Below are 57,671 nucleotides of genomic sequence, written 5' to 3'. Positions count from 1 at the left end.
ATTTCAGGTTTATAATCTGTAAAAACCTTATTTAATTTATTAAAATCTCTAATGTCTCCACGAATATCAATTATATTATTTTGAAGGTTAGTAATGTTAAAGTTATCATTTTTATTTTTAGGATCTAATGAATATCCGATTACAGCAGCACCTAATTCATTCAACCATAGGGATAACCAAGAACCTTTAAAACCAGTATGTCCAGTAATTAAAATTCTTTTTCCATAAAAAGCATTATTAAAGTTTTGGTTTAACAATTAGTCCACCTCCTTTAGTACCCTATTTTTAGGGAGTTAGGTATAAATGTTTATTATTTTTATACCAATTAACAGTTTTTATAATTCCTTCTTCAATATTAATTCTAGGTTCCCAGGAAAGAGAGTTTTTTATTTTTTGCACATCCGCTTCAGGAACCCATCTTTCATTTGTTCTAGAGGAAATTGCACCGTAATTTGGTCTGGAATTGGTTTTCAAATGTTTGAATAATAATTCTACATAATGTTTCAAGGGGTGAATAGTGCCGCTCCCAATATTAAAGATTTCATTTTGTACAGTAGTATTTTCTACTGCTAGGATACAGGCATCTATTACATTTTCTATATAACAATAATCTCTTAATTGATTACATAAAGTTAAATTTACATCTTTGTTTTGTAATACTCGCAAGATTATATAGCTAAAAATTTTATGCGGCTCTTCGCCTTCTCCGAATATGCCAAAAGGTCTTAATGTTATAAGATTAATATTGTTTTCGCTAGCAATTTGATGGGCCAGTATAGTAGCAGCAGCTTTGGTACTTCCATAGATGTCCACAGGAGTTAGTAACATATTTTCATGAATAGGTTCCATCTTGTTACCGTATTCAGAACTACTCCCAAAATTGATGATTTTTTTACAATTCACCAATTTTGCTGCTTGAATAATGTTACAAGTCCCTATAACATTTGTTTCTATAGCATGGATGTAATCTGTATGGGCAGAATTTACACCATAGGCTGCCAGGTGAAAGATATAATCGGGATTAATTTTCTTTATTGCATCTTGTACTTGTTTTTTATCTCGTATATCTATTTCATAGGTTTCAATATATTTTAGAATATCCTTTAGTCTCCAAGAGTTTGATGGTGTTCTTATGAAAAGAACAATTTTTGCTTGTAAATTTAAAAGTCTTCGTGCCAAGTGAGAACCAATAAAACCGTATCCACCAGTAATAAGGAAAGTTTTATTTTTAAATGAAGCAATCATAGTGATAATCTATCCTTTATTAAGATGTATTTTTAGTTGCTGAAATAAATAGATTTATTTTTAAATAAGGAAAGTATCAGTCTTAATTGTGATGAGGGGAGGGGTATTTAAAATAATTTTTTATTGTTGTTGTATCAATTTGGTCAGCAAATAAAGAGGAGGGAGATTTTTGAAAAGTATTATGAAGGGTATGACATGTCTTGTTCAATTGTTCAATATAAGGAATGTATATATAATCTAAAACTGCTGGAGGTAATTCTAAAGTTTCTTGTTTCCATAAATCGAACTCATTTGGATTAATAATTTGCATACTTCCAAAATGAAAAGCTATTAATTCATCTTGATCAATAAAAACTTTATTATCTGTTTTGGATATAGAACTGCTATTTAAAATGACATTCCAAGGTGCTGCATCAATACCTTTATGAGTCATGATTTTTATATTAGAAAAGATGTTAGGAATGTGATTTAAATATTTTTGGTCACCCCATCTATTCATTTCAACATCATATTGATTATTGCAATATTCTAGGCATTTATCTTTCCACCATGTTAAAATTTCTTTACTATTTTGATCATTTTTGAAGCCTACTAAACCAGCTTGGTATATACCGTGTATGCTTTCAATTTCAGTAGAGCTTCTTTGAGGGCAAAGGAATACAGAGTACTTCCACCATTCATCAAGAATGATATTAGGTGCTGTAAAGAAATACATATCAGCATCACAATATATAATGTGATCAACTTCCGGATAAAGACTAAGGACATGTAGACATAGGGGCGCTTTTAATGTCCAACAATATTCTTGTAAACTTCTATCATTTTTTATACTGAGGAGTTCATGATTTTCAATATCCTTTACCGGAATTAGTATGGCATGCTTTAATTTTAATTTCTCTAATATTTGATACGTTAGATCATCCATACAACAAATCCATACAGTAAATTTAGCGTTGAAATTTTCTAAGGAATAATAAGAAGTCAATCCTTGGATTAATCGTTCTTTACTTATAATCATGGAAAAGTTCATAAAATGATTGGATTGATTCATTTTTCTTCTTAATTGTGAATCTTTATATAAAGTTTGAGCTTTATTTATATCTTTTTTACTTAAAAATTGTTTAGTATCTTTATTGAATTTATCCTTTAATTGCTTTAAAACAAATTGAATTCTCTCTAAATACGGAGTGTAAATATGGTTTAATATATTATTGGGTATTGAAATTTCTCCCAAAGACCAAAGATCAAAATCATTTTCAGTAAAGATAGTAATACATGCAAAATGGTAAACAACTAGTTTGTCGTTTTCAATAAATATATCGTTTTTAGTCTTGTCAATTTTATAATCGTTATTATATATACAGTTCCAAGGCGCAGCATTTATACCTAAGTTATTTGAAATTTTTACTTTTGGAAAATATATAGGGATATAATCTAAATACTTTTGGTCTCCAAATTTCCCCTCCTCAGCCTCGGCACTGCACCAATCTATACATTTATTTTTCCACCATCTTACACTTTTTAGTCCATAGAGATCATTCTTAAATCCAATTAGACCAGCCTGATATTTTCCATACATTTTTTCTACCCAATCACGATCTCTTTGGGGGGTTAGGAAAATAGAATGGTCACCCCATTCCTCAAAAATAATATTAGGGTCAGAAAAAAAGCATAAATCACCATCACAATATAGAATAGATGGTAAATCATAATTGATCAATAAATATTCTATCAAGACAGATTTTAAAGTCCAACAATATTCATTTACTTTTCTTTTTCTCTTAATTGCTTTTAGTTCACGATCTTCCAATTCTTCAACTTGTAAAAGGTTTACATTAATTAAACTCATTTCTTTTAATAGTGAATATGCAAAAGGATCTATACAACAAATCCACAATGTGAATTTTTCTGAGTACTGCATTAATGATTGCTGTAAAGCAATAATTTTCAAGACATACTCACTACCTACAATGACGCAGAAATGATTATTTAGATCATGTTGTTGATTATAGAATTGGGGATCAATTCTTTTTTGAGTATTTTTTTTGGAGAGATTTGAAGCTTTAATTCCTGTTGAAAGTGGGTTAACTATTTTCTCATTAGAGGGGATATACAATCGAGGTAAACTTATTTTTTTATCATTAGAGTTCAATGCTTATTCAGTCCTCTCCACTAAAATTTATTTGGATTCCAACTTTCATTTACAGTTTTTAAATCTTTAGGTGTATCGACACTAGCCCAAAAGTCATTGTGTTCATAGACTGCGAGCTCATTGTCTTTTATTAAATTTCGAAGAGGATCTTCTTCTAGAACACAATCATCATTACTACTTAAATAATCGAATATTTCTTTGTTAAATACAAAAAAACCGCCATTAATTACTTCATCAAGTAATGGTTTTTCTTTAAAATCAATAGCAATTCCATCTTCGACCGCCAATAGGCCGTATTGACTATTTTTTTTAATTCCAGTTAATGTAGCAATTTTTCCTTTTTCTTTATGGAATGCTATTAGTTGATCAATATCTATATTGGCTAATCCGTCACCATAAGTTAATAAAAAGGTTTCACCTTGTACAAAGGATTCAAGTTTTTTTAGTCTTGCCCCGGTCATTGTATCAATTCCTGTATCTATAAAGTGTATATTCCAATTTTCTAATTTCTGAAGTAGCGTATATTGACTGGTTTTAAAATTCAAACTAAAGTCATTCTCTTTCCAGCTAAAGTCCATAAAATATTCCTTAATTTTCTCACCTTTATATCCTAAGGGCAAAATGAAATCAGAATGTCCATATTTTCTATACCAATTCATTATATGCAAGAGGAGAGGCTTTCCTTGAACTCGAACTAATGGTTTGGGAATGTCCTCTAAAATTCCTTGCATCCGAAGCCCTTTTCCGCCACACAAAATTATGACTTTCATAGATTTATTTCCTTCCTCTCAATATATTTTACTAATTTAAACTATGTAGTTTGTTTGGTAAATGTATACACGGTTGTACCATAATGACAATCAACTAAAAAAAATATGTTAGATTTATAATTCAGATGTTGATTAAACGTGGAGAATACACATTGTAGTTTATCATTAATTATATGTAAATTAGGTTCTTTTAAAATCTATGCTTTAGTTTATTTAATATTAATGAAAGAAATTGCTTGTTCTTAAGATAAAAGAAGGGGAAGGAAATCAAGGGAATTGAAGAAGCTTATAATGAAATATCCAAGAAGACAAAATATAAGATAAAGTATGGAAGTAAGTAGTCGTGAATGCACTACATAAGCAGAATATGCTGATCGCATAAATGATTATACAGAAATCAACAGAAGAATAACAAAGGGAATTAGCCATTTGAAGGAAAATGGAACAACTATTTTTACATTTTATAAATTCAAAAAAGAGCACCGCATAAAGGTGCTCTAGTGATAGAACTAATTTTGTAAAGAACTATTTATTCAATAAAGAAGGACTTACGAATTATTATATGAACGTTTTGTTAATTAAGTGTGTATCAATTAGACAGGAATTTTATTTCTCTACACCTATTTGATTTTACGGGCCAAATCATGTTAAAAGTAAGAAGAAAATTATTAAGTTAATGTTATTTTGTTTAAAATAACATCCCAATCGGAATCATCACCTTCCCATCTATCCTGATAACGTGGGAGTTCAATTGAACAAACCCGCGATATTCCCCAATTTTGTTCAACAATATTAGATATACCCTCCTTGAAATTAACAATAAGGATATTAAAATTCTTATTTGTAATTTTAGATAATACGTTTTGTAATTCAACCGCTTCATCTCGATTTCCCCAAATTCTAATGAATAAAATGGATTCACTACTATTTATTTTTTCAAGGAATTGATTAATTCTAGTGTCTAATTTAGCTTTAAAAGAAGGATAGGTTGATTTCAAATCCTTTTCTGAATTAATAGGAAAATCATGCATTGAAAAACAATTATAATAAGTGTCCTTTATACAGTAGGTAATTCGTTCTGCCCATTTAATTTGATTATCAAATTCTGATTCAATAAGACCGTAACTTTCTGAACCTTCTATAATCATATTTTCCAACTTCATAAATTTTTTAAATCGATTTTGAAGTAATCTGTTTACATCTGAAAGTGATGGATAATAAAACCAATCTAAAGGTCCAGAAAATGTTCTTAAATTGTGTCTTTTGATTTGGTTGGTGACTTGACACAATCCTCCTAAACTTACAATTACGCCATAGGATTTTTGTATATCTTCTAGGTTCATCCTCATCATCCTTTATAAAAGTAATTTAAATTATCTGTTCAGTATATGATGCAATAACATATTGATGTGGACCTATATATCACAGTACATAGAGCTAAGACATTTGTATAAATTTAAAAAGTCAAATACCTAAGTTGAGGGATTTCATCTTTGATGTTATATCATGGAGTTACTATTGGAATGAAAGCTGGTAGGGATATTGCGCCAGAGTTATATTTTCTGCAGTAACTTAATTTAGAAAACTGTTCTTGATTACTGTAGTAAAATTGTTGTTTTTAAAACATTACTTATCCGGATTCATGAAAAGTATTTTAATATATTATCTTATATAACAATATATAGTTTTGATATTAAAACTAAAATATGGAAGTAACATAGTGGATTTACGCATATAGTAATGTTGATGGTAAAATTAACGAAATTTTCATTTAAATCAGATAAAATTATGGTGTTTTTAACTTATAATAATGTTACTACGATGAAAAAATGGCTACTAATTAGTTAATTTAAAAATCAATTTTAGATAGGAAGAGGATAATGAAGACCAGAGATAGTTATAAAATTATTGTAATTGGTGCTGGGACAGCAGGACTATCTTCTACTGCACATTTATTACGAAATGTACCCCTATTTAAAGAAAGTATAGCAATTATTGATCCATCAAAAAAACATTACTTTCAGCCACTATGGAGTTTAGTGGGGGGAGGAATTGTTTCAAAGGAAAGTACGATGCGTAATCAGGAATCACTTATTCCAAAAGGGGCAACGTGGATCCCTAAAAGTGTTGTTAAGTTATTTCCATCTGAAAATAAGATACTTTTAGATGACGGACTGCTACTTGAGTATGAAATTCTTATTGTAGCAGCTGGTATACAAATAAATTGGGACAGTATTAAAGGCTTAAAAGAGTCTATTGGCACTAATGGGGTATGTAGCAATTATTCTTATACATCTGTTGATTCTACTTGGAGAGAAATCGAAAAATTTAAAGGAGGAAATGCGCTTTTTACCCACCCTAATACTCCTATTAAATGCGGTGGTGCTCCACAAAAAATTATGTACTTAGCAGAGGAGTATTTTTGTAATAGTGGTGTAAGAAACAGAAGTGAAGTAATGTTTTATTCTGCAAACAATAACATATTTCAGGTTCCACGATATGCAAATACTTTAGAACAAGTACTAGAAAGAAAGCAAATTATAACGAATTATAATAAAAATTTAGTGGAAATTATCGCCGAAAAGAGAGAGGCAATTTTTGAAGATACGCAAACACTAAAAAGAGAAACCGTACCATATAGTATGATACATGTTGTTCCACCAATGGGGCCACCTAATTTTATTAAAGAGAGTGAGATAAGTGATCATCAGGGGTGGGTAGATATAAGCCCTTATACTTTGCAGCATGTGCAATATAAAAATATTTTTGGACTTGGAGATTGTACCAATTTACCTACCTCTAAAACTGGAGCAGCAATTCGAAAACAAATACCCGTCTTAAAACAAAATATTATGGACGTACTTAGCGGAAGAGATTTACAGGCTAAATATGATGGATATACATCATGTCCGATTGTTACAGGATATAAAAGTCTTATACTTGCTGAATTTAACTATGAACATGAGCCTCAAGAAACGTTTCCATTTAATCAAGCGAAAGAACGGTATAGTATGTTTTTACTTAAAAGATATATGTTGCCATATATGTATTGGAATTTAATGTTGAAAGGGATTCTATAGGAGAAGATAAAAAGTGGTTACAAAAATTGAAAATTAATTTGAAATAACTAATTGGAGGGAATAGCTATGCTTTTAAAATATTTTTATGATGAAAAATTAGCACATGCTTCCTATTTAGTCGGTTGTCAGAAAGAAGGCGTAGCAATCGTTATTGATCCTAGTCGCTATATAGAACAATATATAGAATTTGCCAAGAAAGAGGGGATGGAAGTAATTGCTGCGGCTGAGACTCATATTCATGCTGATTTTCTTTCTGGGTCTAGAGAACTTTCTAATCTTTACCATGCAAATTTATATGTATCTGATGAAGGAGATTGTGATTGGAAATATCAATATCTTAACGAAGGTCGATACAAATTGGTTAGAGAGGGCACAGAGTTTAAAGTAGGTCATATAAAATTTAATGTAATTCACACCCCAGGGCATACGCCTGAAAGTATTTCTTTTTTAGTAACTGATACAAGTCAAAATAATTATACGAATGATAAACCGATAGGAATATTCACAGGTGATTTTATATTTGTAGGAGATATAGGAAGACCGGATTTATTAGAAACTGCAGTCGGTATTAAAGATACTGCAAAAATAGGAGCGAAACAATTATTTGATTCTATACAAAAAATAAAAATACTTCCTGATTATTTGCAAATATGGCCATCACATGGTGCGGGAAGCGCATGTGGAAAAGCATTAGGAGCAATTCCAACTTCTACATTAGGTTATGAAAAGATGTTCAATTGGGCATTTCGGTGTAATGAAGAAAGTGATTTTATATCGACTTTATTGACGGGACAGCCAGAGCCTCCAAAGTATTTTTCATTAATGAAGAATTTAAATAAGTATGGTCCGCCAATTCGTAAGAAGAGAAAAAGTACTGCTATTAATACAGTAGAAGAACTTCAAGAAATTTTGAAGAGCGTTTATCAAATAGTTGATATAAGGGATGTAGAGAGTTTTGCTGCAGGTCATATCGAGAAGTCAATTAACATACCTTATAACAATTCTTTCACAACTTGGTGTGGATGGTTATTAGATTATAAAAAAGAAACTTTAATAATTCTAGATGAGGAAAAAGTTAAAGTAGAGGCAGTTATTAGAGAATTTGAATCTATTGGGTTAGATAATATTATTGCTTTTGCACCCTTAAAAGTAATACAAAGACTTGATAGATTTGAAAGTTACAAAGAAAAAACATCGATTGAATTATATCCGCATATAAAAGGTGGAAGCGTTAAGGTTATCGATGTGCGTAGTAAAAAAGAGTGGGAGGAAGGACACCTTCATGATGCAATACATATCACTTTAGGTAATCTATTTGAACAACTAGATTATATACCGAAAGATTTTCCAATAGTTTTGCAATGTCGAACCGGATTACGTTCCGCTATAGCAGCTAGTATTTTACAAAGAGCTGGTATAAAGGAAGTAGTGAATTTAAAGGGAGGATTTCTTGCATGGAAAGAAGAAGGGCTTCCTTATACAACATGCAATCTCAATGTGTAGGAAAATATTATATGCTAGGTAAGAATAATTAAAAGAAGTTATAGATGACGTGTTAGAAAAGGGAATCATAATTGTCGCAGATTCAGGAAATACATTAGGATTATTAATTGATTATCCAGTTAAATATGAAAATGTAATATTTGTTTTAGCATTAAATAATTTAACATTGGATCCATCTTTTATGGAATGGCAGTGTTGGAAGTACTTAGGTATTATCAATAAGAACCCAATTTAAAATTCTCTTGGATGCAAGAGAATTTTTTTATTGGGAATAGTAAGGGGGAGGGGAGGTGCATTACATATGGGAAAAGGTAGAAGTAATAATGCTGGTAAAAAGCAACCGAATTTTGATGATTCATCTAATTTTGCTAAACAAAGCCAACCGACAGAAAAGAAGAAGAAATAAGAACAGGAGCTCTCTTGATAAAGGGAGCTCCTGTTAAAAGTGGACTGACGTTTCAGAATAACATATCGATGGATTAACCCAATAGCCATAAATACAAGGTTTTAATTTTTCGAAGAGCACCTAATTTAATATTATTGTCCCGCTTTTTTATACTTATTGACGCGTTAAATCCATTTAAAATGCTCCTTAATGGTGTTTGGCGTGACCTTCATTAAAATTTTTTAAACCTAATGGGACTTACCATTAAGAGGGCGAGGATTAAAGTAATCCATGCATTACTATATGAAAACAATGCCATACCAGCCAATGATAATCCTGCAGCTGGAATAGGTAATCCCTTAAAATATCCAATAGTTGGTTTAATACTAAATTTAGCTAATCTTAAAGCACCCATTGTTGGGAATAGGATAAATGCCAAAGAAGTTAAAATAGAAGGTGTTGCTATCGTATGAAATAAAAGCGCAGGAGCGACGCCGAAACTAACAATATCAGCTAAGGAATCCAATTCTACGCCAAACTCACTGTTCACTTTTAATTTTCTTGCAATTCTTCCATCAAGAAAATCTAAAACAGCTGAAAAGAAAATGAGAATGGAGGCTGCTCCTAAATATTCACTCATATTCAAGGTGATTGAGAAAACACCGCACAATAAATTTCCAATCGTAAATAAGTTCGGTATAACTTTTACAAGCTGATTAAACAAGTTTGTTCCTCCTAAATTAATTAAACTTCACATTTCTGTAGCAATTTCTATATATTCTTCCGTTATTCTTAAAAATATATGACCACTGTATTACTGTAAGCTAATTAAATTTCGATAAGAGAAAAATCGATTTCTTAAATGTTCCACGGGTTTATAAAAATGTTTAATCATTTTCAGTACGCGTTATTGAATATTAGCACCTGATAGTTGATATTTCGAGTAGTCAGGGATTTTCCGGTTCTGGTGCAAAAAATTAAAGGTAATTAAAAATAATCTCTAAAAAGGAGACATAATGATACTATTATTTTAAAAAGGTTCGTGGTTGGTATCGAATATAAAAAAATAGAATTTTTATACAAAAATCACCCGAAAGGGTGCCTTTTGTACCTCTTAAAATGACTGAAGATGTGTTTACTTGAGTTCATTAGGTAGTTAGAGGTTGATAGACTATCTTTAACGAAAATGTTGAGTAGTTCATCTTCATTATATATCAATTTAATAATGATTGGGGATTTAGAAAGTTCCATGGAAAGTACATATCAACCTGATTGGAAGATTGGAAATTTAATAACTGGTGATACATTTTACTTAACGCAACATTTTGGTGCGCAAATGAAAATTTTTAAAGTCCACACAAATGTTACCCTAGAACGATTCCAAACAATAGAACCAGAATTAAAATAAAATTTTTGTAGCATCAATTAAATTCATTTCTTTTTATGCAAACACACTTTCAGCGGAACTAACTTCTTCACTATTTTGCGCTGGAAAGACTGTATAAAAAATGGTTACGTTTTCTGATCTTGAAATAACCCTCTCAAATTGCAATCCTGCTTTTTCTAAAAGCTTTACTGCATCAACAATAGAAGTAATTGCTACAAAAGTTTTTCAAATAAAATTTATAAAAGCTTGATAGGTAATACCAAGGGAAAAGACCGTAGCTACTATATGTGCAGTCCATTTAGGCATATTTAAATTTAATACGGTATTGTACAACATTCCATATACGATACAAATGATTAATATGAATGCAATGAATTGAAGAACTAATAAAAATAGCGGTTGTTCCATTTATTCTCACTTCCTTTATTTGATATATTAATATAATTTATTTAAATGTGAAAGTTTTATTTCTATGAATTTCCAAAAAATGTGATATGAAAGGCATAGTGATAATCACAAGAATTACTGCAAAACTATAAATGGAACTAAAAGTATTATGACGAGATCAGTAAAATAGTAAAGAAGGTCACCATTCACGGCGACCTTCTTTACTATGCGTTATACCCAAATAATTTTAAATCTTCTCCTGAATCTGAAATGATTTTCTCAAATCGTAATCCTACTTTTTCTAAAAGCTTTCCTGAGGCGATGTTATCTACAGAAGTAATTGCTACAATTCGTTTCATGCCGAGCTTTTGTACACCGTATTCGATTATCGCAGAAGCTGACTCGTAGCCATATCCTTTTGAACGGAATGTCTCTAAAAAGGCAAACCCGATATCAACGTCTTCTAATGAATCTCTTTTAATAAGGCCACACATACCAAGTGGAGTGAGATCTTTTTTTCGTTCTACTAAGTAAAGGCCGAATCCAAGTTTGTTATACATATCGATGGGACCGTTTACAATATAATTTTTTGCATCTTCTAAGTTACTAACTCCTTTGTCACCGATAAACTGAATCCATGCAGGATCGTTTACTAACTCAAGAATAAAAGGAGCGTCTTTTATATCAAACCAGCGAAGATTAAGACGTTCAGTTTCAAGAACTATCAATAATTACACCACCTTTAAAAAGTTATAACAATTAGTATGGATTGTGTAAAACAAAAGTGCAACATATTTTAATGGGGGTGTTTGTTCACATAAAGTTCGTTTGTTTTGTATAGAGAGATATCTTATAATTAGGATTAATTGTAAAGAGTGAGATGCTTATACAATGACTCCTAGGTGACTAGGAGTTTTTACTATATAACTATCATTATTACTAAATATGACACACTATACATTCTACTCAAGGAGGTACATAATGAAGAAATTATATAATGCATCGTTTACGTATTTGATTATCGGTTTATTATCAGGGATTTTCGCTAGGGAGTATGGTAAGTATAAAGGGATTTTAGGGTCTACTTTGTTAAATCTTTTGCATACGCATACACTTGTACTTGGCTTTTTCTTCTTTTTAATTGCTTTAGGATTAGCAAAAGTATTCGCGTTTCATGAAGTGCAAGGGTTTAATAAGTGGTTTGTTTTACATAATATTGCATTAACATTAATGTTAGGTTCGCTAGCAGCGAGAGGGCTTCTTCAGTTAAATGGAGCTGACTTTAAAGGGTTAACTTATATTGTAGGATTTTCTCATTCGTTGATGGCAGTTACTTTAATTTGGTTTATGTTGTTAATAAAGAAATCGTTTAAAATGTAGTGAAAAAGAACTTGTAGCGTGTGCTGCAGGTTCTTTTTTGTATGTTCAGGTTTAATAATCTTATTTTTCTAATTATTTTGTATAAAGATGGTATACTTGTTTTAAAATTAAAAAGGAGAGTTGATTATGGAAATAACAATTGAACATGTAGTAAATGAATTAAAAGGCATACTTCCTGAAGATCGAGTAGTAATAAATATGACAGTACGAGAGTTACATAGTAAAGATGAATCTTACCATAGTAGTAGTTTACCTGATGTAGTTGTTTTTCCAAAAACGACCAAAGAAGTTAGCGCGATAATGAAAATAGCGATTCAGCACGGAACAGCTGTCGTTCCATTTGGAGTAGGGTCCAGTCTAGAGGGACATGTAATTCCTTACGAAAAAGGAATTACAATGGACTTTTCTCTTATGAACAAAATACTTGAAATAAGAGAAAAGGATTTTCTTGTGAGAGTACAGCCAGGGGTGACGCGCTCTCAGCTTAATAAAGAATTGAAAAAGTATGGATTATTTTTTAGTGTAGACCCAGGAGCTGATGCAACGTTAGGAGGAATGGCTGCTACAAATGCGAGCGGAACGACAGCGGTAAAGTATGGGGTAATGCGTGATCAAGTTCGAGATTTAGAAGTCGTTCTTGCTGATGGAGGAGTAATACATACCGGGAATTTAGCAGCGAAGTCATCATCAGGTTATCATTTAAATGGTATTTTCGTAGGCTCAGAAGGAACACTTGGATGTTTCACGGAGTTAACTTTAAAAGTATACGGTATACCAGAACATGTTATGGCTGCGAGGGCATCGTTTCCAACTATAAATGATGCAGTAGAAGCTGTAATTAACATATTACAAGCAGGTATTCCAATCGCGAGAATTGAACTCGTTGATGAATTATCTATGAAACAAGTAAATTATTACAATGAAACAAGTTACAGAGAAGAACCGACACTGTTTTTAGAGTTTCACGGCAATGAAGCAGGGTTAAAGCAAGATATTGAATTTACGAAAGAAATCGTTCTTGATCATAAATGTATAGAAATTGCGTTTGAGACGGAAACAGCAGCGAGAAATAAGCTGTGGGATGCAAGACATAACTTAGCGTACTCTTACGTGCATAGTTATCCTGGTAAAAAGCTAATGAGTACAGACGTATGTGTACCAATTTCGGAATTAGCTGGAGCGATTCAACATGCGAAAGAGGTATTACATAAAGTAGGGCTTATTGGCGGTATTCTCGGTCATGTTGGGGATGGGAATTTCCATGTACTCTTAATGATTGACACAAATGATAAGGAGGAAGTGAAGAAGGCAGACGAAATAAATGAAAGTATCGTTCAGTATGCTCTTAAACGAGGAGGAACGTGTACAGGAGAACATGGCGTTGGAATCGGGAAACGAAAGTATCAAGAAGAAGAACATGGGGCGGCATTATTTGTAATGGAGAAAATAAAGAAAGTTCTTGATCCGCAAAATATTTTGAATCCGAAAAAGGTGTTTCAATTAAAAGATAGGGGCTGAGTGGATGAAAGTACTAGAAGCGATAAGTAATATAGCTGGAAAGTATTTTGCATTTTGGGTTATTTGTATTGCAGCTATTGCATATTTCATTCCCGCGCCATTTCTCGGGTTAACTAGTTACATAACGATTTTACTTGGGGTTGTCATGTTTGGGATGGGATTAACATTGAAGGCTGTTGATTTCAAAATCATAGCTACAAAACCATTACCAGTTATTATCGGTGTATGTGCTCAGTTTATTATTATGCCACTTGTCGCATACGTACTAGCCTACGTTATGAATCTGCCAGCGGAATTAGCAGCTGGGTTAGTGTTGCTCGGTTCAGTACCGGGTGGCACTGCATCAAATGTTATGGTTTATTTAGCAAAAGGGAACTTAGCGTTGTCTATTGCAATGACTTCAGTATCAACGTTACTAGCACCAATTGCTACACCGCTCATTCTACTATTACTTGCAGGGCAATGGATGCCAGTAAATGCTATGTCCATGTTTCTTTCTATCGTACAAGTCATTATTGTGCCTATTATTTTAGGACTAGTAGTGAAAAAGTTTTTCCCTCATATCGTTAATAAAGGAATGACTGTTATTCCTTTAATATCAGTTGTAGCAATTATCATAATTGTTTCTGCAGTTGTTTCAGCAAATGTAAGTAGCATTACTTCTTCAGGACTTCTTATCTTTATTGCGGTGATGCTCCATAATGCTTTCGGTTTTTTGCTCGGATATATAACTGCGTTCGTACTTGGACTAGACGAAGGGACAAGAAGGGCTATTTCAATAGAAGTAGGAATGCAAAATTCAGGTTTAGGTGTTGCGCTGGCGACAGCACATTTTGGACCGGTTGCTGCACTCCCAAGTGTATTAGCGGCAGTATGGCATAACATTGCAGGGCCAATATTAGCAACCATCTGGTCAAAAAATACAAAGAATACTTTCAGCGATGAAAATGTATCAATAAATATAGAAAAATAGGAATGATAAATAATGCAAAAACGTATTGTACATTTTGAAGGAATGGTTGTATTTTTAGCCACGATTTATATGTATTCGATATATGAGTTTAGTTGGATTATATTTTTTGTATTCCTTTTAGCGCCGGATCTATCAATGTTAGCATATGGGATTAATAATCACGTTGGTGCGAAAATATATAATGTATGTCACACATATATCATATCCATATTAATTGTTCTAATAGGTGTCTATTTTAAGATGGATATCGTTATAATGATTGGCTTAATATGGACAGCACATATTGGAATGGATCGAATGTTTGGATATGGATTGAAATATGAGACGGATTTTAAGGATACTCATATTCAGAGGTTATAAGAAAAAGTATTCATATTTACAGCGGGTCTATTAAAATATTGAACAAAATTCAGTGAATGAATTTCGTTCAATTGTTGAGAAATATATATATAGATAGATATAAATAATCGAATTATGTTATTTTTATGATAATTAAAAGAAGGAGAGTGGATTTGATGAATATACAAATCACTGGCAATGAATTAATTAATAAGATGCTGAATGATTGGTATCGAGATATTAGAGCTCAACGTATAAGTGAAGCAAAAAAATTAAAAGAAGAGATCGATAAAAAGCTTTATATTATCGAATCAGATATAAAGGTTTCATTTCACTATTATCTGTTAGAATTTCGATATAAAGTGCTAATAGATGGTTTAGGTAATTTGAAAAAAGCTTTTGATAAAATAGATGCATTGCCTAAACCAAATGATGAATATTCTAATTATTATTATTATTATTATTATTTATTCAAAGCCATTCATTATACAATTCTTACTAATTATAGTGAAGCTAGCAACTATTTTGAAAAAGCTGAAGGGTTATTAGAGCATATTTCAGATGAAATTGAATATGCAGAGTTTAATTATAGAGTTGCTATATTAAAATACCACTTGCATTACGCATATTCAGCTATTGAATACGCTTCAAAGGCAAGAGATATCTTTGTTAAACAAGCAGGGTATGAAGTGAACATAGCGCTGTGCGAAAATATATTAGGATTATCTTTTTCGGAATTAAAGCAGCATGATAAAGGTGAGGAATATATTGCGTCAGCAATAAACATTTTACAAAAAAATGATGCAGAAATGTTAGTATTAAGAATCAGACATAATTTAGGTTTATTGTATGCGAGTCAAAATCTTTCAGTTTTAGCAATTAGACACTTATCTGAGGTTTCTAAAAAAATGCCTACTCATTATAAGGCAATCTTTTTAGAGGCAAGAGAATATTATAAATTAGGTGAAATAGAAAAAGCGAAGGAATTAATTGAAAGTGGATTGAAGGTTTGTGAGGAATTAAAAAATGATGAATATAGATATCACTTTTTAATTCTAAAGGGATTTTGTCAGCATTTAGAGGTAGAAAAAATAGAAAAAATTATTCTTGAAGGTTTTTCTTACTTTGAAAGAAAAAATTTATCGGAGTATATTCACGAATATACTGAAAGTCTGGCATTAGAGTTTCATAAAGTAGGTAATATAGAAAAAGCAGAAAAGTATTTTTTTATGAGTTATGAAATAAAAAAGAGAATATTTGAAAAAGAAGCATTAAAATAAAGAAAAAACTTGGATTATCTATAATGGGAATAGCAGCTGGAGTTATGGGGTTTTATGGTAAAAGGTCTTTGCAATAAATTAGCTCACAGTGGATATGGTGGAACGTTTATAATTATAAAACCTAATGAAAATCCATATGCTGTCTCTGAAGATACAACGATGCCTGCAAAACAAACCTTCTATTGAACGTGGGTAATTAAACAAGTCACAAATTATAATTTGTGACTTGTTTAAGGTTGGATACTAAATGTGTTGCTTTCAATATTGAAAGCAACTTTTAAGTTTGTGATTAATAGTTAACTTAATAAATTTTGGGTTAAAATAAAAACAAATTTTTAATCAAGTCCCACAAAAAGTACGATAAGGGCGATTCGTCGGTGCAGGCGGAATGCAGTATTCTTCTTGATCTGTAGAATACGCATAAGGATTTGATAAAGCTTCAAGAAGTTTCTCCATTACGCTATAGTCGTCATTTGTAACAGCTGCTTCTAGTGCTTCTTCTACACGGTGGTTCCTCGGGATGATTGATGGGTTATTATTTTTCATCATCTCGTAGGCGTTTTCTTTCGATTCTTCTTGTTTTTCTAATCGAGATTGCCACAGTTTGTACCATTCTTTAAATTCAGGACTATCGAATAGAGGGATATTTTCTAACGTATCAAGAGTTAATGAACGGAATGTATTAGTGTAATCTGCTTTATATTTCTCCATCATTTTTAAAAGTTGCTCAATAAGTGATTGATCTTGTTCTTCGTTGCTAAATAGTCCTAATTTCTTTTTCATTCCAAGGAACCAATTGTTTTCATACTGTACGCTAAATTTCGAAATTTCGTCTTGAGCGATTTTTAGTGCTTCTTCATCATCTTCGTGCAGAATCGGTATTAAAGATTCTGCTAGTCGTGCGAGATCCCATGCGGCCATATATGGTTGATTTCCATATGCATAACGACCTTGTGTGTCAATAGAGCTAAATACGGTTCCTTGGTCGTAATTGTCCATAAATGCACAAGGACCGTAATCAATTGTTTCGCCACTGATCGTTATATTGTCAGTGTTCATTACACCGTGAATAAATCCAACAAGTTGCCATTTTGCGATAAGACTAGCTTGTCTTTTAATGACTGCTTGTAGTAATGCAGTATATCGGTTTTCATGGGATTCAATTTCTGGGTAATGCCTTTTTATCGTATAGTCAGCTAGTGATTTCAGGTCCTCTATTGAACCACGAGCTGCAGCATATTGAAATGTACCGACGCGTATATGGCTACTAGCTACTCTAGTTAAAATTGCTCCAGGTAACTTTGTTTCACGATATGTTGGTTCACCGGTTGTGACAACTGCTAAACTGCGGGTAGTTGGAATATCGAGTGCATACATTGCTTCGCTAATAATATATTCACGTAGCATCGGACCGAGTGCAGCACGACCATCTCCTCGGCGTGAATAGGGAGTAGGGCCAGAACCTTTCAGTTGAATATCGAAACGCTTACCTGAAGGAGTAATTTGTTCGCCAATTAAAAGAGCACGACCGTCGCCTAACATATTAAAATGTCCGAATTGATGGCCAGCATATGCTTGAGCTAATGGATGAGCTCCTTCTGGGAGTGCATTACCAGCGAAAATAGCAATTTCAGCTTCCTTTTTCAGTTCTTCAGGGGTCAAGCCAAGAGATATCGCTAATGAATGGTTTAGTTTAACTAACTCCGGTGAACTTACGGGAGTAGGGGGGATTTCTGTATAAAATGATTGTGGTAAAGTCGTATAACTATTATCTAAATTCCAACCTGTTTCATTATTTTTAGTCATTGTATCTCCTCCTTTTTGTATTTTAAGTTATGTATTTGTACGTATGTATTCTTTGTAAAGTTAACTAAAAGTATAATATAATATTTCCCCTTGCAATCTATTGTAAGGACTTCATTGCACTATGTCTATTTAACAGCAAATTTAAAACCTCCATTTTAAGAAAATGGAGGTTTTATTATTATTTAATTTTTACAATTATTTTTCCTTTTGCTCTTCCAGACTCTGAATATTCCATTGCTTTTTGCGCATCTTCAAAAGGGAAGACTCGATCAATTACCGGTTTGATTTTTCCGGCTTCAATATAGTTTGCAATAGTACGTAATTGATCCCCGCTTGGCTTCATAAATAAAAATGAATATTGAGCATTATGCTTTTTTTCAAGTGCAGTAAGTTTTTTGCTGGCTAATGAAAATAAGAGAGTTTTAAAGAATCCTGAACCAAATTCTTTACCGAAGCGAGCATTCGGCATACCTGAAACGGAAACAATGTTTCCTCCGCTTTTTATAATATTGAATGATTTTTCAAGTGTTGCACCGCCGATTGTATCAAATACCGCATCATAATTTTGTAGTATATCTTCAAATTTTTCTGTTTTGTAATTAATAATTTCATCTGCGCCAAGAGACGTTACTAAATTTGCACCAGCTTCACTAGCAGTCGTTGTAACAATGGCACCCATTATTTTTGCTAACTGAATTGCGAAAGTACCAACACCACCGGATCCAGCGTGAATTAAAATCTTTTGACCTTTTTGTAATTGCATGATGTCATGTAATGCTTGATATGATGTTAAGCCAACGAGTGGAATCGAAGCCGCTTCCTCAAAACTTAGATTTTTTGGTTTTAAAGCAATATCATCTTCATGAATGGCTATATACTCCGCGAAAGTACCAATCTTATTTTTTCTTGGACGAGCATATATTTCATCACCGACTTTAAAACGAGTCACTTTTGATCCAACCTTCGTGATGACACCGGAAAAGTCATTCCCAAGGATTAGAGGCATTTCATATTTCAGTAACATTTTAACTTTTCCATCACGTATTTTAAAATCAATTGGGTTAATACTAGCTGCATGAATTTCTGCGAGCACTTCATACTCATTAATTTCAGGAGTAGGTACCTCTGCCATACGCATTGGGACTTTTCCATATCTATCAATTATCATTGCTTTCATTTCTTATACCTCCAAGTTTTAATAAAAGTTTTGCAATAGCTTCTCAATATCTAATACAAGATTTTTTAATAAACCTAATTTTGTACGTATATCAATATAATAAAAATTCTTTGTACCTTCTTTTCTCATTAAAATAATGCCAGCTTCTCGTAAAATCTTAAGGTGATGTGATACTGCTGGACGGGAAAGGTGTGTTTGCTTCGTAATTTCTCCTACACGTAATCCTGTTTGACATTCCGTTTCCATTAGCACTAATAAAATAGCTTGACGTGTTTCATCACCAATTGCCAATAATACTTTTTGAGAATCAATAAAATCTTTTTTTATAATATTTAATTGTTCTTGTTTATTCATTTCAATCACTTTGCCTCCAGGTAATTAGTCGAAAGGTTTAAGATGATGAACCATTACTTCGATACGGTAATGCTACATGATTGTTGCATGAGGTGCAATATTGAGAAAGAAAATCGAGACGAATGAATTTTTTATTGTTGAAAATTATAGGGAGATAGAAAAGGGATTGGAAGGATTACATAACACAATAGATGAAGTTTTAAAAACAAAAAATGATGTAACAATAAAATAAGCGGTCGTAACCTTGTATAATCCATAAGGTTACGACCGCTTATATTGTTTGTATTATTTTTGATTTTTACGATAGAACATGGTTCAACGTAAAGTACATTCTTTTGTTTTACACTTTCATACAGACACAATTCAGGTGGATTATAGATGTATGAAAAGGTAAAAGGAATTTTGGGGCGTAATCTATTTATATGATAATTCAAAATGAAATATAAGTCTATATTTTAATGTTTTTTTTGATTATATTTATGTCACTGAGCTCAGAACAATGATGTGGAGGGTAAATATATGAAATCGAATTATGTACCAGTTTTAATTGTTGGAGGGGGATTATCTGGGTTAGCGTCTGCGTTATTTCTTGCAAAACATAATATTGAGTACTTACTTATTGAAAGGCATCCGTCTACTGCCATTCATCCGAAAGCAGGCGGTCTTACTTTACGTACAATGGAGTTATTTCGAGAATTAGGCTTGGAAAAAAGAATTAAATTAGCAGGTAAAGCATTAGAGAACTGCAGAGGAAGAATAGCGGTTCATACAATAGCTGAGGCGAATAAAGAAGAATTGGAACAAATGAGAGCGACGCAATACGGAAACGATGAAGAGTTACTTCAAAAAATAGAAAAGATTAGTCCATCAAAACAAACTGCGTGTTATCAAATTATTTTAGAAGAGATGATGTTACAAGAAGCGAAAACATTAGGCGAGCAACTATCTTTTTATCATGAATTAGTTTCATTTGAACAAAATGAAAACGGGGTAAAAGCAACGATTCGAAATCGTGAAACAGAAAAAGAAAGTGTCATACATTGTGACTATGTAATTGCAGCGGATGGAGCGAAAAGTAAAATACGTGAGCAGTTAGGGATTAAAACTGAGGGTCGTGGAACCATTGGTGGCTATTATATGAATATTTATTTTGAAGCTGATTTAAGTGAGTTTATACAAGGAGATGCATTCGGTTTTTCGATGGTACTTCATCCGGAGGTTCTTGGTGCACTTATCCCGGTTGATAACGTAAAAAAATGGATTTATCATGTAGCCTACGATCCATTAAAAGGAGAGGGGCTAGAGGACTTCACTATAGAACGTTGTAAACAAATTATTCAAATAGCAATTGGAAGTACAAATGTTGAATCAAAAATATTAAGTGTTTTACCGTGGGAAGCCGCTGAAAGTACAGCGGTGAAATTTCAAGGAAATCGAACCTTTTTAGTTGGCGATTCTGCACATATTATGCCGCCAACAGGAGGATTTGGTTCAAATACAGGAATACAAGATGCGCACAATCTAGCTTGGAAATTAGCGGCTGTTATAAAAGGGAAGGCAAAACCAAAATTGTTAGAAACATATCATGAGGAGAGACACTCTGTTGCAAAATTAACGACAGCTTATGCAAGTAGTTTACTGTTTCGTGCTGCGAATAGAGAGGAAGGCAGTTTGAATAATATGGATGGTTTAGCTGTTACAGTTGGATATCAGTATTGTTCAGAGGCGATTATAGATGATTCAGTCACTCCGCATAGAATGGATAGCATAGAGTTGAACGGAAGACCTGGAACGCGAGCGCCACATTTATGGGGAACGTATGAGGGGAAGAAAGTTTCTACATTAGACTTATTCGGTAACAGTTTTGTATTACTTACAGGAGTAGAAAATAGTTCTTGGGCTGAGGCAGCACATGCTGTTTCAGCTAAATTAGGAATACATCTAAAAGGGTATCGTGTTGGCTTAAGTGGAGACTTTATTGTTCCAGAAGATATTTTTAGCAAATTATATGGTATAGAGAATGGAGGTGCTGTATTAATTAGACCAGATGGCTTTATCGGATGGCGTTCAGAAAAAACGGTAGTAAATCCAGATATAGTATTGGAAGAGGTAATGAGAAATTTATTATGTGATTTTTAAGTAACTACAGAAATATTGTTTTATGTACTTCACTGTACTGAAAAAAATATTCACAAATTTCAATAGGTTTGATATGATTAAATTCGACAAGTTAATAGAGGCCGGAGATATTTGAGAAAAGCCATAAATTTATTTAGGGATACAGGAGTGTATTCTAAATAATTTATGGCTTTTTTTATTGAATGAACCGTACAAAATAGGGAGTTACATGTGAAAAGGAGGGCTATAGAAATTAAATAGGATAATACTAGTTTTCTATATTAATAATATAGAAAACATTTGTAAGATTGGAATTTTAATATAGGTTTATAAAAATAATGAAAGTGTGTCTTCTATTTCGTGTAAATCTCATTAGCTTGTTGAAATTTGCAACGTAGGAAGGGTTTGAAGGATGAGAAAGATTATTAGCGTTTTAGTTATTTTCTTTATGACAGGAAGCATCTTTGCTGGGGGAGCTGTTCATGCGAAAGCAGAAGGAAAGCATGAATGGAATACGAATAAGTTTTTAAATATTGCACATCGCGGAGCAAGTGGACATGCACCTGAGCATACTTTTGCCTCTTATGATCTAGTGAAAAAAATGAAAGCGGATTATTTAGAGTTAGATATTCAATTAACAAAGGATGGCCAATTAATTGCAATGCATGATACAGCAGTTGATCGCACTACAAATGGAACAGGCGAAGTACGAGATAAAACGTTAAGCGAAATAAAGAGTTTAGATGCTGGATCATGGTTTAATAAAGCGTATCCAGAAAAGGCTAAGCAAGAGTATGTTGGGCAAAAGGTTCCAACTCTTGAAGAAATCTTCCAAAAGTATGGAAGAAGTATGAAGTATTATATTGAAACAAAATCACCAGATGTGTATCCAGGAATGGAAGAGAAATTGTTGGCGTTGTTACAAAAATATAATTTAGTAGGCCAAAACATGTCTTCTAGCCGTGTTATGATTCAATCATTTAGTAAAGATAGTTTGAAAAAGATTCATAGTATGAATGAAAATATTCCGTTAGTTCAATTGCTTTGGTATTATCCAAATGAAAACAATGAAATTGTTGAATGGTCTGGTATTACACATGAACCGAAAAGTGTAACAAATGATGATTTTCAAGAAATTAAAAAGTATGCAGCTGGTATTGGACCAAACTTACGTAATGATAACGGAGAACTAATTATTGATGAGTCATATATGAAAATGGCTAGGAAAAATGGACTGTTAATTCACCCTTATACAATTAATGAGAAACCCGATATGAGACTGTTAATCAAATGGGGTGCTACAGGAATGTTTACAAATTATCCGGATCGATTACATAGTGTATTAAAGGAAAAATAAGTGGAAAAGGGTATACCAGTGTTTTAGGTATACCCTTTTTAATTTAACTCCCCGATAAACGTAATCTCTTTTTCATAGCATTCATCTGCATCATAAATAATTTCTTGAAAGTGAAGCGTTTTGAAGGAATGACAAACTGAAATTTCCCATGTCTCCCAAAAATCAATTTCATTTGAAAGAAGAATCCATTTTTGAAATTCACTATCTCTATTAAAGAAATTATGAAAGTAGTCCTCATTTTTAAATATAATGATTTGCGAATCCCACAAATTATTTATAGAAATCAAAACAACAACTCGATATGTATGTGTATCGCTCGGTTTCATATTTATTAAATGATTTGCTTGATTTAATAAGGTTTGAATACATAAACGTTTTACTTTTCTAGGTGTTTTACGAGAGTCAATAAAAGCTTGCGAAACTGGCAATAGCATATTCCAATATTCATCGTTATAGAAAGTAGAAGGGAACGTTTTTATATGTTCCTCAATTCGCTTTATCATAGTGTTTGTTTTTCGTTTCATACCACGTATTTTCTTTTCACGCATTGCGAGTCATCTCCATAAATTTTTGTAATGCAGCAGAGTGATATATATCTTTTCTAGTAATAAAAGTAGTAGGAACTTTTTTGAAGCTATTTGGTAAAGGATTGAATGATATGTCATGTTTATGACCATTTAAAATAGACTTCATCATAATTGCTATGCCCATACCTGATTTTACACATGCGAGTATCGCTTCAATTGTTCCAAACTCAAATACTCGCTTAGGTGAAATTCCTTCTTCTTGAAGCCAATCTTCTAATAAATTTCTATAATAGCACCCGTGACTAAATGCAAGTAAATTCATGTCTCCTATGTCTTTAAAGGAAGATAAAGGCTTTTTGCTAATGAGAACTAATTCTTCTTCACGAAATATATTTGTATGAAGTTCAGCATGCTGAGTAGAGCCAGCTATAAACGCTCCGTCCAGTTTTCGTTCTAGTACAAGCCTAATTAATTGTTCCGTCGTATTTGATTCTAAAATTAATTCGACTTTTGGGTATTTCTCATAATAGGCCATTAATATAGATGGAAGTCTTACAGCGGTTGTAGATTCTGTACATCCAATTTTTAAAGTGCCTCTTGGTTCGATCCCATTACTTTGAACTGCTTTAACAGATTGATCCATTAAGTGGATAATTTGTTTGGCGTATGTTAATAAAATCTCACCGTTAGAAGTTAAAGTTACACCTTTTCCGTTTCGATAAAATAAAGGCACACCTAATTCGTTTTCTAGTTGTTTCATACGCATTGTTACGCCAGACTGTACATAGTTTAAATTTTTAGCTGCATGAGATATGTTTTTTTCTTTCGCAACTTCGTAAAATACAGTTAAATCTTTTATATCCAAGTATCATTCCTCCAGAAAAGGTATCATTTTTTTTGATGTATTACATGATAAATCTTTATTTTATATGATATCAGAACTTTCATACAATGGAAGGGGATGGAGGGATTATTGTGTTAATGGAAGAAAGGGTGAATAGTACTTATAAGTGGGTTATGTTAATTTTTGCGACGGTTGCTCAAACAACAGCGACACTTATAACGTATGGTGTTGGAGCGTTTGCTTTATTTTGGAAAGAAGAATATGCACTTACGAATACGGAGATTGGATTGTTAGTAAGTGCTGTAAATATAGGACCGCTATTTTGTATGCTTTTTGTCGGGCGGCTACTTGATCAATACAATGAAAAGTTGTTAATTTCGATAAGTTCATTTTTACTAGGAAGTTCGTTTTTACTGACTAATATGGTCAATGGATTTAATGGGTTACTCTTTGTACTTTTATTAGTAGGAACGTTTTATAGTGTTTCGCAGCCAGGAGGAAGTAAGGTGATAATGAAGTGGTTCTCAAAAGAAAATCGCGGGTTAGCGATGGGGATTAGACAAGCCGGTATACCGATTGGTGGTACATTAGCGGGAGTATTGATCCCGTTTCTTACAATAAAATATAATATGGCCTATGCGGTAAATAGCATTGCATGTATTTGTATAATTGGAGGGTTTTTATTTTTTATATTTTATAAGGAACCATATATTCAAGAGAAAGTTAAACAAGAACGTAGTAAACTTTCTTTTTGGATGCAGTTAAAAGAAGTGATGTGTAAAAAAGAATTGTATGCAATTTATATAACTGGCATTTGTATGATTTCATTGCAAATGGTGTTAGTTGCACACTTTATAGAATTTTTAGTATTGGAACAATCAATCACGCCAATTTTAGCTGGAAAAGTATTTTCCGTTATGTTCTTTTCTGGAATGGTTGGTAGGGTTATATTAGCAGCTACTAGTGATTTGTTTTATAAGGGAAATCGGCGTACCCTCTTATTTATAACTGTTTGTATTTCTATTTTCTTCATTCTAATATTAGTAATGAGCATACATACAATAACGAATGTATTGTATGGTGTAAGTGCATTGTTAGGGTTCTTTTCAATTGGATGGTTTAGTCTTTTTATAACTGAAGTTGCGGAATCAGCAAGTGAAGAATCGGTAGGGATGACAGTGAGTTTTGCACTTACATTAAATCAAATTGCTATTATTGCTGCGCCTGCTTTATTTGGTTATATTGTAGATAAGAAGGGATATACGTATGCGTGGTTATGCATAGTTGTATTACTAACTATTTCAGCGGTTAGCTTATATAGGAAGTATAGAAAATGAAGGAATGTTAGCAATGTAAATTTTTTATGAAGAAAGTCTAAAGAAATGTTGAATGAGCGACATTTCTTTTTTTATTTGTTGTATAATCAAAATGTAAATGAGATTCGTTTTCAATTCCGTTCATTACCTCTTTTGAAATTACCTGTAATTTTAGCCATAATTAGCTATTTTTCTTTATTGTTATTTGCATGATTTATTTTATTTAAAAATTTTTCAGCATCATTTCCTTTTAATGCCATAATCTGTTTTCCGTAATATTCAATTAATAACATGTTATTTTTTGTTATCCGATAATGAAAAATCTTATCATCTAAACGATTGCGTTTATCGGTGTTTTTCATATTACATCTCCATTCTTTTTAGTATGTAACAAATGTTACAAAAGAATTTGAAATTATATTGTAATGCATCCGATTGTATGTTGGAAATTTTGCAAGAAAGAAATACAATAGAGAGTAGTCAAAATTGAAAGTGAGAAAAAGGAATCTAGTTTTAACAGAGTGAATATTAAATAATATTATAATATACTTGATAATTAAAAGATATAAAATAGAATGGATGTACGTTAAGTGAAACTAGATAAAAGAGGGCTCCTAGTATGTTAAAGAAATGGTTAATCATTTTCTTTATTTTTGCTGTTTTTTGTGGAAGTGTTGTTACACTAATACATGCAAATAAAGGAAAAAAATATGATGCAAAGGCATTTTCTAATGTAAATAGTAAGCAAAAAGATGTTAAGCAGGAAATTGATGCGAATGAGAAAAAGCGTTATGAAATTGCAGCTGGAAAACTAGATCAGTACTTAAAAGATAAAGGATTTAATGGGAGTGTTCTTGTAGCAAGTAAAGGTCATGTCATTTTACGAAAAGGCTACGGTTATGCGAATGTGAAAGATCAAGTACTAACAACGCCAAGAACGAAATATCGCATTGGCTCTATTACGAAAACAGTTGTTGCAATATCTATTATGCAACTAAAAGAAAAAGGGAAGTTGAACATTGAAGACAATGTAAATAAATATATCCCATCGTTTCCAGCAGATAAAAACATTACGTTACGAAACTTGTTAACACATACGTCTGGATTACCAGAACAGGGACAAGGTAGTGTTGACGCAGCATCACGGTTAAAATTAGTAACGTGGATTGGGGCACAAACGTTACAATTTCCAGCAGGGACAGGATGGAAATATACAGATTATAATTATATGGTGCTTGCATATATTGTAGAAAAAATATCAAATAAACCACTTGCTGAATATGTGAAAGAAAATATTTTGAATCCTGTTGAAATGCATGAATCTGGAATGGGCGCAACACTCCCAGAAGATATTTTCTTAGCAGAAGGGTATACGAAAAAAGATAATAAGTTAATAGCCACACCTCGCTTAAAAATGAACTGGCTGTATGGTTGTGGTGAAATGTATACGACTGTTGAAGATATGAAAAAGTTAGATGAAGCTATTATGGATGGTAAACTACTTTCTAAACAAAGTGTATCAGATATGTTTTCTGCATCACCTGCAAGAAAATATGGATTTAGTTTCTATATTTACCCAGATTATTATCATAACCACGGTGTATTAGCTGGCTGGAACACTTTTAATAATTTTAACTGGGATAAACGAACGTTTGTCATATTATTTTCTAACGTCCAAAATGGTATGAATGATGCATTTAATCAAGAATTTAGGAAAATGGCGAATGATTTAATAGAAGGAAAATAATTATAAAAAATCGGTATTGATATGGAATTATCAATACCGATTTTTTTATTTTGTAAAGTTTTACTTACTGAATAAAGTGAAACTTTAATCAGTGGAGAGGCTTTGTTCATCCACCACTGAGTAGAAGCCCTCATCAATCGGGCTTTTACGGGCAACAGGGCCTGGGGGTCTTACTGCCCATAAATAGCGGGATAAATAGGTAAGAAAGGCGATTGGCATTTGAATAAATCTAAATAGGTAGTTAAATGTTAAGTAATGCAAAGAACAATTGGTAATTTTTACATTGATAAAAAAGCTTGAGCTTCACACTATGTGAAGCTTTACATTATTGGAGACAAGAACAGGAGGTTGAAAAAATGAAAAAAGCAATAAAGTTTTGTTTAATAGCTACATTATCTACAACGATTATTAGTGGATGCTCTTTTGAGGGGAACAATGAAAATGTTAAAGGGAAAGAAGGGGAAAAAGTAGAAGTACAGAAAAATGCTGGGAAATATACGATGCCAGATGAAAAAGATAAACATGAAGGTACATGGCTGCAATGGCCACATGAATACACATATGGTGAAGAGTATAAGAAGGAAGTTGAACCTATTTGGGTTAAGATGGCAAGTGCTTTAACTGAGGGTGAGAAAGTCCACATTGTTGCATATGACCAGGAAGAAAAAGAAAGAATCAATAACCTTTTAACAGATGAAGGGTTAAATATGGAGAAGATTGATTTCTTTATCGCGCCTACTGATGATGTATGGGCAAGGGACAGTGGACCAATTTTTATTTATGACAGCAATAAAAATCTCAAAATATTAGATCCAGCATTTAATGGTTGGGGTAAGAAAACACAGTATAAAAATGATGCTCAAATACGTAAAAATGTTAGTAAACAATCAGGAATTGAAAGAGTTGATTGGGGAAAATTTGTCCTTGAAGGCGGCGCAATTGAATTAGACAGCAATGGGACTGCTTTATTAACTCGAAGTGCGGTGACGAATAAAAATAGAAATCCTGATTTATCAGAAAAGGAAATTGAAAAATATATAAGTGACCTTGGGGTATCAAACTTTATTTGGTTAGACGGAGTACCTAATTTAGATATTACGGACTTTCATATTGATGGATTTGCTAAATTCCATAATAAATCTACCATTGTAACGATGAAAGAAGATGACCTAGCCGAATGGGGTTTATCTAATAAAGATATGGATACATTGTTAGATGCAAAAAATGCTTCAGGACAGAAATATAAGTATGAATACTTGCCGCTTAGTAAAGAAAAGGTTGCTTTAGAAAATGGAAAAACTCTCGATTATAAGGGGTCATATATCAATTATTATATCGGAAATACAGTTGTATTAGTGCCTAATTATAATGATCCGAATGATAAAATCGCAAACGATACGATTCAGAAGTTATACCCAGGTCATAAAGTAGTCGGTATTGATGTGAGAGAGTTGTATAAAAACGGCGGTATGATTCATTGTGTGACACAACAACAACCCATTGCATTGAAGTAATTGATTGTAATTTCGTTGTTCTGCTATATAGACAAAATAGGTGGAATCTTATTACCTATTTTGTCGTTCCTTATTATTTATAATGATAAAATTTTAATGTAATGATAAATAAATTATAGTGTATATTCGCTTTTCGTTTTATATGGTAAAGTAGAAAAATGTTTGTGTTAAAGAATTTTAAAATAGTTTTTTCGTATTTCCCTATCGTTTTACAGTACATTTTAAATGTAGCTTTAATTTGCTTAGGGGTTGTTCTAAGTGTGTTTCTTATGAAAGAAGTCATTCAGTTTATACAAGAACTGAAATTGGATGGTAATGAATCGAGTTATCATTTAATCATTTATTGTTGTTTTAAAATATGGTATTTAAAAAACTTGTCAAGAGTCAATATAAGGCTTAACGTCAGCCTTATATTTTTTATATAAATATATAATATTTCTCCATGCTATAATCCATTCATAAAATGTACATGTTGCATGAGTTGTAACGACAAAAGACATAAAATTAGGAATAGTTGACTTTGTAAAATCAGTTATGTAACTACTATTAAAAAGCGAGGTAAATAATATGGAACAAAAACATAATGGCATTATTTTTACTGCAATACCAGACGAATCAAATGAATATTATCAACCATTTTATGAAGACTTGATTTACTTTAATGAATGTTTAAATGAAAAGAAATCAATTGCGGATCAACTTATATCTTTATCTGTTGAAGAACAAGACTTTCATACGAGCTGTTTTGAGTATGATGATATTTGGCTAAGAGATGTTGCACCGGTTGTCACAAATCATCTAGTTAAATTTAAATATCGACCAAATTATTTGCCAAATGATCAAGGGCGATATTCAGATCAACAATTTAATAAATGGTTGAAAAAGAATGACTTTGAATATGTAAAATCCCCATTAATATTAGATGGTGGTAATCTTATTTGGAATAAAAAAGATACTGTAATATTAACAGAACGCATATTTGATGATAACGATGATTGGACAGAAGAGGAAATTATTGAGCAGTTAGAATGGGATTTAGATGTGAGCCGAGTTATTATTATTCCTGCTGAGGAAGGGGATGTACTAGCACACGCAGACGGAATGGTTAAATTTATTGATGAACATACAATGTTTATTAGTGATTTTTTAGGGGATCATGAATTTAGATATAGTGTTCAAGAGATTATTAAAGAACAAATGCCAGAAGCTGAATTTATAGTTGTTCCTTCATCATATACAGAGAAAGGACAATATGATCAAGAGATAGCATCGGCAAAAGGGTTGTATATAAATATGTTAGAATCATGTGATGCTCTTTATGTTCCTAAGTTTGGACTAGCTAAAGATGAGGAAGTTTTACGATATATTCAACAGTATACGGAGAAACAAGTTATTCAAATTCATGTAGGAGAAATATCAACAATGGGAGGCGCGATGAATTGTTTAACGTGGTATTGTCCAAGTCATTTGTTACCTTCGAAAATGAGAAGATTGAAAAATCAGAATGGAAATTTTTCAATGAAGAAGATTTTTGATTGGTTTTAATAAATAAGTAATGAAAAGAAAATATATTCAAGGAGTATTGATATGTATACCATCGCTGAGTTTTCTCGGATTTGTAAAATGAGTACGCGGATGTTAAGACATTATGACAAAGAGGAGATATTAAAACCGGCATATGTGAATCCGGTTAATGGGTATAGGTATTATGAACAAGAGCAGCTGGAAGTAGCGCTGAAAATAAAAAAGCTAAGGGAGTATAAATTTCCTCTTCCAAAAATTAAAATTGTTTTGCAGTCATCGGATCAAGATTCGTTTGTTCAACATATACAATCACAAATTATCGAGTTGTCTCAGGAAGTGAAGCAAAATTTACAGGTTATTTCAGAAATGAATGAAATGGTAATGGTGAATAGTAGTCTAAATATTGCTCGCCATAGAAGTTACGATATATTAATGGGAATGAGGAACGAAGTAACGTTAATTACTCAAAGAGTAAAAATAGATATAGATGATATGGATGATTATTTTTATGACTTATATGAAGAGGTACAAAAAAATAACTTTCAAATAGTTGGTTCTCCATCTGCAGTCTTTTATGATGAAGAATATATTCCAAGTAACAGTGATATTGAGTTAAGAATTCCGGTTATGCAGGGGAATGATGAAGACGTAGCACAAGAGTATGAAATGAAACAACTAAGTCCACATCATATCGTTACTACTATGCATTATGGAAGTTACGACTATATAGGTTACGCTTATATAGCGTTAGAAGAATGGATTGAAAGAAATGGGTATGTAATAATTAATTCGCCATATGAGGTTTATATAAAGGGACCTGAATGTGATTGTTTAGCAGAAGAGTATGTGACACAAATTTGTTTTTTAGTTATGAAAATAGAATGAGAATAAGGATTGATATTAACATTATGTCAATCCTTATTCTATGTATGAAAGCAATTTATCATAATAAAAAGGAGAAATAAAGAATCACCTTATAAAGTTGCTACAAGTAAATGAAGATATTCCTGTTGACCTTAACACGATGTCAAAGTATAGACTGTACGTACATTCATATAAGGGGTGAACACGTATGAGAAATATAGAAAATAGTTTGTTTTATATGCCTGCGGAATGGGAGAAACATGAAGGTACATGGCTCCAATGGCCACATGATAAAGCACATAGAGGTGAAGGTTACAGAGCTAAGTTAGATGATATTTGGATATCGATGGCAAAGGAGCTTCACTATGGAGAAAATGTCCATATTGTTGTATGTGATGAAGAAGAGAAAATACATGTCCAATCGAAGTTAATTGTAGCTAACGTGAATATGGATAAAATTGATTTCTTAATTCAAGAAACTGATGATATTTGGATACGAGATAACGGACCAATTTTTGTAACGGATAAGGAAGGGAATCGCTGCCTAACGCACTGGATATTTAATGGTTGGGGAAATAAATATCCGTACGAAAAAGACGCTAATATTCCGAATAAAATAAGTGAAATGTATCGTATTCCAAAAGTTGAATCTAGTGTCTGTCTAGAGGGTGGGGGAATTGAGATAAACGGAAACGGGACCTTAATGGCGGCGAAAACGTCTATTATAAATGAAAATAGAAATCCCACACTAAGTCAGAAAGAAATTGAAATGGAGTTAACGAAATATTTAGGAGTAACAAATTTTATATGGATAACTGGTATACGCGGAGAAGATAATTATGATGAAGATACGGATTATCATATTGATGGCGCGGCACGGTTTGTAAATGAAAATACGATACTGTATGAATATGATCCTTTCGATGAAGGAGAGCCATACCTTTTGGAGGCGTACGAAAAGCATTATCAAGAATTGCGGCAAGCGAAAAATATAGATGGAAAGCCATTTCAGCTCATTCCAGTACCAGTAACAAGAAAAGTGGTAAAAGAAGCAGATTGTAAAGGATCGTACTTAAATTTTTACATTGGTAATGAAGTTGTATTGGTACCTATATACGGTGATGAACATGATAAATTAGGGCTTCAAATCATTGAAGGTCAATTTCCAGGGAGAAGAATTGTCGGTATATATGTTAACGAATTGTATGCATACGGTGGTATGATTCATTGTGTGACGCAGCAGCATATAGAATAGAGTAATTCAAATAAAAAGCATGCAGAGCATATACTCTGCATGCTTTTTATAATGTTGAAAACTCCTCAACAAGTTGAGTGAATTGTTTTAATGCACTTTCAATCGGTTCTGGCGTTGTTAAATCGACGCCAGCTTTTTTCAATAAGTTTAATGGGTAGTCTGAACTTCCGCCTTTAAGGAATTCAATATAATTTTTCTGAGCATTCGGCTCACCGCTTAATAGTTTATCAGCGATTTGAATGGCAGATGCGAATCCAGTTGCATATTTGTATACGTAAAACGGGCGATAGAAATGAGGGATTCTAGCCCATCCGTATTTTACTTCTTCATCAAATACAAGTGAATCACCGTTATATTCTTTAAATAGCTTTTCATAAATTTCACTGAAGACTTGTGCATGTAATGGTTTACCTTGTTCAGCCATTTCATGTGTGATTTTTTCAAATTCTGCAAACATAATTTGTGTAAAGAAAGTACCTTTAAATTTCTCAATAAAATGGTTAACTAAATGGTTACGCACGTTCGTATCTTTTGCTTCTTTTAATAAATAGTGAATTAATAACACTTCATTTACTGTAGAAGCGACTTCTGCGACAAAGATAGAATAATGTGCAGAAATTCTTGGTTGGTATCCATGTGAATAGTGCGTATGCATACCGTGACCGCATTCATGAGTAAGAGTGAACAGGCTGTTTAAATCATCGTGATGATTTAAAAGAATGAAAGGATGAACGCCGTATACACCAAAGTTATAAGCACCAGAACGTTTCCCTGGTGTTTCTCTTACGTCTATATATCTTTTATCTTTAAAACTTTTTAATGTCTCAATATATTCTTCTCCTAAAGGAGCTAGTGATGCAATCATAATGTCAAATGCTTCACTATATGGGATGTCTTGTTTTGCACCTTCTACTAAATCGACGCCTAAGTCGTATTGTCTTAGTTCATCTACGTTTAATTTTTCTTTTCGAATTTCATTGTATGTATGTAATGTTTGAATGTTTTTTTTCGTTGTATCAATTAGGTTTTCATATACTTCTTTTGGAACCATATCGCCAAATAATGATTTCTCTAGCGCTGATGGATAGTTTCTTAATTTCGAAACAGTAACATTATTTTTAATAGCAGCGGATAAAGTAGATGCTATGGAATTCTTTAACTGAACATATGGTTTGTAATATGCTTTATAAGCTTCTTTACGCTTTTCACGATTCGTATCTTCTATTAACTTTGCATACATTCCGCGTGTTAAGTTCACTTTTTCTCCATCGTCAGTCGTCACTTCACCAAATAATATATCTGCATTATTTAACATACCAAATGTGTGCTGTGGAGAAGAAAGAGCTTCACCCATTTGTGATAAAATTTCTTCTTGGTCCTTATTTAATACGTGTTTTTTATAACGGTATAATTCAAATAAGTCTTCTTTATAATATTGTAAGCCTTCTGTTTCTTCTATGTAAGAATGTAATGTGTTTTCGTCTATGCTAAGTAAGAAGGGGGAAAAGAAAGATTTCGCTGCACTTACTTTCACGTGTAATTGTGATACTTTATCGACAAGAGATTGCGCGTCAGTATCGCGTGTATCAAGGTCAGATTGTAATCGTGCATAAGCGAACATTAAAGATATTATGCTAGAAACTTCTTCACTCTTCGTTAAATAAGCTAATAAACTATTGCCATCGTGAATATTTCCATTAAACTCGTGTAATTCCTTCGTTAATACTTCAATTTTATGAAAATCACTTTCCCAATCTTCAATTGTATGGTAAATGTCTGTTAAATCCCATTTTTCTATATCAGCTACTTGTAATCGATCTTTAAGTTCTGTCATAATCATTTCCTTTCTAAACATGTAGTTATATTTCTATATAACTATGAAATACAACAAATTGCAAAAAATCCCTGCTGAAAATTGAAAAGCCCTGCTGAAATAACAAGGCTTACTTACTTATAGTGTAATTCCGAATTTTGAATGTAAAAGGTTTGTATATTGCATGTCTGTAACGGTTTCTTTCGTTTTTTTACCATTTTTTGCTACTGTAAGGCTATCTTTCGTTAAAGAGGCATGCCCATCTTCAGTTAGTTTTACAATAAGAGGTACTTTATTAAAGGGTGATCCTTCATGTTCAACGATAATTTTTTGTGCTGTATTTGCTTTTTCTTCATCCACTTCTTCTATATAAAATGCATAGCCTAACGTCCAATCATCAGCAGAAGATTGATCCAAGAACTCATTGTTTTTCCGCATCTCTAAAATGTAGTTTCCCTTTTCGGTCATTTCTTTACGAATACGATAATCTCCTGTAATAGAGTGAATGACTTCACCTGAGAAAGGGACAGGGGCAAGAGGTAAGTATGATCCGAATCCTACTTCAATTAAATAAAGTTCATTATGATGTGTTAAAACGGTTGCGATATGGCCAGAATCAACAGCCCATATGGAGTTTGCAGCGTTATAAACTGTTCCTGAAACGAGATGAACATCGAATCCAGAATCTTTCAGGAAGTAATACATAGTAGGGTTGAGTTCATAACAAAGACCGCCACGGTTATTTACTAAAATTTTCTCTTTCAAATTTTCTTTTGATATTTCTTTAAAATTCTTTTCGAGAATATTTAAGTTTTCAAAAGGAACAGTTTGTGCCATTGCGTACATAATGTTAGATAAATCTTCAAATGAAACTGTGTCTTTTTCTTCTATATGTAATCGTGCGAAAAATTGTTTTTGAAAGTCTGTCATCGAAATCCCTCCGTTATGCTTTTATAGGTAAATTGTAAACAATCTTGAATAGGATGTGAAATTAAAACTACGTTGAATATTTGAAATTAGATTAAAAATAATATGAGAGAGTGAGAGATTGCTACTTTACTAACGGTGGGACGAATATTATAATAATTCTGATAAACTATGCAAACGCTTTCTTGGAAGGGGATGGTGTACAGATGTTTAAAAGAATAACAATAGTCGGATTGTCAGTTGTTATGTTTTTACCTAGTATATATGGGGGGAGTAAAGCATATGCAGATACAGTTAACAATGGAACGTTAATGCAGTATTTTGAGTGGTATGCTCCGAATGATGGAGATCATTGGAATCGTTTGCGTACTGATGCTGAAAATTTAGCGCAAAAAGGAATTACATCTGTTTGGATACCACCTGCATATAAAGGAACTACGCAAAATGACGTAGGATATGGAGCATATGATTTATATGATTTGGGGGAATTCAATCAAAAGGGAACAGTGCGGACGAAATATGGGACGAAAGCACAATTGAAGTCTGCAATTGACGCTTTACATAAGAAAAACATCAATGTATACGGTGATGTAGTTATGAATCATAAAGGTGGGGCTGATTATACAGAAACTGTCACAGCAGTTGAGGTAGACCCGAGCAATCGGAATATTGAAGTATCAGGTGATTATGAAATTAGTGCGTGGACGGGATTTAACTTTCCAGGGCGTGGAGATTCTTATTCTAATTTCAAATGGAAATGGTATCATTTTGATGGAACGGATTGGGATGAAGGAAGGAAATTAAACCGAATTTATAAATTTAGGGGCATAGGTAAAGCATGGGACTGGGAAGTATCTAGCGAGAATGGGAATTATGATTATTTGATGTATGCGGATCTTGATTTTGATCATCCAGATGTTGCGAATGAAATGAAAAAATGGGGAACGTGGTATGCGAATGAATTAAATTTAGATGGTTTTCGTTTAGATGCTGTTAAACATATTGATCATGAATACTTGCGCGATTGGGTAAATCACGTTAGACAGCAAACAGGGAAAGAAATGTTTACAGTAGCTGAATATTGGCAAAATGATATCCAGACTTTAAATAATTATTTAGCGAAGGTTAATTATAATCAATCTGTGTTCGATGCACCACTTCATTATAATTTTCATTATGCTTCAACAGGAAATGGAAATTATGATATGAGAAATATTTTAAAAGGAACGGTAGTTGCGAATCATCCTACACTTGCGGTTACTCTAGTTGAAAATCATGATTCACAGCCTGGTCAGTCATTGGAATCTGTAGTGAGCCCTTGGTTCAAGCCGTTGGCATATGCATTTATTTTAACGCGTGCAGAGGGGTATCCTTCTGTTTTCTATGGTGATTACTATGGTACAAAAGGAAATAGTAACTATGAAATTCCAGCGTTAAAGGATAAAATTGATCCGATTTTGACGGCACGAAAAAACTTTGCATATGGTACGCAGCGTGATTATTTTGATCATCCAGATGTGATTGGCTGGACAAGAGAAGGTGATAGTGTACATGCTAATTCTGGTTTAGCAACATTAATCTCTGATGGACCAGGAGGGTCAAAGTGGATGGATGTTGGAAAGAATAACGCAGGGGAAGTATGGTACGATATTACGGGTAATCAAACGAATACTGTAACAATTAATAAGGACGGATGGGGGCAGTTTCAAGTAAGTGGAGGATCAGTTTCCATATATGTTCAGCAGTAATTTGGTGATGAAAAAGAAGAGGTAGACTGAAATATAAGTTTTCCTCTTCCTTTTTATATTGTTATCCTTCCTAAATCTTTATGTTTATAAATGAACTAGTCGGCTTTTGAAACACCAAGAGATGCATTGGAATAAATAATGTCATCTTATTCGTACTCGAGGAACATCTCCTTACTGTGATTGCTATAGAACTAAATATTAGTATGTTTTTAATGTGATTTTAATAGATATTATATTTGCTTTACGATAAAATTATTATAATGCAAAATTACACTATTATTATAAAATGATAGTTAATGGGTATTTTTATACTTGTGGTTATTAGTGTTTTCTAAAGCAAGATGATGAGTTTTTATTATTCAAGTTAGCGAAGATAGTTTGATGTAGCGCTTTTTAGAAGAAGTTCTTTATATAAATCGTAATTTAAAATCCATAGGCACATTTCTGTATAGGTGGTAGTAGCAAAAGGAGAGGCAATATGAAAAGAACAATAATGAAATATAGCATAATGTTTAGTTTATTACTATTAACATCATGTGATATATCGGATGAAGAAATTGAACAAAAAGCACAAAGTTATACAAAATCGGAGTATGGTATGGTTGTTAAATTAAACGGAGTTGAAACTCTGGATAACGGAAAGGACTTCCTTGGTCCAAAGGGGCGGATAGTTACTGTGCAGCAAGTAAATGAACCGCACTTGCAATTTCAATTGTACTTCGAGGGGCAAATCTCTCCAGAAGTAAATAATGATAACTATGAAAAGAAAAAGGAAGCAAATAATTTACAAGGAAGATTTAATACATATTATGGAGAGAAAAACACTATATTTACTTTTGATCAAATGCAGACTGGGGATAATGTTTCCGATAAGAATACTGAGGAACAAATAGCGAAGAAAAATTTGCAACAGTATTATACGGCAGTTTTTAAAAGTAATACTGTTTTAGATGTAAACAATTCTGTACATATGGAAACATTAGCGGGGGTTGCAAGAAGTATTCAGGAATTTAATAAAACGATTGAAAATAGTAAAAGTAATGTAGAAGATATAACGATTCAGTTGCCAAATATTAATAAGGATGTACTACAAAATATTCCTGTAGATTATATAGTAACGGCTGAAGATGCGAAAAAGACCCTTGAGAAAAAGGTTGATTATATGAACATTTTACAGTCTGCAAGGAAATAGTTTGACACCTTTACTTCTTACAAAACATATAGTATGATGATTTCAATAAATTAGATTTCAATGACTATAATATAAATTAATGAGAGGTGCTTTTTGTGAGTGCGGTAGGTATTAAATAGGAAAAATTTAATGAAATAAATCGGATAAGACCAGGGGATTTTTATGTACATCATACCCCTAATTTTGTCATGCATTTATTTCAAAACCTATGAAGATACCTACAATACTTTATAAAGCGTGTAATAAGGGACTGCCATCTATTTTTTATGGCTTATTTCCTCATATGTTATTACAAATGCCTTGTAAATGTAAAAGCTGCGGTATCCCCGCAGCTTTTTTGTATATATTTTTATTGTATAATTATGGAATTTTATATATGACTCATTGGAATCTAATGAGTAGGTATCTTCATTTATGATAAAAATCAATCATAGTGAGGAGAAACAAAATGAATACGATGACTTTTGAAAAGCTACAATATAACGAATTAAAGGATATAGTGAAATCTTATTGTGTAAGTGGATTAGGTAAGGAATTATTAAACAAATTAGAGCCGAGTACGAATATAAAAGTAGTGAGAAATCGGTTGAATGAAACGACAGAAGCACGAGCTATATTAGATGCAGAAGGGCATGTTCCTTTCTTCGGCATTTCTAATATTGCTAGTACAATTCAAAAATTAGAAAAAGGGATGATTTTAGATCCAGAAGAATTAGTCAGTGTTTCAGACTTTTTACGCGGATGTAGAAAGATTAAAAAGTTTATGTTAGATAAAGAATTTTTTGCACCAGTATTAGCTTCTTATGCAAATTCAATGACTGAATATAAAAGTATTGAAGAGGAAATTAACTTTTCAATTAAAGGAAATAGTATTGATGCAGCTGCAAGTAAAGAGTTAAAACGAATTCGAAATAATATCGATTCTGTAGATGGGAAAATAAAAGAACGTTTAACGAAGTTTTTAAATAGTAGTGCAAATAAGAAATTCATTCAGGAATTCTTTATTAGTAAAAAGGATGACCGTTATACGATTCCAATTAAATCTTCCTATAAAAACCAAGTTGCTGGAAGTATTATTGAAGCCTCGGCAAAAGGTTCTACTGTATTTATAGAACCGCATACGGTTACGAAATTGAATGCGGAACTAGCGGGTTTGAAAGCAGAAGAAGCGGTTGAAGAATATCAAATTTTAGCGACTTTATCAGGAATGGTGTTAGAAAACATTTATAGTATAAAGATTAATATGGAGCTAATTAGTCAGTATGATATGGTATTTGCAAAAGCGAAGTTTAGTAAATCGATTGATGGAATAGAACCGAAGTTAAATGATCATGGCTACATTCATTTAGTGAATTGTAAGCATCCGCTTTTAACAGGGCAAGTTGTACCCTTAAATTTTAAAATTGGTCAAGAGTATCGTAGTTTAATTATTACAGGGCCGAATGCGGGCGGAAAGACAATTGTGTTAAAAACGATTGGATTGTTAACATTAGCTACAATGTCAGGTCTTCATATTGCAGGAGATAAAGGTACAGAAATCGCTATTTTTGAAAATGTATTTGTAGATATTGGTGATAATCAAAGTATCGAAAACGCATTAAGTACATTTTCATCTCATATGAAAAATCTTTCTGAGATTATGAGGATGTCAAATAATAATACGTTACTTTTATTTGATGAAATAGGAAGCGGTACAGAACCGAATGAAGGTGCAGCACTTGCAATATCTATTTTAGAAGAGTTGTACCTTACGGGATGTATTACCGTTGCGAGTACGCATTACGGAGAAATTAAACGATTCTCAGAAATGCACGATGACTTTATGAATGCAGCGATGCAGTTTAATAGTGAAACGCTAGAGCCGCTTTATAAATTAGTTATCGGAAAATCAGGAGAAAGTAATGCACTTTGGATTGCGAATAAAATGAGCGTAAAAGAACATGTGCTGAAAAGAGCGAAAGAGTACATGGGAAATAAAGAGTACGCTTTAGAAAAAGTGAATGAAAGTAAAATTAGAAAACCGAAATTTGTACAAGAAAAAAGAGAATTTCATTATGAGTACAAAATCGGCGATCGTGTGAATTTATTAGATTATGATGATTTTGGTATCATCTATAAGGAAAAAGATAATTTTTATAACGTCGTTGTATATTATAACGGTGAATTCGTTGAAGTAAATGTAAAACGTATTACTTTAGAGGTAGCAGCGAAGGAGTTATATCCAGAGGGATACGATTTAAATACACTATTTGTCGATTATAAAGAGAGAAAAATGCAACACGATATTGAGCGCGGATCGAAAAAAGCACTTCGTAAAATTCAAAAAGAAATAAGAAAGAATAGAGGATAAGTTAAAATGGTAACGATTAGACAAGAACAAAAAAATGATTATAGAAAAACAGAAGAAGTTGTAAAAGAAGCATTTTTACATGAAGAGTTTAGTGATAAAAAAGAACATGAACTTGTAAAACGTATTAGAAAAAGTGACGCGTTTGTTCCTGAGTTATCTATCGTTGCGATAGATGAAGAAATAGTCGGTCACATTATGTTATCGAACATTACAATAGAACAAGGTGGAACTTCTGTAGAATCGTTAGCACTTGCACCAGTTTCAGTTGCTAGGGGCCATCAGAAGAAAGGAATTGGTGGAAAACTGATCACGGCTGCTTTAGAAAAAGCGAAACAACTTGGATACGGATCAGTTGTAGTATTAGGACATCCAGAGTACTACCCGAAATTTGGTTTTAAGAAAGCAAGTGAGTGGAATGTAAAAGCACCGTTTGAAGTGCCTGAAGAGGTATTTATGATAATGGAATTAACAGAAAATTCTCTTCGAGGTGTAGAAGGAATTGTACAATATTCGAGTGCTTTTGCTGAATAGGAGTACCGGTTAAGAAATGTAATCATAAAAGATAGCTTTTTTTATTAAGCGGATCTACTGACGTATATTTTGCTCAATGAATAATTGAGGTGGTAAAATTGATATAGAAACGTAAAGGGAGAGAATGAAATGAATAAGCGAGAAACACATAGCAATGAGAATGTAGTGACGTTATATGTTACAAGACACGGTAAAACAATATTAAATACGAATCATCGCGCGCAAGGTTGGGCAGATTCTCCTTTAGTAGAAAGAGGTGTTGAAGTTGCCACAAATTTAGGAACAGGATTAAAAGATATTCATTTTATGAATGCGTATAGTAGTGATAGCGGCCGCGCAATTGAAACTGCTAATTTAGTATTAAAATATAGTGAGCAATCAAAATTAAAACTTGAGCAAAGAAAAGATTTGCGAGAATTAAATTTCGGTATTTTTGAAGGTGAAAAACTTGAGAATATGTGGGATGTGGTTGGAAAAGCTGCAGGCGTTGCATCACCAGAAGAACTCTTGAAGCTTTCTATTCAAGAAGTGATTAACCTTATTAGAGTAGCAGATCCGACAAAACAGGCGGAAGATTGGGAATTGTTTTCTACTCGTATAAAAACAGAGATAGATAAAATTAGTGAAGAAGCTGCTGAAAATGGTGGCGGTAACGTCTTAGTTGTCGTTCATGGGCTTTTGATTACTACCTTAATAGAAATGTTAGACAGTAGCAAAACAAAACTTGGAGTGGAAAATGCTAGCGTGACGAAGATTGTATATCAAGATGGAACATACACAGTCGAGTCGGTTGGAGATATGAGTTATGTTGCAAAAGGGAAAGAAAGTGTGGAAATATAATACTATCTTAAATAGATATAAGAAAAGGAAGTTAGTAAAATCTAGCTTCCTTTTTATTTTTTAGTGCATCATTTATAAGGTTATATTGGGATATTATAATGAAACTTTCTATTGTGTAGAACGTTTCTTTGTTCAACAATCGGGTCATTTAATTGAATAAGGGCATATTTTTTTGAATAGGACCACTTTGTTAAAAAGGATACATCCAATTTTTAGCGAATACAGGGTTATAAATAAGAAAAAGTGGTGAGATAAATAGGAAAAGAATGTAATTCCTTTTTGGACAATAAAACGGAAAAATGTATAATTAACAGACTTCAGAGCGCGGGTTGTGTTTTCGCAGAAGAAGAGACCCGGTTACTTATTTCAGCAGCCCGAACTCCAGAGGAGCTCAAGAGAATGGTGGAAATGCGAGCCAATGGTTTGCCACTTGAATATGTTGTTGGATACGCAGAATTTTGTGGGTTGCGGATAGAAGTGGACCGAGGTGTTTTCGTACCTCGTCAACGTACCGAGTTTCTTGTTCGCCAAGCAGAAGCTCTGTTATGCTTTGGTGATATCGTCGTTGATCTATGTTGCGGTTCAGGTGCTGTGGGTGTAGCTCTGGCGGCAGCTTTAGGACGAATTGAATTGTATTCTGTTGACATTGATCCTGTCGCAGTACGATGTGCTAGCCGCAACGTAACAAATTTCGGTGGCCATGTTTTTGAAGGTGACTTGTATAAAGCTTTGCCTCACGCACTTAAAGGCCATGTGAATACCCTAGTTGCAAACGTACCTTATGTTCCTACCGAGACAATAAAGCTGCTTCCACAGGAGGCCCGTCTACATGAACCGAAAATGGCGCTAGACGGAGGAGAGGATGGACTCGACATTCAGCGAAGAGTAGCAAAAGAAGCATTTCTCTGGCTCGCATCGGGAGGGCATCTTTTAATAGAGACGAGTGAAATGCAGGCAACTCAGACCTTTGAAATCTTTGCTGGTGCTGGGCTTACCACGAAAGTGACTAGAGATGAGGAATTAGATGCCACTGTTGTTATAGGATCAAAATCTAGTTTTTAGCTTAAATCGGTACGTAGCCTTATTCATAAATAAAAATGATAATTTTCTAGCAATATACAAATAAAAGAACATATGCAATTAAAGGGAGTTTTAATTGAGAAAAGAGCTCAAAAATTATTCGAGTGATACATGGGATCGTTATTTGAAGAAGTAAGGACATAACATATTAGTTATATAAAATATGTTATGTCCTTTCATTTATCAATTTTTTTCACTATAGGTCTTCACAAAATTTTAATCTAGCTTTCTTTTCATTTTATGAATTATGGGATCAATAAAATCTTCCCAGTACTTTTTCTGCTCTCTAATAATTCATGTGCATGGGCACCGTCTTGTAAAGAGAATGTAGTAGGACTTGCAATGTTCAATTTTCCAGTAGCGATCCAATCAAATAATTGAGTAGAGCGCTGTTTACGTTCTTCAAAAGTAGTAAGTACGTTCCAAAGGTCTCCGCCAGTTAAAGTTTTCGAAGTATCCATAAGCATACGTGGATCAATGGGCGCAGGATTACCACCGGCCATTCCGTAAAATACGACAGTACCACCGATTTTAGTAGCGTTAAAACTTTTCTCTAGTGTAGAGCCTACTGATTCATATACAACATTTACTCCAGTACCATTTGTTATTTCAAGTACTTTTGAATGCCATTTTTCAGTATATAAAAATACGTGATCAGCCCCAACTAACGTGGCTACTTTGGTTTTTTCGGTTGATGACGTAAGACCGATTACTGTTCCACCCTGTAGTTTAATCATTTGAATAAGAAGTTGACCAACGCCACCAGCCGCAGCATGGACTAAAGCTGTATCACCTTGTTTTATTTGATAGCTATCTTTCGTTAAATAATGTGCCGTTAGACCTTGCAATAAGATAGAAGCGGCTGTTTCAAAAGAAATTGAATCTGGAAGCGGGATTGCTTTTTCTGCTGGAACGGCAACTAATTCTGCATTTGCGAATGGAACGTCAGCAAATGCAATACGGTCTCCAGGATTGATAGTAGTAACGTTAGCACCTACTTCTTCAACGATACCAGCGCCTTCATAACCTAATATATAAGGAGGGTTACCAGCGAGGTGATAATCACCACGGCGTCTATAAATATCTGCGAAATTTAGACCGATTGCTTTCGTGCGGATAAGAATTTCATTTGGATTAATGATTGGATCAGGGATTTCTTTATATTGAAGTACATCAGCATCTCCGAATGTTTCGAAACAAAGTGCTTTCATATGGAATACCTCCATTTTATTGTTTGTCGATGCTCTTTATCATACAATATAAATATCAATAGACAAAGAGGATTATTCCGATGAAATCAATCGGAAATATCGATTGAAAAAGAGGGATGATAAATGGAGATAAAACAATTAATTACATTTAAAGTAGCAGCAGATACTTTGAACTTTACACAAACTGCGAAGAAATTAAACTTTGCTCAATCGAGCGTTACAGCACAAATTAAAACGTTAGAGGCTGAGCTCGATACACCACTATTTGAGAGATTAGGGAAACGTCTTTTCTTAACTGAAGCAGGAAGAAAGTTTCAACTATATGCAGACAAGATAATCGCACTTAGTAACGAAGCAAAGACGGCCGTGAAAGATGATGAGGAAATAGCAGGTACGTTAATAATTGGTGCACAAGAAAGTCAATGTACATACAGACTGCCTTCTATATTAAAGAGGTTTAAAATACAATTCCCCAAAATAAAGCTTATATTTAAACCAGCACATTCCAATAAAGATGCGAAGGAACAATTGATGGAGGGAAAAGTAGATCTTGCATTTATTTTGGACGAATGTAAAACAGAAGATGTTTTACATGTGGAACCACTTATGAAAGAAGAATTAAAAGTAGTAGCTGCTCCAGGGCATATTTTACTTGAACAGACTACTGTTTCTATAAAAGATTTAGAGAGTGAAACACTTTTATTAACAGAATTAGGCTGCTCATATAGAACTTTATTTGAAGAGCTATTTCGCGGGGAAGATCTATATCCAGCAAATAAAATTGAGTTTGTTAGTGTGGAAGCAATTAAACAATGTGTTATTGCAGATTTAGGTATAGCCGTTTTACCAGCGATAGTAGTAGAAAAAGATATACGGGAAGGGACGTTAAAGGAGTTAATGTTAAACGAAACAATACCTCCAATTTATACACAAATTGCTTGGCATAAAGATAAATGGATGACAGCACCACTGCAGCAATTTATTGATGTAACGAGGGAGTTTTTTACAACAGATTAAGTGGAGAAATATTTATTTTATATAAAAGAAAAAATGGCAATTTTGTATAAAAGAACCGATGCTTGCATGTAACAAGTATCGGTTCTTTTATAGTTGAAATAAAGGATGTTATAAAATGTGTATTTCTCAACTTTTTTTCTTAGACGGATACGTAAATTTCTTCGTATATTCCAATAATCGTAAGGGAATTTACAACTTTTATTCGTTTCTGTAAGATGCCTCTAGGCAGCATGAAAGGAGGGGCGTACATAGGGAGGAGATTGTCTTTAGTAAACGTACTTATTTTGAGGGAGGAGATTTACAATGTTTAAAAAGTTAATGAAAGTATGTGTGTTAAGTGTAGCGAGTGTAGGGGTATTATTTAGTTTTCAAGAAAGTACATTTGCAGCTACTGATCTGAGTAGCTATTATGACGGAAAAAATCCAGCAACAACGAAAGTATACGGGGGAAGTACAACATGTGATGCAGATGGATTTAATGCAAAGTCTACAGCAGTTTATGAAGGTAGTAAAAAAGTAGGAACAGTGTATTTACGTTACAGTAATACATGTCATGCGGCATGGTCTAAGCTTGTTTTAGATCAACCAGCACCTTCTGTTTCTGGAGGAGTATATGCTTACGCTGTTATTAATAAATATAAAAATGGTGTATTCCAAAAATCAGTAGATTCTAATAGTGGTAATGGAGCAATTAAAACGGGGCAAACGAGCACTTATACAGGAATGGTGTTTGATTTAACTGCTGATTTTGGTTATACAGCTGATGCCGAAGCAGTGACGATTAATAATGGTTACGGGAAAACTGGACGTTATTAATAAAGGAGTGGAATCCTGTGAAACTTATTAAAAAGGTAAGCGCATGTCTTTGTCTGGCATTGCTCGTCGTAACTAGTGTGTTTAGTACGACCAATAATGATAAAGCATTTGCAGAAGACCATTCGTATGATGGGAAAAGTCCGTATTACAATAGTTGTGATCAATCAGCAGTAACGAAAGAAAAGAAGTGGATTGATTCAAATTCTTATGTGGAATTAAAATTTAGCACGACGTGTAAAACAGCGTGGGCAAAAGTTACTGTAACTCGCCTGGCAGTTTATAATAATGAAGCTGATGCAAGGATTGTTAGAAAAACAGATGGAAAGGCATACACTTGCGGAAGTGCTGGAGGAAATGGTGTTGTAAATAAAGGGCAAACATCATGCTATACGCCAATGGTATATGATTTAGATCCAAGAAAAGCACAAGCGCAGGGGAAACATGCAATTCCGAATAGTGATGCATATAATTATGCGGAGACTATTTGGTATTGATACGATTATACATGTTTTAAGAGCTGTTATTTGATATAAAAATGAAAGAGCCTTACTGCATTTTATTGTGGTAAGGTTCTTTAAAATTGTTTAATAGATTAAGTACATTCATTTACAAAGGTCTCTCTATATAATCGCTTTTAAGTATGGCCATAATAATTTCATCTGAGTATGTATCGTTATAAAATAAAGATTGACGTAAGGTTCCTTCTTTTGCAAAACCAACTTTTTCATAAGCTTTAATTCCGCGTAAATTATGGCTAAATACTTCTAACTGTAAACGATTTAATGATAGTTGTTCAAAAACAAATCTTAAAACGATTTTAATAGCTTCAGTTCCATAACCTTGTCCTGTTAATGCTATGGAAAGCATTGATATTCTGAATCCTGCTCTTTTGTTCTCCTCATCGATATCTAAAATCGACAACTCTCCAATCATCTCTTCAGTACTTTGTAAACAAATAGCGAAATCATAGCGACTTGAATCATTATTTATATGATCTATATGTTTCGTAATTTGCTCCAATGAAAAAGTGGACTTAGTTCCAGTCATATATCTTATTTCATCATCCATTGTACTTTCTAATATAATAGGAGCATCTAGCTGGCAAAGAGGCCTTAAATAAATTCTTTCGCTCTCTAATCTCATTATAATTTTCTCCTTTAGTTAGTAATTGAATGTATAAATACTTAAACTTTCTTCAATGAGTTACATAAAAAATATGAACCTTAATTCGATGTTACATGAATTTTATAATGGTATGGTATACCTAAAACAAATAATAAAAGTTTTATACACAACAAAATGTATCAACGAGTTTTTTGATCATACTATTATTCTTGCTACTCATTCCGCTTTGAAATGAACATGAATGTATTAACTAAGGTCTGTATCAGGAGGAGTATATCCAAGGTGCCTAGCCATTGATACAATTTGTCCTTTATGATGAAACTCATGGGTTTCCGTATGAGTTAAAAGCCATAGCGGAGTTGTACTCCAAGGCCCTTTTTGCCACTTTACTTCATTTGCAATATTTTCGAGCCAACGGTCATTGTATTCATCTAAAAAACGTTGTACAGTCTCATCTACTAACTTAAATCTAGCGCGAACTTTTTTCACATCTGCATGCTCAATTTCGTAATCGCTAGCAAATGAAAAGTCTACTCGCTTTTGTTTAAATGCGAATGATCCAAGCCAGTATCGGTAGCAATCGGCTACATGAATATGAGTCTTTATAATGCTACCGCTCCCGAAATTAGGAACTGTGCTATGTAATTTTTCTACTGGGATTTCTTCCAAAAACGAAAATAGAGTTTCTCTTGTAGAGCTAATAAGATTATATTGCTGTTTTAAAACATGTAACATGAAATTAACACTCCTCTTTTATTTACTAAACTATTTGTGTAATAAGTAATTCTATATGTACGAGAGGTGAACCTTTTTATTATTTTTACTAAGCATATTAGATGTATTTCTTCATTGTTTCTGATAGATTAAACAAAGTGAAACTTTAATGAATTGAACATTCTTAGTTCATAATAAAATGTACATGAAGAAGGAGAACGATAAAATGAATAGAATAATTGGTCTAAAACAATTTGAAATAACGCGCGGGGCATTACTTAAATTTATGGAGACGCTAGATGATAAAATTGCAGATACGCAGCCAGAGGGTTTTAACAATACAATTCGTTGGCATATCGGTCATGTATTAACGGCAGCAGAAGTTTTCATGTTTGGAAAAGAATTCAAACAATTACCAACTGAATATCCAGGTATGTTTGGATATGGATCAAGACCATCTAAATGGACAACAGAAGGACCATCATTAGAAGTGTTAACGGTCCAATTAAAAGAACAAGCAAAACGTATTAAAGAAATTCCAGCAGAAGCATTTGAAAATAAACTGCCAGAGCCATTTCTAGGATTGGAAACAGTTGGTGAGCTTTACGGTATGATGCTTTATCATGAAGCTGATCATATTGGACAAATGAAGGCGATGGAACGTATTATTAAAGCTCTTTAGTCTTAATTGCATATAACAAGCAATACAGGTGTAATGTTAAATGATATAAACAAAAAAGGTAGATAAATTATTATCTACCTTTTTTGTTTAACTTCTTGAAGGATTAGGGATTATCATCGTGATGCTGATGAAGAAGGATAAGAGGATTTTATAATTTTTATGGTGTGATTATTAATTGTAGTATTCCTAAATATGGAATATAAGTATAATGATAGAGAAGAACTAGAAATAGGGGTGAATACTATGATTACATTAGAGCAAAAGTTGGAGCAATATAAACATACATATGTACAGTTAAAGGGAGAACTAAAATGGAAAACGAGCGATTCTCGAACAGGAATGATGATTGCTGCTATGTATGCAGGTAGTGATAAACTGTTTGATCTCGGACGTTTTTTAGAAATTAGTAGTTATATTAAGAATCAGGTAGGGATGTTTTCATACTTAAAGTCTTATCATCGTTTTGTAGTGGCAGCAACATTAGATATTCACTTTACAGATTACCAGAAAGCTTTTCGGGAGTTTTTAGATTTATATGAACAATTGGTCACTGGTGGGTTTAGCCGGAGTATATTTACTTATCTCGCAGCAGCTGTACTTTTAACAGAAGAAAATGAACAGCATGGCGCGCACATTCAACGCTCGATGCAAGTATATAAACGCATGAAAAAGGATCACCTCTTTCTTACAAGTACAAATGATTATCCGCTCGCGGTTTTATTAGCAGGACAATCAGAGAATGTAGACACACTTATGGACCGAGTGGAACGCCTTTATCAGAAACTAGCGACAGCTGGTTTGCATAAAGGGAATGATCTTCAATTTTTGAGTCATATTCTTTCACTAAAGAAGGATGTCAGGGAAGAACTGTTAGTCGCAAAATGCACAAATATATGGAATTTGTTAAAGCAAGAAAAGGTAAAAGTAAAACAGATGCATTACCCAGCTATCGGGTTACTAGCGTTACTCGAGGATGGAGAAAAAGAGATTCATTCTATTAGAGCATTTATTGAAAAATTGCAGGGGGATAAATTGTTCCGTTGGCATACAGATACAAATATTCTTATTGCTATTCAACTGTTCGTAAGTCAGAAAGGTGAGGAAAGTAAAACTACCAACACAGGTTTACAAACAATGATAGAAGTCCTCATACAAGCACAACAGGCTGCTATGATGGCAACGATTGCCGCTTCATCTGCAGCAACATCTTCTGCTAGTAGTAGTTCATAATGTGTAAATCCTTTAATAAGGAAGGTAAAAAGCCCATCACTTTCTAATTAGTGATGGGCTAACTATTTTTACATAATCAGCATTATTTTTTCGACTCTTTCAAATGTTTGAGTTGTGTAACAATCATAATGCTAATAACAACGAGTAAAAACCATGAGCTGATTTTACTTAAGTGAACGAGATTCCAAGCTTCCCGTTGGTTTGGATATTGCCATGCACCGAAAAATGTTGCGATGTTTTCTGCAATCCAAATAAAGAATCCGATAAGAAAAAAGGAGAGAACGAGCGGCATTTTATATGTAACGCCTCGTAATGAAAATTCCACAAATGTTCGAAAGAAAACGATGAATAGAAGTAACGTTAAGAACCATCTAAAATCGTATAGAAAATGATGTGTGAAAAAATTGAAGTAAATCAGTGCTCCTAGAGGTATTACAAAAATAGCTTTCGGCCAATGATGCATTTGTAAATGCAATCTTCTCCACGCTTGGCATATGTAACTGGCAACACTTGCATACATAAAGCCGCTGTAAAGTGGAACTCCAAAAACCTTTGAATATGCCTCTTCCGGATAACTCCATGAACCGAAATGAACTTTATATATTTCTAGTAAAAGGCCGATGAGGTGGAAGACAGTAATTACTTTTAATTCGTCTTTCGTCTCAAGGCCAGTCTTGTACATAACCCACTGCATAAGAAGGCATACGATGAGTATGAAATCGTAGCGGTATAACCCTGGGATCGAAACGATTTTTGAAAGGGCTAGTGTTAAGAAAATAACGACTGGGAATAAGCAGGATAATGCTTGTTCATAAGTAAAATAGAGTAGTTGTTTTATATATAACATTGCATCACCTTGGATGTTTTTATTTGAAAACTCAAAATAATGATTAAGTATACTACACTTTTAAAAATAAGCTAGTATTCTATTTTGCGTGTATTTGTAAGTTTTGGAAGGGAATTGTAATAAGTATTTTAATATTTAACGAAGTAAAAAAATAGTTTGCTATTTAAAAAAAGTGAGGATATAATATCTAAATGAAAATGATAATTATTATCAGTAATGATTATAAATTAAAAATAATTATAAAAAACAACTGCATATAAAGGATGAAATGAAACATGTTACATAAGTCTACTATACATGCTGGCAATAACCGCTGGATACATATTAAGTTCATATGTTTTATGAGCTTAACAATTATATGTTTAATTGGATCTATATTTTTGGCCGTCGCATTTGGTGCAAAGGATATTCATTTGCAAACGGTGTGGACAGCGGTTTTTGATTACAATCCGAAATTAACGCAGCATCAAATCATTTACGAATTAAGGCTCCCAAGGGTAATTGGCGCAGCAGTTGTAGGAGCGGCTTTTGCGGTCGCTGGGGCTGTTATGCAAGGAGTAACACGAAATCCTTTAGCTGATGCAGGTGTACTTGGCATAAATGCAGGTGCGATGTTTGTAGTAGCACTTAGTTTTGCCTTTTTTCCGCATATGCCGTATTCCTATTTAATGATTGTCTCCTTTATTGGAGCGGTCTTAAGTACAGTACTCATTTTTATTATCGGATCGGCCACATCAGGCGGATTAACACCGATGAGATTAACGATCGCTGGGGCAGTTATGGCTGCGCTTTTACATTCGTTAAGTTCAGGTGTCGCGATTTATTATGACTTAAGTCAAGATTTAGCTTTTTGGTACGCTGGTGGTGTTGCAGGGGTTAAGTGGGAACACTTGAAATTTTTAGTTCCTATTATTCTCATAACAATTGTTTTTGCGACAATTTTAGGGCGGTCTATTTCACTCATATCAATGGGGGATGATGTCGCTACGAATTTAGGAGTAAAAACGAACCGAACGAGAATACTAGGGATGATTATAGTAGTCATTCTTGCAGGTGTATCTGTTTCAGCTGTTGGCTCTATTGGATTTGTAGGACTAGTTATCCCGCATATTGCTAGAAAATTAGTTGGTGTGAATTATCGACTCATTATTCCTATGTCAGCATTATTAGGTGCTATGTTATTAGTTTTAGCTGACCTAGGGGCAAGAACAGTAAACCCTCCTAAAGAACTGGCGATAGGAATTATGGTGGCTCTTGTTGGAGTTCCGTTCTTCCTCTATACAGCACGTAAAGTTGGGAGGGAGTTGTAAGTGAAGAAGATTTTAAACACAGATAAAACGAGAGCCGTTACTGTAACTACAATATTTGGTTGTATTAGTATCGCTGTCATTTTGCTTAGCTTAAATACGGGGACACTTAGCATTGCACCGCTCAAAGTAATTCAAACGCTTTTCGGTCATGGTGATTTTGAGAGTGCAACCGTGCTGTACGATTATCGTATGCCAAGAATTATAATCACAATGTTAGCTGGTATTGGCCTTGGGATTTCCGGTGCGATTTTGCAAGGGTTATCAAGGAATGCGTTGGCCGATCCTGGTATTCTTGGACTGCATTCAGGTGCATCTTTCGGGCTAATTATATTCGTTACTTTCTTTCATTCTATTAATGAGAATGCATCGATATTAATACCGTTATTTACATTTGGCGGAGGAGTATTAGCTGCATTTCTTATTATTTTACTTGCGAGTGATCGATCAAAAGGTTTACTTCCCATTAGACTTATTCTCGTTGGTATCGCGGTTTCAGCTGGCTTTAGTGCAATTTCGTTATTTTTCTCTCTCAAGTTAAATGATGAGACATATACATTCGCTTCTAGATGGTTAGTTGGTAACGTGTGGGGAAGGGATTGGATTCATGTCCTTGCATTATTACCTTGGATTTTCATACTAACTCCGTATGCATGGCTAAAATCTAAAACGTTAAATGCATTGTCACTCGGTGATAGTGTGGCAGCGGGACTTGGTGTTTCTGTTCAAAAAGAACGGTTACTCCTTTTAGCTACAGCGGTTGGATTATCTTGCGGGAGTGTATCGATGGCAGGAGGGATTGGTTTTATCGGTTTAGTTGCTCCGCATATCGCGAGGAAGTTAGTAGGTACTACATATCAACACTTTCTTCCTTTAGCTGGCATTATCGGAATGATTATTTTAGTACTAGCAGATACGATAGGTCGTTCTATATTTGAGCCAAACTCTATTCCAGCTGGTGTAGTAGTGGCAGCTTTAGGAGCGCCGTATTTTCTTTATTTACTTACAAAAACAAAATAAATACTTCAAAGAGGAGAACATATGAAAAAGAAACTTACTATTTTATTTAGCATCATGTGTATTTTAGTATTAGCAGCATGTGGTCAAACGACAGCCAATGAAGAGGCAACGAAAAAAACGGAAAAAAGTAATGACCCAAAAATTGCTTCAATGTCTATTCATTTAACGAATGATTTACTTGCATTAGGAATTACACCAGTAGGTTCTGTTATTGGTGGAGATTTAAAAGATTTCTTACCGCACGCTAAAGAGAAGTTGAAAGATACGAAGAAGCTTGGTGTAGTAACAGATCCGAATATGGAAGCGTTACTTCAATTAAAGCCAACTGACATTTATGTTGATGAAAAATATGCTGGTAAAGATGTAGCGAAATACGAAAAAATTGCAAAAACGCATACTTTCAATTTAGATGAAGGTACATGGAGAGACCATTTAAAACAAGTTGGTAAACTTGTAAACCGTGAGAAAGAAGCGGATCAATATATTCAAGATTACGAAGAGCAATCAAAACGAGTAAAAGGTTTAATAGATAAAGAGCTAGGTAATAACGAAAAAGTAATGGCAATTCGCGTTACTGCAAAAGAATTACGTGTATTTAGTACGAAAAGACCGATGGGACCAATTTTATTCCAAGACTTAGGATTACAACCTGCAAATGGTGTAGAGAAAATCAATGGAAAACGTCCTTTCGAAGTCATTTCACAAGAAGTATTACCTGACTTTGATGCAGATGCGATTTTCGTTGTTGTAAATAGAGATGATAAAGCAAAAGCTGCATTTAAACAACTTCAAGAAACACCAATTTGGAAAGACTTAAAAGCTGTTAAAGGCAAGCATGTATATATTATCAATGACCAACCATGGCTTGACTATTCTGCTTTAGGTAACAAAATGGCAATGGATGAAGCAGAGAAAATGTTTACGAAATAATATAGTTTTGCTATTAGGAAAGGCCCTCTAAATTTGGAGGGCTTTTTATTATTGTTAGAATAAACGAAAAATTATACAATGAAGTTAATTTCGTGTAGAGGAGATGTGCCAATGTCAGCGCTTATTGTAAGTATCCCGTTTATAAAGCAGTTTATGGAACAAGGGGATAAATAGGCTAAAATAAGTATCCCCGTTATTAAAAAAGGGGGAGTTTGAAATGACGATGAATCTTTTTCAAAATAAAATTGTAAAATTATCCGCTATTAGAGAATCAGATGCTGTAGTAATGGTTATGTGGCAAGAGGATAGTGAGTATTTAAGAAATGTCGATACAGATGTAGCGTTTCCGCAATCGTTACAAGAAATAGCAAGTGATGAGTTATTAAAAGGACGGAGATCGAATAGTGTTTCTTTCATGGTAAGGACAGTTCAAGAAGATCGCTTAATTGGTTTTGTGGCGATTCATGGTATAGAGTGGAATAACAAAACAGGTTTATTAGCCATTGGTATAGGAGATGCGAATGATAGAGGAAAAGGATATGGGAAAGAAGCAATACATCTTATTCTAAAGTATGCTTTCTATGAATTGAATTTACACCGCATCGGTCTCGATGTTATTTCGTATAATAAACCTGCCATTGCATTGTATAAAAAGATGGGTTTTCAAATGGAAGGCTGTATGAGAGAAGCGGTTCAAAGAGATGGGAAGTGTTTTGACCGTATGATTATGGGGATATTGCGGGATGAATGGATAGAGCTGCAAGGTTAGAAAGTACATTCGAAATTATATATGTAGTATGCAGGAGATATAATGGTAATTGGCGAAAATTTACAGTGTGTTGATTGAATTTATAAGGAGTCATGTAAAATGAATTTAGAAAAGGCAAAACCAGTAAATGAAGAGGTCGCCGAATTAAAAGAACTTATTAAAGAGTTACACGGAAGTGTGCACCAACTTCAAAGTGAAGTGCAGCAACTAAGGCACGAAAGACCAGTTGTTGAAGTGAGAAAAGGTGTTCAATTATCACCAACAATTGTCGGACAAATTGGTGGTATGATTTTAGGTGGTTTAGCAATTATCGGTATATTTTGGTGATGAAAAAAGGTTTGCAGCACGGATGCTGCAAACCTTTTGTATTTGACGATATAATTTCATGCAATGCAACTTTTACATTAAATAACGTAAATATATATAAGCATGTGATAACAAGAGTGCAACAATAGTTAATGGTAAACCAATTTTTAAGAAGTCCATATAAGAGAAGCCATGTCCTTCACGTTTTGCAATACCAGCAACGACTACGTTTGCAGATGCACCGATTAGTGTTCCATTTCCTCCTAAGCAAGCTCCAAGAGATAACGCCCACCATAGTACTTCGATTTGCGGAGAATCGACAGATAGTCCGAGTCCTGTAGCTAAGTCTTGAATAAGAGGAATCATCGTTGCGACAAATGGGATGTTGTCGATTGTCGCAGATGCGATGCCAGATACCCATAAAATAAGTATAGCTGCGAATCCGATGTCACCGTTTGTTACGTCGATTACTTCTCTTGCAAGTGAAGAGATAAGTCCGATATCAATTAACCCGCCAACGAGAACAAATAATCCGGCGAAGAAGAAAATGGTTACCCATTCAACATGGGCAAATACATCTTCAATATCATGTTCTTTCACGCCGATTAACATAAGAAGTGTAGCGCCTGTCATCGCGATAACAGCAGCGTCTACATGAATAATCGAATGAAGTACGAAGCCTAAAATAGTTAGTCCTAAAATCGAAATAGATTTTAAAAGGAGGCTTTGATCTTTAATGTAATCTTTTTCGTTTAATGCCATTAGTTTTTCGATTTGTTCAGGTGTTGTTTTTAGTTTGTTACGATACATGAAGTAAATAATGCCAAGTGTCACGATAGAAATAATAATTACGATTGGAGCTAAGTTAAGTAAAAAGGCGTTAAAGTCTAAATGCTTGTTTGCTGATCCAATCATAATATTAGGTGGATCACCGATTAATGTTGCTGTTCCGCCTATATTTGAAAACAGCACTTCTGAAATCAAATAAGGCACAGGATTTACTTTTAAAATACGTGTAATGGATAATGTAACAGGAACGATTAATAAAACAGTCGTTACATTGTCCAAAAATGCTGATCCGACAGCAGTTAATAGGGATAGTAATAATAAAATGCGAATCGGTTTTCCACCAGCTGCTTTTGCCGCTTTAATGGCCACAAATTCAAAGACGCCTGATTGACTCGTAATATGTACGAGAATCATCATCCCAATTAAAAGGGTAATCGTTTCCCATTGAATATGTGATGTGAAAGCAGTATGTAAATCTACAACTCCAAAAATAATCATAATAGCAGCACCGAATAGTGCGATTACAGCACGATTCAATTTCTCAGAAATAATAAATCCGTACGTGATTAAAAATACGGCAATTGCAAAATAATATTGCCAATTTGCTACTTCATGTGCTGACTGTTCCAATCATGTCACCTTCTTTAAATTATGTATTCAATTGTCGAAATGTATCTCGTTGCAATAATACGGGATAAAATATATTGTAGCAAATTCAAAAAAGAAAGAAAACTATTTAACAAAGTGAAGGAAAAAATGTATTTTTTACATATCATATAAAAAATATAAAAAACACAGTGCAAATTATTAGGAAAAGTGAGCGTTGTCCTCTAATATAGAGATAGCAATTTACATTATTTTTGCGTAAAATGGTTTAAAGAGGTGAATTCCGATGGAAATAGTAAAAGATAGTTCTCTTATTCAAAATGAAATTGAACGTTTTGTAAATAAAGATGTATATATTCATTTAGAAACGACAAACGGAGCGTATGCATCACACATAAATGAAAAGATGATGACAGTTGGTGCTTTCATTCGAAATGCGATTATCCGTTTTGAACGCGGGAAGATAACTGGAACAAATCCATACCGAGTTGGTTTGAAAATGGATCACGGTTGGGTATATGCTGAAGGTATTACGCACTGGGAAGTAGACGATCAAGAGCGTTTATTATTAGCTGGACATGATAATTTAGGTCGTCTAGCAGTTGCACTTGAGTTAAGCTTAACACCATTTAAGTAAGAAGGAGGGAAACTTATGGAGAGACATGTACTTGTTGTATTTCCGCATCCAGATGATGAAGCATATGCTGCGGGAGGAACAATTCGCTTATTAACAGATCAAGGAGTACCTGTAACGTATGCATGTGGTACTCTAGGACAAATGGGACGTAACATGGGTAAGAACGTATTCGCTAACCGTGAAACGATTCCACATATCCGTAAGAAAGAATTGAAAGATGCTTGTGAAGCGATGGGTATTAAAGATTTAAGAATGCTTGGCTTCCATGATAAAACGTTAGAATTTGAAGATGTTGATTTCGTTGCTGACAAAATTGAAGCAATTATTCAAGAAGTAAATCCATCTCGAATTATTACATTTTATCCAGAGCACGGTGTACATC

General features: G+C 33.4%; 57 protein-coding genes (2 of these 57 running past the window's edge). 36 read left to right on the top strand and 21 right to left on the bottom strand.

Translation table 11 applies throughout. The features are described from left to right. From rfbG to ES895_RS20355, 5 genes are all read right to left on the bottom strand, one after another. Positions 1 to 257: the 5' portion of a CDP-glucose 4,6-dehydratase gene (gene rfbG / locus ES895_RS20375; protein ID WP_000934338.1), read on the bottom strand. Its footprint begins 832 nt before the window's first position; 257 of the gene's 1,089 nt are visible here — the first part of the coding sequence; the start codon lies at positions 255 to 257; the stop codon falls past the left edge of the window. Positions 258 to 285: 28 nt separating this feature from the next. Then, positions 286 to 1,245 (bottom strand): NAD-dependent epimerase/dehydratase family protein, encoded by a 960-nt coding sequence (locus ES895_RS20370; protein WP_000561952.1) that lies wholly within the window; start codon positions 1,243 to 1,245, stop codon positions 286 to 288. Positions 1,246 to 1,327: 82 nt separating this feature from the next. Continuing rightward, on the bottom strand, positions 1,328 to 3,397 hold the full coding sequence (locus ES895_RS20365) for a hypothetical protein (protein ID WP_001087520.1): 2,070 nt from the start codon (positions 3,395 to 3,397) through the stop codon (positions 1,328 to 1,330). Between the two features lie 20 nt (positions 3,398 to 3,417). After that, the gene (locus ES895_RS20360; protein ID WP_000864433.1) at positions 3,418 to 4,167 is read right to left on the bottom strand and encodes a sugar phosphate nucleotidyltransferase; all 750 of its coding nucleotides are present in this window, start codon (positions 4,165 to 4,167) and stop codon (positions 3,418 to 3,420) included. A 668-nt stretch (positions 4,168 to 4,835) separates the two neighbouring features. Next, a complete protein-coding gene (locus ES895_RS20355) occupies positions 4,836 to 5,510 on the bottom strand; it encodes a papain-like cysteine peptidase (RefSeq protein WP_001047149.1) in 675 nt (224 codons plus the stop codon). Between the two features lie 537 nt (positions 5,511 to 6,047). On the opposite strand from ES895_RS20355, the gene ES895_RS20350 reads away from it, so the two are divergent. Together ES895_RS20350 and ES895_RS20345 are read left to right on the top strand one after the other, a co-directional pair. Next, a complete protein-coding gene (locus ES895_RS20350) occupies positions 6,048 to 7,247 on the top strand; it encodes an FAD/NAD(P)-binding oxidoreductase (protein ID WP_000857304.1) in 1,200 nt (399 codons plus the stop codon). A gap of 66 nt (positions 7,248 to 7,313) precedes the next feature. Continuing rightward, the gene (locus tag ES895_RS20345) at positions 7,314 to 8,750 is read left to right on the top strand and encodes an MBL fold metallo-hydrolase (RefSeq protein WP_000925322.1); all 1,437 of its coding nucleotides are present in this window, start codon (positions 7,314 to 7,316) and stop codon (positions 8,748 to 8,750) included. Positions 8,751 to 9,367: 617 nt separating this feature from the next. Here the strand turns inward: ES895_RS20345 and pssA are convergent. Further along, the gene (pssA, locus tag ES895_RS20335) at positions 9,368 to 9,859 is read right to left on the bottom strand and encodes a CDP-diacylglycerol--serine O-phosphatidyltransferase (protein ID WP_000483080.1); all 492 of its coding nucleotides are present in this window, start codon (positions 9,857 to 9,859) and stop codon (positions 9,368 to 9,370) included. A gap of 501 nt (positions 9,860 to 10,360) precedes the next feature. Here pssA and ES895_RS20330 point away from each other — a divergent pair. Then, the gene (locus ES895_RS20330) at positions 10,361 to 10,543 is read left to right on the top strand and encodes a DUF5065 family protein (protein ID WP_033690255.1); all 183 of its coding nucleotides are present in this window, start codon (positions 10,361 to 10,363) and stop codon (positions 10,541 to 10,543) included. Between the two features lie 204 nt (positions 10,544 to 10,747). Here ES895_RS20330 and ES895_RS20325 read toward each other — a convergent pair whose 3' ends face one another. Then, on the bottom strand, positions 10,748 to 10,930 hold the full coding sequence (locus tag ES895_RS20325; RefSeq protein ID WP_000437513.1) for a hypothetical protein: 183 nt from the start codon (positions 10,928 to 10,930) through the stop codon (positions 10,748 to 10,750). A 203-nt stretch (positions 10,931 to 11,133) separates the two neighbouring features. Next, positions 11,134 to 11,637, bottom strand: a complete 504-nt coding sequence (locus tag ES895_RS20320) for a GNAT family N-acetyltransferase (RefSeq protein WP_000636208.1) — start codon at positions 11,635 to 11,637, stop codon at positions 11,134 to 11,136. 253 nt (positions 11,638 to 11,890) lie between these two features. Between ES895_RS20320 and ES895_RS20315 the strand changes: the two genes are divergently transcribed. The 6 genes from ES895_RS20315 (at position 11,891) to ES895_RS29995 (ending at position 16,585) form a co-directional block, all read left to right on the top strand. Further along, positions 11,891 to 12,289, top strand: coding sequence for a DUF2871 family protein (locus ES895_RS20315; RefSeq protein ID WP_000737896.1), 399 nt, complete (start codon positions 11,891 to 11,893; stop codon positions 12,287 to 12,289). A gap of 126 nt (positions 12,290 to 12,415) precedes the next feature. Then, the gene (locus ES895_RS20310) at positions 12,416 to 13,807 is read left to right on the top strand and encodes an FAD-binding oxidoreductase (protein ID WP_135238599.1); all 1,392 of its coding nucleotides are present in this window, start codon (positions 12,416 to 12,418) and stop codon (positions 13,805 to 13,807) included. A 4-nt stretch (positions 13,808 to 13,811) separates the two neighbouring features. Further along, positions 13,812 to 14,780, top strand: coding sequence for a bile acid:sodium symporter family protein (locus ES895_RS20305; RefSeq protein WP_000865826.1), 969 nt, complete (start codon positions 13,812 to 13,814; stop codon positions 14,778 to 14,780). Between the two features lie 12 nt (positions 14,781 to 14,792). Next, the gene (locus ES895_RS20300) at positions 14,793 to 15,140 is read left to right on the top strand and encodes a DUF4260 domain-containing protein (protein WP_001172065.1); all 348 of its coding nucleotides are present in this window, start codon (positions 14,793 to 14,795) and stop codon (positions 15,138 to 15,140) included. Positions 15,141 to 15,295: 155 nt separating this feature from the next. Beyond that, on the top strand, positions 15,296 to 16,399 hold the full coding sequence (locus ES895_RS20295) for a response regulator aspartate phosphatase (protein ID WP_135238598.1): 1,104 nt from the start codon (positions 15,296 to 15,298) through the stop codon (positions 16,397 to 16,399). 54 nt (positions 16,400 to 16,453) lie between these two features. Further along, a complete protein-coding gene (locus ES895_RS29995; RefSeq protein WP_277680608.1) occupies positions 16,454 to 16,585 on the top strand; it encodes a hypothetical protein in 132 nt (43 codons plus the stop codon). Positions 16,586 to 16,738: 153 nt separating this feature from the next. On the opposite strand, the gene ES895_RS20290 is transcribed toward ES895_RS29995, so the two are convergent. The 3 genes from ES895_RS20290 to ES895_RS20280 form a co-directional block, all read right to left on the bottom strand. Beyond that, positions 16,739 to 18,205 carry a protein adenylyltransferase SelO gene (locus tag ES895_RS20290; RefSeq protein WP_016111437.1) on the bottom strand — a complete coding sequence of 489 codons (1,467 nt, stop codon included), beginning with the start codon at positions 18,203 to 18,205 and terminating at the stop codon, positions 16,739 to 16,741. 178 nt (positions 18,206 to 18,383) lie between these two features. Continuing rightward, the gene (locus tag ES895_RS20285; RefSeq protein WP_000646441.1) at positions 18,384 to 19,382 is read right to left on the bottom strand and encodes an NADP-dependent oxidoreductase; all 999 of its coding nucleotides are present in this window, start codon (positions 19,380 to 19,382) and stop codon (positions 18,384 to 18,386) included. Positions 19,383 to 19,400: 18 nt separating this feature from the next. Next, the gene (locus ES895_RS20280) at positions 19,401 to 19,745 is read right to left on the bottom strand and encodes an ArsR/SmtB family transcription factor (RefSeq protein ID WP_000571870.1); all 345 of its coding nucleotides are present in this window, start codon (positions 19,743 to 19,745) and stop codon (positions 19,401 to 19,403) included. A 91-nt stretch (positions 19,746 to 19,836) separates the two neighbouring features. Here ES895_RS20280 and ES895_RS29990 point away from each other — a divergent pair, with 91 nt between their 5' ends. From ES895_RS29990 to ES895_RS20270, 3 genes are all read left to right on the top strand, one after another. After that, entirely contained in the window at positions 19,837 to 19,968 is a 132-nt protein-coding gene (locus ES895_RS29990; RefSeq protein ID WP_001227549.1) for a hypothetical protein, read from the top strand. A gap of 287 nt (positions 19,969 to 20,255) precedes the next feature. Then, entirely contained in the window at positions 20,256 to 21,875 is a 1,620-nt protein-coding gene (locus ES895_RS20275; RefSeq protein WP_000841674.1) for an FAD-dependent oxidoreductase, read from the top strand. Between the two features lie 391 nt (positions 21,876 to 22,266). After that, positions 22,267 to 23,211 carry a glycerophosphodiester phosphodiesterase gene (locus ES895_RS20270; protein ID WP_001226340.1) on the top strand — a complete coding sequence of 315 codons (945 nt, stop codon included), beginning with the start codon at positions 22,267 to 22,269 and terminating at the stop codon, positions 23,209 to 23,211. Positions 23,212 to 23,249: 38 nt separating this feature from the next. Here the strand turns inward: ES895_RS20270 and ES895_RS20265 are convergent, their stop codons facing one another. Together ES895_RS20265 and ES895_RS20260 are read right to left on the bottom strand one after the other, a co-directional pair. Beyond that, a complete protein-coding gene (locus ES895_RS20265; RefSeq protein ID WP_001208329.1) occupies positions 23,250 to 23,759 on the bottom strand; it encodes a DUF3916 domain-containing protein in 510 nt (169 codons plus the stop codon). Next, positions 23,752 to 24,603, bottom strand: coding sequence for a LysR family transcriptional regulator (locus tag ES895_RS20260; RefSeq protein ID WP_000351683.1), 852 nt, complete (start codon positions 24,601 to 24,603; stop codon positions 23,752 to 23,754). The genes ES895_RS20265 and ES895_RS20260 overlap by 8 nt, the downstream gene beginning before the upstream one ends. Before the next feature lie 86 nt (positions 24,604 to 24,689). Here ES895_RS20260 and ES895_RS20255 point away from each other — a divergent pair, with 86 nt between their 5' ends. Further along, positions 24,690 to 25,919: an MFS transporter gene (locus ES895_RS20255; RefSeq protein ID WP_135238597.1), complete on the top strand. Its 1,230-nt coding sequence runs from the start codon at positions 24,690 to 24,692 to the stop codon at positions 25,917 to 25,919. 164 nt (positions 25,920 to 26,083) lie between these two features. Here ES895_RS20255 and ES895_RS29365 read toward each other — a convergent pair whose 3' ends face one another. Then, positions 26,084 to 26,260: a hypothetical protein gene (locus tag ES895_RS29365; RefSeq protein ID WP_000798782.1), complete on the bottom strand. Its 177-nt coding sequence runs from the start codon at positions 26,258 to 26,260 to the stop codon at positions 26,084 to 26,086. A gap of 257 nt (positions 26,261 to 26,517) precedes the next feature. Here ES895_RS29365 and ES895_RS20250 point away from each other — a divergent pair, with 257 nt between their 5' ends. The 5 genes from ES895_RS20250 to ES895_RS20220 all read left to right on the top strand — a co-directional run bounded on the left by ES895_RS20250 (position 26,518) and on the right by ES895_RS20220 (position 32,802). Further along, positions 26,518 to 27,645, top strand: coding sequence for a serine hydrolase domain-containing protein (locus ES895_RS20250; protein ID WP_000915165.1), 1,128 nt, complete (start codon positions 26,518 to 26,520; stop codon positions 27,643 to 27,645). Positions 27,646 to 28,001: 356 nt separating this feature from the next. Next, on the top strand, positions 28,002 to 29,159 hold the full coding sequence (locus ES895_RS20245) for an agmatine deiminase family protein (protein WP_135238596.1): 1,158 nt from the start codon (positions 28,002 to 28,004) through the stop codon (positions 29,157 to 29,159). A 567-nt stretch (positions 29,160 to 29,726) separates the two neighbouring features. Beyond that, positions 29,727 to 30,704: an agmatine deiminase family protein gene (locus ES895_RS20230; protein ID WP_135238595.1), complete on the top strand. Its 978-nt coding sequence runs from the start codon at positions 29,727 to 29,729 to the stop codon at positions 30,702 to 30,704. Positions 30,705 to 30,746: 42 nt separating this feature from the next. Beyond that, positions 30,747 to 31,568, top strand: coding sequence for a MerR family transcriptional regulator (locus tag ES895_RS20225; protein WP_000287982.1), 822 nt, complete (start codon positions 30,747 to 30,749; stop codon positions 31,566 to 31,568). 187 nt (positions 31,569 to 31,755) lie between these two features. Continuing rightward, complete coding sequence (locus ES895_RS20220; RefSeq protein ID WP_001244184.1) at positions 31,756 to 32,802, top strand: agmatine deiminase family protein; 1,047 nt, start codon at positions 31,756 to 31,758, stop codon at positions 32,800 to 32,802. 46 nt (positions 32,803 to 32,848) lie between these two features. Here ES895_RS20220 and pepF read toward each other — a convergent pair whose 3' ends face one another. Together pepF and ES895_RS20210 are read right to left on the bottom strand one after the other, a co-directional pair. Continuing rightward, positions 32,849 to 34,636: an oligoendopeptidase F gene (gene pepF / locus ES895_RS20215; protein WP_087948607.1), complete on the bottom strand. Its 1,788-nt coding sequence runs from the start codon at positions 34,634 to 34,636 to the stop codon at positions 32,849 to 32,851. A 117-nt stretch (positions 34,637 to 34,753) separates the two neighbouring features. Then, positions 34,754 to 35,545 (bottom strand): arylamine N-acetyltransferase family protein, encoded by a 792-nt coding sequence (locus tag ES895_RS20210; protein WP_000129195.1) that lies wholly within the window; start codon positions 35,543 to 35,545, stop codon positions 34,754 to 34,756. 203 nt (positions 35,546 to 35,748) lie between these two features. Here ES895_RS20210 and amyS point away from each other — a divergent pair, with 203 nt between their 5' ends. From amyS to ES895_RS20180, 6 genes are all read left to right on the top strand, one after another. Then, complete coding sequence (amyS, locus tag ES895_RS20205) at positions 35,749 to 37,290, top strand: alpha-amylase (RefSeq protein ID WP_087965031.1); 1,542 nt, start codon at positions 35,749 to 35,751, stop codon at positions 37,288 to 37,290. A 478-nt stretch (positions 37,291 to 37,768) separates the two neighbouring features. Further along, the gene (locus tag ES895_RS20200; RefSeq protein WP_000831439.1) at positions 37,769 to 38,482 is read left to right on the top strand and encodes a hypothetical protein; all 714 of its coding nucleotides are present in this window, start codon (positions 37,769 to 37,771) and stop codon (positions 38,480 to 38,482) included. A gap of 448 nt (positions 38,483 to 38,930) precedes the next feature. Further along, on the top strand, positions 38,931 to 40,832 hold the full coding sequence (locus ES895_RS20195) for an endonuclease MutS2 (RefSeq protein WP_135238594.1): 1,902 nt from the start codon (positions 38,931 to 38,933) through the stop codon (positions 40,830 to 40,832). A gap of 6 nt (positions 40,833 to 40,838) precedes the next feature. Then, positions 40,839 to 41,363: a GNAT family N-acetyltransferase gene (locus tag ES895_RS20190; RefSeq protein ID WP_069604838.1), complete on the top strand. Its 525-nt coding sequence runs from the start codon at positions 40,839 to 40,841 to the stop codon at positions 41,361 to 41,363. 129 nt (positions 41,364 to 41,492) lie between these two features. Next, positions 41,493 to 42,203 (top strand): histidine phosphatase family protein, encoded by a 711-nt coding sequence (locus ES895_RS20185; protein WP_001042056.1) that lies wholly within the window; start codon positions 41,493 to 41,495, stop codon positions 42,201 to 42,203. A 279-nt stretch (positions 42,204 to 42,482) separates the two neighbouring features. Beyond that, positions 42,483 to 43,265 carry a putative protein N(5)-glutamine methyltransferase gene (locus ES895_RS20180; RefSeq protein ID WP_002196763.1) on the top strand — a complete coding sequence of 261 codons (783 nt, stop codon included), beginning with the start codon at positions 42,483 to 42,485 and terminating at the stop codon, positions 43,263 to 43,265. 263 nt (positions 43,266 to 43,528) lie between these two features. Here ES895_RS20180 and ES895_RS20175 read toward each other — a convergent pair whose 3' ends face one another. After that, entirely contained in the window at positions 43,529 to 44,494 is a 966-nt protein-coding gene (locus ES895_RS20175; RefSeq protein WP_135238593.1) for a quinone oxidoreductase family protein, read from the bottom strand. Between the two features lie 123 nt (positions 44,495 to 44,617). On the opposite strand from ES895_RS20175, the gene ES895_RS20170 reads away from it, so the two are divergent. The 3 genes from ES895_RS20170 (at position 44,618) to ES895_RS20160 (ending at position 46,821) form a co-directional block, all read left to right on the top strand. Continuing rightward, entirely contained in the window at positions 44,618 to 45,511 is an 894-nt protein-coding gene (locus ES895_RS20170; RefSeq protein WP_135238592.1) for a LysR family transcriptional regulator, read from the top strand. A 303-nt stretch (positions 45,512 to 45,814) separates the two neighbouring features. Then, positions 45,815 to 46,327 (top strand): DUF2690 domain-containing protein, encoded by a 513-nt coding sequence (locus tag ES895_RS20165; protein ID WP_000473748.1) that lies wholly within the window; start codon positions 45,815 to 45,817, stop codon positions 46,325 to 46,327. Between the two features lie 17 nt (positions 46,328 to 46,344). Further along, positions 46,345 to 46,821 carry a DUF2690 domain-containing protein gene (locus ES895_RS20160; RefSeq protein WP_000767004.1) on the top strand — a complete coding sequence of 159 codons (477 nt, stop codon included), beginning with the start codon at positions 46,345 to 46,347 and terminating at the stop codon, positions 46,819 to 46,821. Positions 46,822 to 46,933: 112 nt separating this feature from the next. Here the strand turns inward: ES895_RS20160 and ES895_RS20155 are convergent, their stop codons facing one another. Continuing rightward, on the bottom strand, positions 46,934 to 47,470 hold the full coding sequence (locus tag ES895_RS20155) for a GNAT family N-acetyltransferase (protein ID WP_001235431.1): 537 nt from the start codon (positions 47,468 to 47,470) through the stop codon (positions 46,934 to 46,936). Positions 47,471 to 47,698: 228 nt separating this feature from the next. After that, positions 47,699 to 48,187 (bottom strand): DinB family protein, encoded by a 489-nt coding sequence (locus ES895_RS20150; RefSeq protein WP_000903461.1) that lies wholly within the window; start codon positions 48,185 to 48,187, stop codon positions 47,699 to 47,701. 184 nt (positions 48,188 to 48,371) lie between these two features. Here ES895_RS20150 and ES895_RS20145 point away from each other — a divergent pair, with 184 nt between their 5' ends. Both ES895_RS20145 and ES895_RS20140 read left to right on the top strand, forming a co-directional pair. Continuing rightward, positions 48,372 to 48,848 (top strand): DinB family protein, encoded by a 477-nt coding sequence (locus ES895_RS20145; RefSeq protein WP_002196761.1) that lies wholly within the window; start codon positions 48,372 to 48,374, stop codon positions 48,846 to 48,848. 192 nt (positions 48,849 to 49,040) lie between these two features. Further along, entirely contained in the window at positions 49,041 to 50,078 is a 1,038-nt protein-coding gene (locus tag ES895_RS20140; protein ID WP_002103418.1) for a DUF4003 domain-containing protein, read from the top strand. 82 nt (positions 50,079 to 50,160) lie between these two features. Here ES895_RS20140 and ES895_RS20135 read toward each other — a convergent pair whose 3' ends face one another. Beyond that, positions 50,161 to 50,925, bottom strand: a complete 765-nt coding sequence (locus tag ES895_RS20135; protein ID WP_001969367.1) for a DUF817 domain-containing protein — start codon at positions 50,923 to 50,925, stop codon at positions 50,161 to 50,163. Between the two features lie 275 nt (positions 50,926 to 51,200). Between ES895_RS20135 and ES895_RS20130 the strand changes: the two genes are divergently transcribed. The 5 genes from ES895_RS20130 (at position 51,201) to ES895_RS20110 (ending at position 55,278) form a co-directional block, all read left to right on the top strand. Next, positions 51,201 to 52,235: a FecCD family ABC transporter permease gene (locus ES895_RS20130; protein WP_048568282.1), complete on the top strand. Its 1,035-nt coding sequence runs from the start codon at positions 51,201 to 51,203 to the stop codon at positions 52,233 to 52,235. Beyond that, positions 52,236 to 53,252 carry a FecCD family ABC transporter permease gene (locus ES895_RS20125; RefSeq protein WP_000722683.1) on the top strand — a complete coding sequence of 339 codons (1,017 nt, stop codon included), beginning with the start codon at positions 52,236 to 52,238 and terminating at the stop codon, positions 53,250 to 53,252. Between the two features lie 21 nt (positions 53,253 to 53,273). Continuing rightward, on the top strand, positions 53,274 to 54,182 hold the full coding sequence (locus ES895_RS20120; RefSeq protein ID WP_098348156.1) for an iron-hydroxamate ABC transporter substrate-binding protein: 909 nt from the start codon (positions 53,274 to 53,276) through the stop codon (positions 54,180 to 54,182). A 217-nt stretch (positions 54,183 to 54,399) separates the two neighbouring features. Then, entirely contained in the window at positions 54,400 to 54,951 is a 552-nt protein-coding gene (locus ES895_RS20115) for a GNAT family N-acetyltransferase (protein WP_135238591.1), read from the top strand. Positions 54,952 to 55,050: 99 nt separating this feature from the next. Next, positions 55,051 to 55,278 (top strand): coiled-coil domain-containing protein, encoded by a 228-nt coding sequence (locus ES895_RS20110; RefSeq protein ID WP_001047304.1) that lies wholly within the window; start codon positions 55,051 to 55,053, stop codon positions 55,276 to 55,278. Positions 55,279 to 55,350: 72 nt separating this feature from the next. On the opposite strand, the gene ES895_RS20105 is transcribed toward ES895_RS20110, so the two are convergent. Continuing rightward, on the bottom strand, positions 55,351 to 56,676 hold the full coding sequence (locus ES895_RS20105; protein WP_000437992.1) for an ArsB/NhaD family transporter: 1,326 nt from the start codon (positions 56,674 to 56,676) through the stop codon (positions 55,351 to 55,353). Between the two features lie 262 nt (positions 56,677 to 56,938). Here ES895_RS20105 and ES895_RS20100 point away from each other — a divergent pair, with 262 nt between their 5' ends. Together ES895_RS20100 and bshB2 are read left to right on the top strand one after the other, a co-directional pair. Beyond that, positions 56,939 to 57,289: a YojF family protein gene (locus ES895_RS20100; RefSeq protein ID WP_000407045.1), complete on the top strand. Its 351-nt coding sequence runs from the start codon at positions 56,939 to 56,941 to the stop codon at positions 57,287 to 57,289. A 15-nt stretch (positions 57,290 to 57,304) separates the two neighbouring features. Next, positions 57,305 to 57,671: the 5' portion of a bacillithiol biosynthesis deacetylase BshB2 gene (bshB2, locus tag ES895_RS20095; protein WP_000439483.1), read on the top strand. Its footprint extends 296 nt past the window's final position; 367 of the gene's 663 nt are visible here — the first part of the coding sequence; it begins with the start codon at positions 57,305 to 57,307; its stop codon lies beyond the right edge, outside the window.

This window comes from Bacillus sp. 007/AIA-02/001, assembly GCF_004634455.1.
Classification (GTDB): domain Bacteria; phylum Bacillota; class Bacilli; order Bacillales; family Bacillaceae_G; genus Bacillus_A; species Bacillus_A cereus.
Note: the sequence above shows the minus strand (reverse complement) of the source record. Positions and strands in the feature narration are given on the sequence as shown.

Excerpts from the sequence above, each read along its gene's own strand:
- ES895_RS20255 (WP_135238597.1), top strand. The coding sequence starts at position 24,690 with ATGGAAGGGGATGGAGGGATTATTGTGTTAATGGAAGAAAGGGTGAAT.
- ES895_RS20285 (WP_000646441.1), bottom strand. The coding sequence starts at position 19,382 with ATGAAAGCAATGATAATTGATAGATATGGAAAAGTCCCAATGCGTATG.
- ES895_RS20220 (WP_001244184.1), top strand. The coding sequence starts at position 31,756 with ATGAGAAATATAGAAAATAGTTTGTTTTATATGCCTGCGGAATGGGAG.
- ES895_RS20230 (WP_135238595.1), top strand. The coding sequence starts at position 29,727 with ATGGAACAAAAACATAATGGCATTATTTTTACTGCAATACCAGACGAA.
- ES895_RS20145 (WP_002196761.1), top strand. The coding sequence starts at position 48,372 with ATGAAGAAGGAGAACGATAAAATGAATAGAATAATTGGTCTAAAACAA.
- ES895_RS20200 (WP_000831439.1), top strand. The coding sequence starts at position 37,769 with ATGAAAAGAACAATAATGAAATATAGCATAATGTTTAGTTTATTACTA.
- ES895_RS20190 (WP_069604838.1), top strand. The coding sequence starts at position 40,839 with ATGGTAACGATTAGACAAGAACAAAAAAATGATTATAGAAAAACAGAA.
- ES895_RS20175 (WP_135238593.1), bottom strand. The coding sequence starts at position 44,494 with ATGAAAGCACTTTGTTTCGAAACATTCGGAGATGCTGATGTACTTCAA.
- ES895_RS20115 (WP_135238591.1), top strand. The coding sequence starts at position 54,400 with ATGACGATGAATCTTTTTCAAAATAAAATTGTAAAATTATCCGCTATT.
- ES895_RS20245 (WP_135238596.1), top strand. The coding sequence starts at position 28,002 with ATGAAAAAAGCAATAAAGTTTTGTTTAATAGCTACATTATCTACAACG.
- ES895_RS20110 (WP_001047304.1), top strand. The coding sequence starts at position 55,051 with ATGAATTTAGAAAAGGCAAAACCAGTAAATGAAGAGGTCGCCGAATTA.
- ES895_RS29365 (WP_000798782.1), bottom strand. The coding sequence starts at position 26,260 with ATGAAAAACACCGATAAACGCAATCGTTTAGATGATAAGATTTTTCAT.
- ES895_RS20290 (WP_016111437.1), bottom strand. The coding sequence starts at position 18,205 with ATGACTAAAAATAATGAAACAGGTTGGAATTTAGATAATAGTTATACG.
- amyS (WP_087965031.1), top strand. The coding sequence starts at position 35,749 with ATGTTTAAAAGAATAACAATAGTCGGATTGTCAGTTGTTATGTTTTTA.
- ES895_RS20100 (WP_000407045.1), top strand. The coding sequence starts at position 56,939 with ATGGAAATAGTAAAAGATAGTTCTCTTATTCAAAATGAAATTGAACGT.
- ES895_RS20165 (WP_000473748.1), top strand. The coding sequence starts at position 45,815 with ATGTTTAAAAAGTTAATGAAAGTATGTGTGTTAAGTGTAGCGAGTGTA.
- ES895_RS20130 (WP_048568282.1), top strand. The coding sequence starts at position 51,201 with ATGTTACATAAGTCTACTATACATGCTGGCAATAACCGCTGGATACAT.
- ES895_RS20170 (WP_135238592.1), top strand. The coding sequence starts at position 44,618 with ATGGAGATAAAACAATTAATTACATTTAAAGTAGCAGCAGATACTTTG.
- ES895_RS20265 (WP_001208329.1), bottom strand. The coding sequence starts at position 23,759 with ATGCGTGAAAAGAAAATACGTGGTATGAAACGAAAAACAAACACTATG.
- ES895_RS20270 (WP_001226340.1), top strand. The coding sequence starts at position 22,267 with ATGAGAAAGATTATTAGCGTTTTAGTTATTTTCTTTATGACAGGAAGC.
- ES895_RS20225 (WP_000287982.1), top strand. The coding sequence starts at position 30,747 with ATGTATACCATCGCTGAGTTTTCTCGGATTTGTAAAATGAGTACGCGG.
- ES895_RS20305 (WP_000865826.1), top strand. The coding sequence starts at position 13,812 with ATGAAAGTACTAGAAGCGATAAGTAATATAGCTGGAAAGTATTTTGCA.
- pepF (WP_087948607.1), bottom strand. The coding sequence starts at position 34,636 with ATGACAGAACTTAAAGATCGATTACAAGTAGCTGATATAGAAAAATGG.
- ES895_RS20325 (WP_000437513.1), bottom strand. The coding sequence starts at position 10,930 with ATGGAACAACCGCTATTTTTATTAGTTCTTCAATTCATTGCATTCATA.
- ES895_RS20135 (WP_001969367.1), bottom strand. The coding sequence starts at position 50,925 with ATGTTATATATAAAACAACTACTCTATTTTACTTATGAACAAGCATTA.
- ES895_RS20120 (WP_098348156.1), top strand. The coding sequence starts at position 53,274 with ATGAAAAAGAAACTTACTATTTTATTTAGCATCATGTGTATTTTAGTA.
- ES895_RS20300 (WP_001172065.1), top strand. The coding sequence starts at position 14,793 with ATGCAAAAACGTATTGTACATTTTGAAGGAATGGTTGTATTTTTAGCC.
- ES895_RS20250 (WP_000915165.1), top strand. The coding sequence starts at position 26,518 with ATGTTAAAGAAATGGTTAATCATTTTCTTTATTTTTGCTGTTTTTTGT.
- ES895_RS20295 (WP_135238598.1), top strand. The coding sequence starts at position 15,296 with ATGAATATACAAATCACTGGCAATGAATTAATTAATAAGATGCTGAAT.
- ES895_RS29995 (WP_277680608.1), top strand. The coding sequence starts at position 16,454 with ATGGTAAAAGGTCTTTGCAATAAATTAGCTCACAGTGGATATGGTGGA.
- ES895_RS20355 (WP_001047149.1), bottom strand. The coding sequence starts at position 5,510 with ATGAACCTAGAAGATATACAAAAATCCTATGGCGTAATTGTAAGTTTA.
- ES895_RS20275 (WP_000841674.1), top strand. The coding sequence starts at position 20,256 with ATGAAATCGAATTATGTACCAGTTTTAATTGTTGGAGGGGGATTATCT.
- ES895_RS20155 (WP_001235431.1), bottom strand. The coding sequence starts at position 47,470 with ATGAGATTAGAGAGCGAAAGAATTTATTTAAGGCCTCTTTGCCAGCTA.
- ES895_RS20350 (WP_000857304.1), top strand. The coding sequence starts at position 6,048 with ATGAAGACCAGAGATAGTTATAAAATTATTGTAATTGGTGCTGGGACA.
- ES895_RS20345 (WP_000925322.1), top strand. The coding sequence starts at position 7,314 with ATGCTTTTAAAATATTTTTATGATGAAAAATTAGCACATGCTTCCTAT.
- ES895_RS20315 (WP_000737896.1), top strand. The coding sequence starts at position 11,891 with ATGAAGAAATTATATAATGCATCGTTTACGTATTTGATTATCGGTTTA.
- ES895_RS20150 (WP_000903461.1), bottom strand. The coding sequence starts at position 48,187 with ATGTTACATGTTTTAAAACAGCAATATAATCTTATTAGCTCTACAAGA.
- ES895_RS20370 (WP_000561952.1), bottom strand. The coding sequence starts at position 1,245 with ATGATTGCTTCATTTAAAAATAAAACTTTCCTTATTACTGGTGGATAC.
- ES895_RS20195 (WP_135238594.1), top strand. The coding sequence starts at position 38,931 with ATGAATACGATGACTTTTGAAAAGCTACAATATAACGAATTAAAGGAT.
- ES895_RS20360 (WP_000864433.1), bottom strand. The coding sequence starts at position 4,167 with ATGAAAGTCATAATTTTGTGTGGCGGAAAAGGGCTTCGGATGCAAGGA.
- ES895_RS20330 (WP_033690255.1), top strand. The coding sequence starts at position 10,361 with ATGATTGGGGATTTAGAAAGTTCCATGGAAAGTACATATCAACCTGAT.
- ES895_RS20185 (WP_001042056.1), top strand. The coding sequence starts at position 41,493 with ATGAATAAGCGAGAAACACATAGCAATGAGAATGTAGTGACGTTATAT.
- ES895_RS20140 (WP_002103418.1), top strand. The coding sequence starts at position 49,041 with ATGGAATATAAGTATAATGATAGAGAAGAACTAGAAATAGGGGTGAAT.
- ES895_RS20210 (WP_000129195.1), bottom strand. The coding sequence starts at position 35,545 with ATGACAGACTTTCAAAAACAATTTTTCGCACGATTACATATAGAAGAA.
- ES895_RS20310 (WP_135238599.1), top strand. The coding sequence starts at position 12,416 with ATGGAAATAACAATTGAACATGTAGTAAATGAATTAAAAGGCATACTT.